The following is a 57671-nucleotide window of genomic DNA, read 5'->3' as shown; positions in this document are numbered from 1 at the left end:
CCGCCTCGAAATCCTCGACCCTGCAATTTACAACTGTAAGACAAGAATGGTACGCTTTCTCTGGGGGGGGATTCGAGAAGGGCCTCGTTCGGCCAAACCGCTCCAGACGCTCGCTATCGACGTCCAGCCCACGTCTACTGCGTCTAGCGGCGTATGTGGTGCCCCCAAGCCAGACCGCGGGAGCTTTCGCGGGTGATTCCACGTAGCAACCTCGGGACGGAGGTGAGTACGATGACGACCTGGTTCACGGAACGGCCACACCGTCGCGGATTCACGTTGATTGAGCTCCTGGTCGTCATCGCGATCATTGGCCTGCTGATCGCCTTGCTCTTGCCCGCCGTTCAGGCGGCACGCGAGGCGGCGCGTCGCGTGCAGTGCGTGAATCACCTCAAGCAACTCGGGCTTGCCGTCCAGAGCTACTGCGACATCAACAACGCGCTACCGCCGGCGGCGGCCACCGGCCCCGAGTGGTCGAACAACTTCAGCATGAAGGTGCGAATCCTCCCCTTCCTCGAACAGGGCGCCTTGTTCAATACCCTGAACATGTCCTTCTTTCAGGAGTCGGCGCCAAATGCCACCTGCCTGACGACGATGGTCAGCACCTTCCTCTGTCCGTCGGATGGGAACGTGCCGTGCGGAACCTACCCCGTCAACGGCCCCGGGCCTCGCCAGGTCGGCTATACCAGCTATCCCAACAACCTGGGGACGACCCCGACCAACAATGGCGGTCGGTACGACGGCCCGGCTTACTTCATGGGAGCCGCCAGCGTACCGAGTGTCGCTCAGCTTGCGCCCATCGTCACCCTGGCCGGGATCACCGATGGAACGGCCAACACCGCCCTCTGGAGTGAGATGGTGCGAGGCAAAAACGGGACCACGATCGAAGGTCCGAACCAGGTCTACCGGATGGCCTTGCCCGCGCCGACGACGAACGCCTACGTCCCCCTCGACACCTATTTGAACGCGTGCAAGATCGCGACAACCCTCGCCGAGTTTGACTACAAAGGACGGATCTGGGGCTCCGATTCCGCCGCCCAAGGGGGAGGCTACTCGCACATCATGACGCCGAACCTGAAAGCCTGCCTGTTCCAGAGCCAGACACTGCCGGTGGAGTATTCGACGTTGTGCGTCGGCGCCAGCTCGTTCCATCCGGGCGGCGTGAACGTCGGTTTCCTCGACGGTTCGGTCCGCTTCATCAAGGACGGCATCAACCCGGCTACCTGGTGGGGCCTCGCGACGAAGGCCGGCGGTGAAGTGATCGACGCCAGCGCCCTCTGAGAACTTCGCTTCCCAGTCCAGTCGCCCCCCAGGCAGACCGCGGGCGGGCCGCCACGCACTCGGGAACCCGCAATTTGCGGTCGGTTGTCAAAGGTCAAACCATGGCCTAACTTCACAAGGGGAGAATGCGCGAACCGATCGAGAAGTGAACGTTTGCTCGGCATGGACTCGCTGACGAATCGCACCGATCGCGTTGCAATGCGATCGGTGCGATTCGATGGTTACCACCGGAAAAGCTGCTGATGGCGACCACAACCCCTGATCCCGCCCTCGACTCGAGTTCCTCGCCTGGGGAAAGGACGCCGAGCCTCCCGCGGTCCGTGTTGATCCAGGTGATCGTCCTCCCGTTGGCGCTCACGGCGATCCTCGCGGTGATCTTCTTGACGTCGACGGTTTCGCTGCTCAGCACCTCGAAGCGCGTCGAGCACACCCATCGCGTGGTCGACCAGGCCCATCTCGTCCAGATGCTCTTACTGGACCTGGAGAACGGCCTGCGCGGATATTTGTTCACGGGATGGCCTGATTTTCTCGAACCGTACCGGGCCGCGAGCGGCGCCGTCGACACCTCGTTGAACGAACTGGCCCGGTTGGTCGCGGAGGAACCGGTTCAGGCGGAACGGGTCGCGCGGCTCCGGGAACAGACCCGGCGATGGCATCGTGATGCCGAGCAGGCGATCGCATTGAAGCAAGAAGGTTTAGACGCCCTCCCGACGAACGACCTGAACCCGGGAGGCAAATTGCTGATGGACGGGGTCCGCAACCTCCTCAGCGCGTGCATTGCCGACGAGAAGGCCCAGGGCCAACTCCACGGCCAGTCCACACGCACTCGCGCGAGTGCCGGGTTGATTTCGACCGGAATCGCGGCGCTCGTCCTCGGAATTGTCCTCTTCATTATTACACGACGGCAACTGTCTACGGTTTCATCCGCCTATGAAATCGCCCTGGCGACGCTCCGGGAGCGTTCGAGCTCTCTGGCCCGAAGCGAGGCCCGGTTCCAGGCGTTCATGGACCACAATCCGGCCGTGACGTTCATCAAGGATGACCAAGGGCGTTACCTCTACGGCAACAAGGCTTGGGCCAACCTCCTCGGCAAGCCGATCGAGGAGCTGCTCGGTCGCAATGATGAGGAGCTGAGAGGCCGAGCCACGGCGGAGCTCCTGGCGGAGAGCGACCGCAAAGTGCTCGAGACGCGTACGTTCGTCGAGGCCGCCACCGCGACCTGCGACCAGGTCGACCAACCTCACGATTGGATTAGCCTGAAATATCCGCTCGACGACGGCTCGGGACAAATCCTCATCGGCGGGATCGCGGTCGACGTCACCGAACTGCGACGGGCGGAGCGGGACCTGCGGATCAGCGAGGAACGCTACACCCTGGCGATGCGCGGATCGAGCGCCGGGCTCTGGGACTGGAACTGCGACAGCGACGGCCTCTATCTCTCTCCGCGGTTCAAGGAATTGGTTGGGTACGACGATCACGAGATCGAGAACACGATGGAGCGGTTCGTGGCCCTGCTTCACGTCCAGGACCGCGAGCGGGTCATGTTCGCGTTCAGCGAACATCTGATAAGGCAGGTTCCCTACGACGTGGAGTATCGGCTCCGCAACAAGGCCGGCGCCTATCGTTGGTTCCACGCCCGGGGCCAGGCGATCTGGGACGAACAGGGAAAGGCGACGCGAATGTCGGGGTCGATCACCGACATCACCGCCAGGAAGCATGCGGAAGCGGAAGTCCTGGCCCTCAACGCGCGGCTCGAGCGGCGGTTGCAACGACTCGCCTCGCTCCGGATGATCGACTCGGCGATTACGGCCGGTCTCGACCTCCCGATGATCCTCGGCTTTGTCCTCGATCAAATCAAACTCCAGCTCCATGTCGATGCCTGTGCGCTCCTCTTGCTCGACGCGAAGACCCAGACCTTGGAAACCTCCGCGTCCTGGGGCTTTCAGACGGAGGCGATGAAAGATTCCCAGGTGCCGCTCTGCCGCCAAGGGGGGGACGGGTGGCGTTGGAACATCGCTCCCTGCATGTCGCGGACCTGAACCGGACCGACGAGACCTTCGTTCGCGCGGCGGATTTCGCGCGGGAGGGTTTCGTCGCCTACCACGCCGTCCCGTTATTGGCCAAGGGGCAAGTCAAGGGGATCCTTGAAGTCTTCCACCGCGCTCCGTTCGAGATCGATCAGGAGTGGACCGACTTCCTGGAAATGCTCGCGAACCAGGCGGCCATCGCCATTGAGAATGTAAACCTCTACGAAGGCTTGCGCCGCGCCAATACCGAGCTGACCCTCGCCTACGACGCCACGATCGAGGGCTGGTCTCACGCTTTGGACTTGCGCGACAAGGAGACCGAAGGCCATTGCCAGCGGGTCACCGAGATGACCGTTCGGCTCGCCCGGGCCATGGGCGTCAGCCAGGACGAGATCATCCAGATTCGTCGGGGTGCCCTGCTGCACGACATCGGCAAAATGGGTATCCCCGACCGCATCCTGCTCAAGCCCGGCCCGCTGAACGAGGAAGAGTGGCAGATCATGCGACGGCACCCGGAGTATGCCCGGGACTTGCTCTCCCGGATCCAATTTCTCCGGCCGGCGATCGACATTCCGTACTGCCACCACGAGAAGTGGGATGGCAGTGGCTATCCGCGCGGCCTGGCCGGCGAGGAGATCCCGCTCGCCGCGCGGATCTTCACCGTCGCTGACATCTGGGATGCGCTCAGCTATGATCGCCCCTATCGCAAGGGATGGCCACTCGAGCGTGTGATTGAACACATTACTTTGCTCGCAGGAACGGCCCTCGATCCTTCGGTCGTGGAAACGTTCCTCCGCCTCCAAGCAAGGCGAACGGGGAGCGACCCGGACCGGTCGAACCAGACCGCGTTGCTCCGCCCCGTTCCGACCAGACCACGCCACGAGGAGCCGACCCACTCCGATCACGATCACGAAGACGCCCCCGATCGCGCGCGGAAGCGGACGGCGACCAAGCCGTGGGAACGCTCGGTCCCGGTTCCGTTCCGGTTCAGCGGATCGTCACCCCACCAGGGCCTGACCGTCCTCATCGCCGACGAAAACCGGGCCTCGGCTCACCTGCTCAGAGAGGCTCTCGAGGAGATGGGCCATGCCGCGAGCGTGGCTCCTGACGGCCACGAAGCGTGGCGGAGAATCCGACGCGATCGCGTCCAGGTCGTGATTGCCGACTGGAACTTGCCTTGGATCGATGGCCGTGAACTCTGTCGGCGGATTCGCGGAGACGCCGACCTGGCGGCAACCTACCTGATTGTCGCCGGGGAACGGGACACGGAGGGAGTGGAGGAACTGCCGGCCGACGCGGACGACTTTCTGGCCAAGCCGGTCGAGCCGCGTGACCTCACCGCGCGAATGACCGTGGCCCGCCGGCTCCTGACGGCCGAGGAAGTCCTCCTCGACCGGACCGTCCAGGCCAAGCGGATGTTCGTCGCGCTTCGTGACCAGAACGAGCGGCTCGCCGAGTTGGTCGCGACCGACCCGCTGACCGGCCTGAGTAACCGCCGCCATCTCCTCGAAGTCCTGGAAGCCCAGGCGGCGCTGACCTTGCGGCAGGAACAACCGTTGTCGCTGGCGATCCTCGACGTCGACCGGTTCAAGCCGTACAACGACCTCTACGGTCACCGGGCGGGAGACGAGGTGCTCTGCCGGATTGCCGACATCCTGCGCAACAATGTCCGTGCCTGCGACCTGGTGGCGCGTTACGGCGGCGAGGAATTCGTCGTGGTCATGCCGCTGACCACCGCCGATGGCAGCCGGGAGGTCGCCGAGCGGCTGCGACAGGCGATTGCCGATTGGGCCTGGCCCCTACGACCGATCACGTCGAGCTTCGGCGTCGCCACCATGACCTCGCCTTGCATGGACCCAGCCAAACTTGTGGATGCTGCCGACCAGGCCCTTCACCGCTCGAAGCAACACGGCCGCGACCGCGTGACCCATCACCGCGATGAGCTCAACCCCACCGACGACGGAATCCGCCTTCAACCCGCCTGATCGGCCGAGATCCAGCCCTCACCGAACGGTCGTCGAGGTCGCGGCTCCGGTGGCCAGGCGTTGCGGCTCGAGGGTCAGGTTCAGCGGCCGGTCGCTCCGGTACGTTTTGGGGGCGAGTTGCGGGTCGACGTTGTGAAAATAGGGGAAGACAACGACCTTCGTCAAGGCGTCGACCCACTCGCTCGGGGGGACTTGCAGGTCCATCTCGAGCCGCCCGCCCGGTGGGAGGTCGTGCGGTAGCAGACTGGCGATATGGTCCTTGGCCACCTCGCCCTGAAAAGCCCTGGCCAGCATGAAGGCCGAACCGGGCTCCGACGGGGCAATCCCGGGCTGCACCCGGGCCGACCCGAGCTCCTTGTTCCGCGTCACGTGGGCCTGGATATAGTACGGACTCTTATTCTCGAGCGCGACCCGAACCTGGTCCGTGGCCAACGCAGGACCACTCAGGACCACCGTGTTGAGCAGAAAGTCGGGCGGAGCGGCGCCGAAGACTTGCGCGCTCGTCTGGAGCGTCGGGGAGACAACGTAAGGCTTCGAGGCAACTCGCTCTCCCCGATCGTCGAGGAAGACCAACTCGTAAGCCCCTGCCTCCGCTGGCGTCTCAACAGTATAAGCGGGGATGTTTGGCCCAAAGACATGCTGATAGAGCCCCACGCAAGGGTCGCTCACCCGCGTTCCGTCGAGCTTGGTCCAGACCAAGGAGACCCGCCGCGGCCGGAGCACCACGACCGTCCGATCGAGGTCGAGCCGGCCGGTGATCCAGGCCTTGGACGGCACGACGGCGGGCGCAGGCCGCCGATCCTGACCGGCCAGAACGCGGAGCAACGAGTCGGTCGGAAACCGTGGGGTCCCGGCGTCGGTCCGAAAGACTTGCCAGTCGCCCAGGTTCGCCTCGCGCTTCAACCAGGGGAGCGCACCAATCCAGGGATGCTTCTCGAGGTATTCACGATGGAAGGCCAGCGTCTGGTAGCCGAGCGACGTGATGAACTTGAGCCCTTCCCGATTCATCTCGTTGTAAGACGCACCGAGCAGTTTCAAGTCGCCGTTGAGCAATTCCCAATCACAGCCGTTAAGCGTGACATGTTGATGGCGTAACCGGTAACCGGCCATTCCGAACCAGTAGTCGTTGTCGATCGGAGAGAAAGCGGCCAGCCTGACTTGAGGCGGCTGCTTGGCCAGCCAATCGACCCAGGCGGGCGTCTTGTCCGCCGTCCGATCGCCCCAAGCCACATTGCTATGGATATGCCACCCATCACTCACCACCAAGGCGAGCCCTGCCGCCACGATCGCCGCGCGGAGCAAGCCGGGCTTCACGGAGTTGGCCAGCGCGTGGAAGATCAGCGGGGCCGCCACGCACCCCAACCCCAAGGCCAGTTCCCCCGCCCTGCCGTACGCCCGAATCGAGGGAACGAACTGGTAGAGGAAGAACGAGGGGCCGCCGGCCAGGCTGAGGCCGACCAGGAGGGCGATCTGGCCCATCATGAGGTCAAGGAACCCCTGCGCCTCGCAGAGCCGCGCTCCGCGAAGCCGTGCGATCACGTAAATGGCGATGCCCGCCAGCACCGCGAGCCCGAGGTAGTTCCACCCCTCGCCATAATACCCGAACGGCTTGACCCCGAGCGCATCGGCATATTGCCTCGCCCAGATCGAGGTGGTCGGCGTAAAGTATTGCCAGAGTTCAGCGCTAAACAGCCAGGTGTCCTTCATGGGCCGGCGGGCATAGACGTCGGCGAGGAGATAGCTTTTCGTCACGGCCAGAGCGGGTAAGGTCAAGGCCGCCGCGAGCGGAACGAACACCGCCAAGGCCGCCGCGGTCCCGGCGACGTTCCGACGGTCGAACCGCCCGGCAATCAGGCAACCGAACCACCACAAACCGAACGTCAGGGCCACGAAATAGCCGAAGTAGAACGACCCTTGAAGCACCAACGCGACCGCCAGCCCGAGCGCGGCCCCGCGCCGTCGGGATGGGGCCTCGAGGTAACGCCAGAAGGCCCAGGTCGCCAGCAAAAACCAACCTAATTTAAAAAGATGAAGATGGCCTCGCATCCGTCCCGCGACCTGGCCATTCAACGTGATGAGCACGATCGAGGCCGCCGCCCAAAGCGAAGAGCGGGTCAAACGGAACGTCAACCCGCCGGCGATCCAGCCATTGATCGCGATCACGGAGAGAACGAGGAAGTGATAATTCGTGATTCCGTCGAAGATGCGGGCGGAAATCGTCGAAATCAGCAGCAGGTCGAACCCTTCGAGCAGGTGGGGGTACTTGGCGACCTCGGACTGATAGGGCCAGCCCAGCATCGGGTCGTTGGGGATCTTCCAGAATTGACCGCTCACCTCGGCCATTCGCGCCATCTGATATTCATAAAAAACCTGGTCGCCACGAAGTTGCCAGGCGATCGACCCAGGTCCGGCATGGAGATAATAGACCGCGAGCGCCAGGATGATCGGCAGGGCGCCTAGTCCCACAATCCGGGGCCAGGACCGGCCACTCAGCTCGGCCGAGCTGGATTCGCAAGGGTCGTTCTCTCGCATCCGGATCGATCTCCCGTTCCCATTAGCACGGCCCAATTCGCCGGCAATCGGCTGATGGCCCTTCTCGGCGGCCCGCTTTTTATCCCACCGAGAGGATCACGACAAGTGAGAAATGAACATCCCGACCGGCAGCCTAGACCCGCTGGGAGGCGGATACCCCGTGGGGGGCGGGTACATGACGGGGAGACCTCACTTCCTCAAGAGGCTTCTGGACCACGGCGAGCACGGTCAGTCCCCAAGGGAGGCGGACCCAGCGCAACAGCCTGGTTTCGAGCCGCTGGAACCGGATCAAGGCCGCGTTGAGCACGGCGGGGACGGGAATCAACTGGGCTTGCGGCGTCCCGGTTGCCGGCGGTTTCCGCCTCAGCAGCCGAGTGAGCGCCATCGGCAGCAGGAACGAGAGCGCATAGGTCAAGACGACCGGGCGCAGCCCCGCTTGCTCGACGCGGCGGCGAAGTTCCTTGGCGACGTAGCGGCGCTTATGCATCAACGCCACGTCGTGCTCGCTCCAGAGCGCCTGGTAGGCCGGCACGGCGATCACGGCGTGTCCGCCCGGCTTGAGCGTGCGACGGAACTCGGCCAGGGCCGCCCGGTCGTCGTCAAGGTGCTCCAAGATGTCCGCGGCCACGATCACGTCGACGCTGTCGTCGTCGACCGGCAATGCCTCGGCGCTCCCCAGCACCACCTCGGTCAGCCCGCGGCGTTCGCAACGCTCCAGTGCCAGAGGAGATAAGTCGACGCCGAATACTCGGCCGAACCGGCGGAGCGCCACCGCGATCGCCCCCGTGCCGCAGCCGACGTCCAATAACCGCGCATCGGCGGGGAGCAGCAGGCGGCCGACCTGGTCGACGACCAATTCCCGGCGGCTCACAAACCACCAGTAATGGTCTTCGTTTTCAAACATTCGATCATACTCGGACGCGTTCATTTTTTAAGCTCCTGACCGCATGATGGCGTTTCCGGACTCGCACCAGCGTGGAGAACATCCGGGCCGAGTCGCGCAACAGGCGTACCTTCGAGCCCTCACAATGCCTCCACTCCACGGGAACCTCGGCGACTTCGTAACCGAGCCGAAGCGCCAGCAGGAGCACTTCGATATCGAACCCGAAGCCGTCCTCAGTCATCCGGTTGAATAAATCGCGAGCCACCGGACCGAGGAACAGCTTGAAGCCGCACTGGGTGTCGACGATCCCGGGCGTGGCCATTCGCTGGGCCAGCAAATTGAAGCTCCGCCCGGCCAACTCGCGATACCAGGGCTGGCGGACCTTGAGCTCCGAGCCCGCCACCATTCGCGAGCCGATGGCAACGTCGGCCCCGGCCCTGATCCGCTCCAGGAGGGCGTCGATTTCCTCGATCGGAGTCGCCAGGTCGGCGTCCGAGAAAAGGACCAGATCAAAGGAAGCGCGGAGGATCCCGGTTCGGACCGCGTACCCCTTCCCCCGGTTCGGTTGATAGGCGATCAGCTCGACCGAGTGATGGTCCGCCGCGAACTCGGCGACGACCCGAGCCGTCGCGTCCGTGGACCCATCGTCCACCACGATCAACTCGAAAGCGGGAAACCGCTCCGACAGGTAGTTCCAGATCCGCGTCAACGAGGCACCCAGACGCTCTTCCTCGTTGTAGGCGGGCACCACGACGGAAAGTCCCGACAAGACTTCGCCGACCCCTGCGAACCGGTCGGTGAGGTGAGGCTTTCGCCCCCCCTCCGCGCCGTCGCCATGCGAACGGTGAAATTCCCGTCCGGCCCCACGGTTTGTTTCGACTCGCCCACGCATGGCTGCGGTCCTCTGTCACGGGATACCGTTCGAGGCAATGCCTGAGGAGAAGCGGCCGCCGTCGACGGCCTCTCTTTACCTATCCTTCCCCCTCTTCGTAGTCGAGGTGTTTTTCGAGGCGCGGCGTCAAGACTCGATCGCTCGCGGATGTGAAGAGAGTTGGTTTTGATTACTATCGGCCAGAACGAGCTCCACCAGTTGCCATTTTAGAAATTATCCCAAAAAACCTTACAACCCCTGTTTTCCGAAATGTCAACGTGATCCCGAAGCTGATCCCACTCTCTGAGAAAGATGACTCTGCCTCGATGAGTGGGGCTCGACTTCAGATCGGCCGGCACGAAACTCCCAAAAAAAACGCTTAGCGCAAAACAGCGTCCACTACTTTCGGACTTCGGCGGGGTTGATACTTCACCAGTCCCGGCAAAGTCGCGGGTCGACCCCCTACGCTCTTCCATCGCGGAAGCGCGGTCGGCCCCAGGCCGAGTGGTAAGCTGTCCCGGCTCAAAGAGGAAAAAAAGTCCCATGACTCATCGACGATCCTTCCTGCGAACCCTGGCCGTGAGCCTCGTGGCCCTGACCGTGGTTGTCATTCCCGCGATTGCCGACGAGCTCCTCGGCGTGATCACCAAGGTCGACGTGGCCACCAAGAAGATCACCGTGCTCGAGAAGGGCTCGGACAAAGAGGTCGAGATCACGACCACCGACGACACCGAGTACGTGACGCCGAAGAAGACGAGCAAGCTCGACCTCGAGAAGCTCCAGAAGAACGTCACGAAGCAAATCGACGCGGGCAAGAAGGGCGTCCGTGCCAAGGTGACCCACGAAAAGGGTGTCGCCTCGTCCATCTCCGTCGTTGCCAAGAAGAAGGACGCCAACTAAGGCGCCCCCCCCAATCTTTTGGGGAACGCGGCGGCCCACGCTCGATCGAGCGTGGGCCGCCGTTTGAATTGGTGGGTGGGTTGGAGACTTCGCTCGCCTCTGGCTCGCGATCAGAATGAAAGGAAGACAGGGAGCTTCAGTAAGAACCAGGTTTCTCAGTTCACTCGCGACCGGCCACGCCGTTGGTTCCCTTGAGCGACTTCATGACCTCTTGAACGGCCGTTTCGAGCTGACGATCATGGCCGGTGAGGTTGTCCTCGGGGGAGTTTTCGACGACCACGTCGGGCTTGACCCCGGTATTTTCCATGTTGGTCCGCGCCTCATCGGCCAGGAAGACGCCGACGCCGGGGGTGCGAATGCTCGAACCGTCGATCAGCTGATAGCTGCCCGTGCCGATGACCGCCCCCATGGTCTGGGTGCCGACCAGCTTGCCCAGCCCCAAGGCGCGGAAACCGGCGGGGAACATCTCGGCGTTGGACGCGCTCCGCCAGTTCTGAAGCACCACCTTCGGGCCGTAGTAACCCGAGAACGGGCGCGGCGTCGGCTCGGTACCGCGCGGGTGCCAGACCTCGTAAGGGCGCTGAACCAGGATCGCCAGCAACTCTTGCTCGATGTTGCCGCCACCATTCCAGCGCTCGTCGATCACGAGCCCTTCCTTATGGCGAAACTCGGCCAACTCCTTCTTAAACCGCGCCAGCGAGGGGGGATCCATCGCCTTGATGTGCAGATAGCCCACCCGGCCGTCGGAGAGCTTGTCGACCCGCTCGCGGCGTCCTTTCACCCAGCGATCGTACCGGAGCTGGCCGTAAGTCGTGAGCGAGATCGGCTCGTACTTGATCGTCCACGCCCCCTCGGCGCTGGGCTTGGTGTTGACCGTCAGCTCGACCTTCGGATTCAACCGCCGGCCAAGCCGCTCCCAGTAGTTGTCGCCCGCCTTGAGCGGCTTGCCATCAAGGGCAATCAGGTAATGACCTTTCTCAATTTTGATCCAATCCTTGTCGGCCGGCCCGTCTTCATAGACGTGGCTGACGACGTAGCGGCCCGCGGCCTGATCCTCATCCAACTCGAGGCCCAGGTGGCGGGTGCTGACGCCTGCTGCTCCCCCTTGGCCCCCCTCGGCCGAGGCCCCGGTGTGCGACGCGTTCAGTTCGCCGATCATCTCGTTGATGATGTTCATCAACTCATGGCGGCCGCCCACGTACTGGACCAACGGCTGGTACTTGGCCCGCATCGCATCCCAGTCTTTGCTATGCATCTTCGGGTCGTAGAAGCGGTACTTCATCGTCCGCCAGGCGTCGTCGAACATCTCCTCCCATTCCTTGGTCTTATCGATCCGGACCGTCACGTTGAACGCAACCTTCTTCCGCGACCCGCCGCCAAGCGAAGCCCCCCCTGCTCGTCCCCCGCCCGACGCGCCGCCACCGCCGCCGCCGCCCGACATCGGCACGCTATAGACCGACTCTCCCTCCTGGAAGTAGAGGGTCCGGCCATCCCGCGTGAGGTTGAGGTTGCCGGGTCCGCCGCCGCGGAACGAGCGCGGTCCGCGCGGGGCATCGCCCTCGGGTTCCCCGGTCCCGGTCGTGCTCGAGGACAGCCGGTTGAGCTTCTTGCCGTCGTCCTGGATCGTGTAGATCGCGCGGGCACCGCCCCGACCCCCTTGCGCTTCCGAAGCGACGAAGACGAGGGTCTTGCCGTCGTTGGCCGGGATGAAGCTGGAGACCGACCCCGCATGGGTGACCTGCCGGGTCCGCCGCTTCAGGCCGGCCCAGTCGATATTCGGTTCTTTGGGACTGGTTCTTCGAGCGGCCGCGGCCTTCCGTGGCTCGGCGACGGCGTCGGTCGCATTCGCTCGGCTCGACTTGGCGGCCGTGGCCTCGGTCTCTTCGGGGTCCTTCTCGATTTTCTCGAGCGGGATGCTGAAAATCTGCGAGGAGGGCCGATCGCCCGACTCATCGTCCCCTTCGACCCGAAGGAAGTAGAGCGACTTGGCGTCGGACGAGAACTTCGGGTTGGACTCGTTGGCGGAGTCGAACGTAACCTTCTTCTCCTCACCGCCGGTGGCCGGGATCAGGTAGATGTCGCTTGAACGGGAGACGTCGGGCCGAGAGTAGGCGATCCACTTGCCGTCAGGGGACCAGGTCGGCCGGCTGAAGCGGCCGTACTTCGAGGAGACCAGTTCCTTCAAGTCTTTCCCTTCGGCCGTGATCGTGAACAGCTTGCCGTCGGCGGTCGTGAAGGCGAGCGACTTGGAGTCGGGCGACCAGAGGTAGGACGACTTGAGCGCATCGAGGTCGGTGACTTGCTTGGCCTCGCCGGCCCCGTCGGCCGCCATGACGTAAATCTCCTCGCGTCCGTTCTTGTCGGAGACGTAGGCGAGCCACTTACCGTCGGGTGAATAAGTCACGTCTTGATCACGCGACTCTCCTTCGGTGATCTGGCGGAGCTCTCCCCCCTCGTCGGTGGGCGCGGTGAAGACTTCGCCGCGCACGGCGAAGACGATTCGCTCGCCATCCGGGGCGAGGTCATAGTCGCCGATCGTCGAGTTGAAGCTCTTGAATTCGGTCAGGCTCTCCTGGGTCTCGGCGGCGATCGTGAAGCGGAGCGGCTTGACCTCGTGGGTGGTGAGGTCGAGCTTGACGATGCCGAAGTGGCGTTCGAAGACGATCGTCTTGCCGTCGCTCGAGAGCGCGGGGAACCGGACGTCGCCGTCGCTGAACTGGGTCACGCGGGTCGCCTCACCACCGCTCTCGGGCACGCGCCAGAGGTTAGTCTGGGCATTGTCGTCGCGGTCGGAGACGAAATAGATGTGGCCGTCCTGGCTCCACATGGGCCAGGAGTCGATCCCGTCGTATTCGGTGAGGTCCTTGAACGACTTGAGGGCCAGGTCCATGACCGTGACGTCGCTCTGGTAGGCGCCTCGGTAGTTTTTCCGCCAGTACGGCTGCGCCTTTCGATTGATCGCGAGCCTGGTCCCATCGGGCGAATAGCTGCCGGCCGTTCCCATGTCGGGTCCGGCGTTCCGAGCCATGCCGCCGTCGATGGAGACGGTATAGAGCTTACCCATGAAGTCCTCTCCGCGCTGGCTGGCGAACAGGACCGACTTGCTATCCGGGTTCCAGTTGAGCACCACGTCGTCGGCCGAGTGGACGGTGAGTTGCTTCACCTCGCCCCCCGCGGCGGGAATGATGTAGACGTCGAGCCCCCCCTCGCGATCGCTCGAGAACGCGATCCACTTACCGTCGGGGGAAAAGCGCGGAAAGATATCGCGTGACTTGTTGGCCGTGAGCCGAACAATCTCGGTGCCATCTTCCTTGGCGGTCCAGATATCGCCCAGATAGCTGAAAGCGACCTTGCCTTCGTGGTAGTGGGGGTAGCGTGTGAGCTTCGCCTCACGCCCCAGCGCCGAGCCGGCGATTCCGGCGGAGAGTAGTGCGAAGGCAAGAAATCCGAACCTGCTCATGGTGTTGGCCTCGAATGAGGTGGAAGACTCGGCGAGCGGATTCGCCCACGCGTTCAAGGAGGACGTCCGACCTTATCTTTAGAGCGACATGTGGTCCCAACCGGGCCGCCGCTCCCCGCGGAATCGAGCGCGACGGGCCGAGGATATCGTAGCCCGCGGCCCAGGGGGGCCACAAGCCGGTCGATGGGACCGCTCAAGCCGTCGTTTTTCGCCGCGCGGCCGCTCTCAGGCATTCCCCGAAGCGGCTCGCTTCGTTACCCTGCTTGATTCGAGCCTTCGCCGTTTCAGTCACGGCCTCATTCCCCCGAGAAACTGCGATTCCTGCCTGATTCGCCCGTCCATATTCCGCGGAGTTCACCCCCAATGCTGCATCAAGTTTGCCGGCGGTCCCCCTCCCCCTCATGGTTCATCCGATTCAGCGCCCTGATCGCTCTCCTGTTCCTGGTCGACGTGCAGGCAAGGGCGGAGGCCCCGACGGCACCGTTCCCGTTCCAGGATGGCGACCGGGTCGCCTGGATCGGTAGTTCCTCGACCAAGATCGGGGTCTGGCCGCGGACGTTGGAGTTCCTCATTCACACCAGGCACCCGGAATTATCCATTCAATTCAAGAAGTTTACGACGGGCGGCGGAACGTTCGCGACCGGTCTCGAACACATTGACGAGTGGCTCGGCGAATTCAAGCCGACGCTCGTGTTCTTCAACTACGGTGGCAACGATGCCAGCGGCGGCGACAAGGGAGTCCCCAAGTTCCTTGAGAACATGGAGCAATGCGTCGCGAAGGCCAGGCAGACCGGAGCGCGGGTGGTGCTCGTCACCCCACAAGCCGCCGATGTCCGCAAGTCGGGCGAAGCCGCGGCGGCAAAACGCCAAAAATATGCTGAACTCATGATTTTGCACGGCCGGGAGAACGGCTGGCACGTGGTCGACACTCACCATCCGCTGGGCGCCATGCAGGCGGGGGCGCAAACGGACGATCCCACCTACAGCATGCTCAAAGACAAGATCCACTTGACCGACTCCGCCTATATCGGCTGGGGCTATCTCCTCTATGACTTGCTCGCTCCCCCCGCCGTCGAAAGTGCCGCGACGATCAGCGCCGGCGGCCGCGTCTTGAAAACGACTCACTGCCAGCTTCTCGACGTCAGTTCCAGCGACGGCGTCCTCGCCTTCACCCGGGCCGACGCGGTCCTCCCCATCCTCCCTCCCATCGGCCTCCCGCCGCGCAGGCTGGTGCCAATGGAGGCCCAGTCACAATACCTGCTCAAGGTCACGGAACTCCCGCCCGGCAAGTACGAGCTGACCTGCGAGGGGCAAGCGATCGGCACGGTGGAGGCCGACGCTCTCGGTCGTGGGATCAACCTCAACTCACTGCTGCTGGACGCCAATCAGAAAGCCCCCTGGCAAACTCTCGCGGAGCAAGTCTGGAACGGAACCGAACTCGAGCAGGTCGGAACCACCCGATGGCGATTCGAGATCCGCAAAAAGTGAAGTGACGCAAACCAAGCGGCGTCGGCTGCACCGGAAAACACGTGTAACAATGAGTGACTATCCCGCATCCGAGTATCAGGAATTCGCGCCGGCGGCTCCGCTCGCCCGGTTTGTGGTCTGCACGTGGACTCAGCAAACCGGCGAGGGGAGCCAGGCCTATCCTCAGCGCGTCTTGCCCGACGGTTGCACCGACGTCATCTGGACCGAGGAGGAGCCTCCGCTCGTCGTCGGCCCGGCGACGCGGATGATCGTGGCCCCGATCCCACCGCGTTCGACCTTCATCGGCGTCCGGTTTCGACCCGGGTTGGCCCCGGTGCTGCTCGGAGCTCCCGCCCGGCTGATCCGCGATCGCCAGGTCCCCCTGGTCGATCTCTGGGGGCCGTTGGCAAGCCGCCTGTTCGAACAGATCGCCGAGCGGCCGACGACCAAGGCCAGAATCAGGCAGTTCGAGACGGCCCTGCTCGACCGACTCGACCGCGCGGGGCCGACCGACGACCTCGTCATCGCGGCGGTGGCCTGGATGGCCGACGACCCAACGGCCGAATCGCCGAGCTGAGCCGGTCGTTGGGAATCAGCAGCCGCCAACTTCATCGTCGCTTCCATGACTCCGTCGGCTACGGCCCCAAAACTCTTCAGCGCATCCTCCGCTTCCAACGACTGCTCGAGCTCGCCCGGAACGAGCCCGCGCCTCGGCTCGACCTGGCGGCCCTGGCCTTCGAGGCCGGATACGCCGACCAGGCGCACATGAGCCGCGAAGTGCGCGAACTCGCCGACAACACGCCGACCTCGGTCCTCGCCAACCCGGCGAGCACCCTCGCCATGGCCGATTTCTTCAAGACGGCGAGCGGCGAACCCCCTATCATCCCCTGCGATTGAACGCTCGGAACCGAAAAAAACAGAATCAAAAAGGGGAGCACTCCGATGGAGCAGAGAGTCAGCCTGATCACGCTGGGCGTAACGGACCTGGCGCGGGCACGCCGGTTCTACGAAGAGGGGCTCGGCTGGCGCGCGGGCTTCGCGTGCGACGACGTGGTCTTCTACCAGATGACCGGAATGGTCTTCGCCCTCTTCCCCAGGCACGAGCTCGCCGCGGACGCCCGCATTCCGGTGGCCAGCGTCGGTGTCGGATCGCCGACGCTGGCGCAGAACCTCCGGAGCCGCGAGGAGGTCGACGCCCTGCTTCGCGAGGCCGCGGCCGCCGGGGCGACGATCCTCAAGGAGGCGTCAGAAACGTCCTGGGGAGGCTACTCCGGCTACTTCGCCGATCCCGATGGACACCCCTGGGAAATCGCCTGGAACCCGGGCTGGGTGCTCAACTCCGACGGCGGAGTCAGCCTCAAGTAGCGATCACTTCCAGCGGAACCCCAGCTTCGGCGGCTGTTCCAGAAACAGCCGCCGAGGTGATTCCCAAACGGCCGGGCCACCCATTGACTTTCATCGAATCGCGACAGAGCTAAAGAGCCAATGATTCTTGCGGTGTACGCGTTCACGGGCCGAGGGTAACGATCGTTCACACACAAACAAGTGTCAAATCACAAAGGCCGACCGAGTCCCGACAGGACGCGAGGCAACACTGAAGACGCGTCGGTGTGTCGGACGAATGGCACCAGCTTAAGCAAAAGCCTTGATGTCGCATAGCTTTACGCCGAATTTCGTGTTGCCACACTCGAGATTCAAATTAATGAACACGATTTCAGTAAACTGAAAACCTCTCGTTTCGTAGCCAAGTACTCTACGGCACATATCCCTATGTTTTTTTGCTAGGCCGCGGAGCAAGAGCTGCAAATCGTTTGAAAGCAAAGGATTGTGTCTTAAGCTAGTGCCATTCGTCTGATCGTCCAAGGCATCCGACGGCGCTTACGGCTTCTTCCCGAATCGCTTCGCCATCTGAATGCCGGGTGGTTCGGACTCGCCGGCTCGCCATTTCCACATGCGGATGGCAGGCGACACCAAAGCTTCGATTTCACTATAGTTTTGTTACCCTCGGCCCGTGAACGGTTTCCTTGCGGGTTCCGCAACGGGTTGGTTTGTAGTACCACGACCGGCCCGGCCGTAATTCCCTCGGGGTTGGCGAGAGTCCGAGGAATTGCCATGGGCCGAGGGGGATACGGCCGGGCCGGAAATCCATCGAGATTCACGCCCCGTCGCGGATCGTTGTTTACTTTTGCTTGTGCGCGATACGAACAAAAGCCGTTTCAGGAGAACCCCAGAACGGGATGGGGCACGTACGGCTCCTCAAGGCGGACGAGTTCCTCGGGTGAGAGCTTGACCGAGAGCGAGCCGATCGCGTCTTCCAGGTGGTGCGGCTTCGTGGCTCCGATGATCGGCGACGTGACCCCAGGCTTGTGGAGCAGCCAGGCCAGAGCCAACTGCGCCCGGGAAAGCCCGCGAACTTCGGCGACTTCACCAAGCCGATCCACGACCGCCCGGTCGGCCTCCTCGGTTTTCGCGTAAAGCGTTTTTCCGAACTCGTCGGTCTCGGCTCGTTCGGTGCTCCCTTTCTGGTCCCAGGGGCGTGCCAATCGCCCTCGGGCCAGCGGACTCCAAGGCATGAGCCCGACCCCCTGGTCGAGGCAGAGCGGGATCATTTCCCGCTCCTCTTCGCGGTAGAGCAGGTTGTAGTGATCCTGCATCGAGACGAAGCGGGTCCAGCCGTGGAGGTCGGCCAGGTAGAGTGCCTTGCTGAACTGCCAGGCGTGCATCGACGAGGCACCGATGTACCGCGCCTTGCCCGCCTTGACCACATCGTGAAGCGCCTCGAGGGTCTCCTCGATCGGCGTCTCCGCATCCCAACGGTGGATCTGATAGAGATCGACATAATCCGTCCCGAGCCGGCGCAGGCTCGCATCAAGCTCCGTGAAGATCGCCTTTCGGGAAAGGCCCCGGCCGTTCGGTCCGGTTCGCGCCCGGTAATAGACCTTGGTCGCGATCACGATCTCCTCGCGCCGGGCGAGATCGCCGAGGACGCGGCCGATGATCTCCTCGCTCGTCCCGTCGGAATAGGAATTGGAGGTGTCGAAGAAGTTGATCCCGAGCTCGAGAGCCCGCTCGATCAAAGGCCGGCTTTTCGCCTCATCGAGCGTCCAGGGGTGTGCGCCGCGCTCGGGCACTCCGTAGCTCATACACCCAAGGCAGAGCCGGGAAACCTTCAGTCCCGTTTTTCCAAGATTGACATATTCCATAAGGCAATTCACTTCCCTGGATTTATCGGCAGATCGATCGCAATGAACCGTCGGTCGAGCGCTTTGAGGATTCCCGTGGCGTCGACGATCCCTTTGATCTTAACAACGCGATGCCAATGAGGAACCGGTTTCAGGCCGGACACCACGGCCTTTGGCCAACACGCCGTGGTGTCGCACGACCGTTTCGTCGGTGCGAAGCCGACCTTGAGGAATTGCCGGGGCCCCAAGGCCTGGAGTACGATCAAGGGCGATCGGGAAATCCGTGGAATGGCCTGGTCGCGGATAGCTTCCTCTTTGTTCTTTTTTTGTTCTTTTGACCGCCGAGACCCCACTTATGGAATCTGATTCGATCGCAGCGCCCAAGCCTTCCGGACGGCTTCTTTCGATTGACGCGCTGCGCGGCTTCGACATGCTCTGGATCATGGGCGGTGAACGCCTTGCCAAAGCACTGGCCCGTTGGTCGGATTCGCCGGCCGGGAAGGTGGTGCAGGAGCAGCTCGAGCATGCCGAATGGCACGGCTTCCGGTTGAATGACCTGATCTTCCCCCTCTTTCTGTTTCTGGTCGGCACGGTGTTGCCGTTCTCGCTGGGCAAGCTCCAAGGGCAAGGTCGAGGGGCGGAATACCGGCGCATTGCCCGCCGGACCCTGCTTTTATTCGGGCTCGGCTTGCTCTGCAACGGCGTGCTCAAGTTTGACTGGGCCAATCTCCGAGTTGCGGGCGTCCTCCAGCGGATCGCGCTCTGCTACGGGATTGCCGCCTTGATTTCGATCTGGTTGCCGAGACGGGGCGTGGCGATCCTGCTGGTGGCGATTCTGCTCGGCTACTGGGCGTTGCTGGCGAACGTCGGTGCGCCGGGGCAGACGGCGGGTGACTACTCGATCTCCGGCAATCTTGCCGGCTGGCTCGACCGCCAATTCTTGCCTGGCAAGATCATGAAGTCCTACTACGGTTATGGCGACAACGAGGGGTTGCTCACGACCATTCCGGCCGTCGGGACCGCGCTGCTCGGCGTGCTCGCGGGCTACTGGCTGCGCTCGCCGCGCGGCCCCTGGCAGAAAGTGGCGGGTCTGGTGGTGGCGGGCGTCTTGAGCCTCATGATCGGCGTCGCCTGGAACGAGCGGTTCCCGATCAACAAGATCCTCTGGACCAGCCCCTTCGTGCTCGTCGCCGGCGGCTTGAGCCTGCTCCTGCTCGCCCTCTTCTACGCCGTCATCGACGTCCTTCAGTTCCGCCGCTGGGCCTTCTTCTTCGTCGTCATCGGCGCCAATGCGATCACGATCTTCGTCGCCCCCCGATTCATCGACTTCGAGCATCTCACCACGTTCTTCCTCGGCGGCACCTATCGACTGACCGAGCAGTATATCTCCCTTGATGCCAAGCTCGTGCTCGCGGCGGCGGGGGTCCTCGCGGCGAAGTGGCTCTTCTTACTCTATCTCTATCGCAATCGGATCTTCCTGCGGGTCTGACGAGAACGCCCGTTCCGTTCCCTTCCTCAATCCAACAATCAAATGAAGCGGCCGAAGCCCAAAAATCGGCTTCGGCCGCTGCTACGTTCCCGGTCGGAGTCAACCGGCCCTCAGGCGGGAGCGCCAAAGACCTGGACGTAGTAGGGAGCGCCCTTGCTGTCCTGAAGGACCGCGACCCCGATCTCGGTGACCTTGGAATCGAGGATGTTGGCGCGGTGCCCCGTCGAGCCCATCCAGCCGTTGACGACCGAACCGGCGTCGAGGAAGTTGTAGGCGATGTTCTCCGACAGCCAGGAGTAGCTGTAGCCAACGTACTTCTGGCGACTCTGGAGATCAGGCTGGGCCGCCTGCGGAATCGTATGCGCCATGATATTGAACTGGACCATGTTCCCCGCCTCGATGTCGGCCATGGTGACCAGTTGCGCATTGACCGTGAGCGGCGCCAGTCCGTTCTGAACGCGCATCTGGTTCGTCAAGTCGACGATCTCCTGCTCCGTCGAACTCAGCAGCACACCCACCGGAATCGGGGCGCCCGGCGATGCCGGGGGAGTCACGACGACCGGCGGGGTGACGACCGGCGGGGTGACGACCGGGGCCGGAGGAGTCGGCACAAACAGGGGAGGCCGAACCGGGGTGGGGGTGGGAATGGGGGTCGCGGTCGCGGCCGTATCCGCGACCGTAACCGTCGTCGGGGGAGACCAACGGCCCTTGCGGCGGATCACCACGCGGTCGCTCTGCTCGGCCTTCTCGACCTCGATCGCATCGATCTGGGCGGCCTGGAACCGGCCCACACCTTGAACCGTGACCGTGCCGCGCACTTCGCCCCGGACGGTCCGCCCCATCAGGTCAATGCGGATCACCGAGTTCGCGTTCGATCCCGACACATTCAAAATACCGTCTGCCAGAGTCGCCGTCACACCTGTAAACAGAGCCGGTAGATCGCGGCGGTCAAGATGTTCCAAATCGGGCTGAAACCGAGTCTTTTTTGATCGCGTCATCAAGTTAGTCTCAACGTCGAATCGCCAAAAGTACGGCGGAGTAGGCCGGTAACCCAGAACGCCGGAGCCCGTCCGCGTCCCTTGAGAACGCTAGCTCACTTTGGCGATCATTTGGCCCACCGCCGCATCATATAATCGTTCGATGCTTTGCGAGAACCACTCAAAACAGCAGATCTCAAGCTACACCAAACACTTACGACGTGTTGACAAAAACCCACAATGTTGACTTAAATCAACACGGGACAGCAAACGGATGAAGCGAAGGCGTTGAGGTGATCGAGAATGGCCAGACTCCCGATCCGGAAGGGAGCGACCCGACGTGGAGGAATCGCATCGTCCGGGGTTTTCGTCAACCCACGTTTCTGTTGCCTTGGACGTGGCCGCCGATCATCCTGGGACGGGCCACCGCCGTCGGCCGATCGGAATCGACCACTCGCGGAGGCGGATTGAGCGCGAATCCGACGCCAATTCGACACGGTCGTCGCCCGTCGTCGTTTGCATCGTCCCAAAGGCATAATTCCCTTGGCGTGAAAGGCCATCCATGAGTCCGATCATCCAGAGACTGCTCGAACTCAGCGCGAAGCCGGCGCGCATTGTGGTGGGCCTGATCTCCGGCACCAGTGCCGACTCGATCTCGGTCGCCGTCTGCAAGATCAAGGGCGGAGGGATTCCGGCGCCAGGAAGGCCCGGAGCCGAGGTGGAACTGATCCATTATCACGAACACCCTTATCCTGCAACGTTGAGGCGCCAGGTCTTCAACGCGGCCAAGCTCAATGTCCGGGCCATCGCCGAGCTTCATGTTCAAGTGGGCGAGCTCTTCGCCGACGCCTGCTTGAATGCGATCCAAGCCGCGAAGCTGACGATCGGGGATGTCGACCTGATCGGCTCCCACGGCCAGACGCTCTACCACCACAGCTCGGTGCCGGGGGTCCCCCGCGCGACCTTGCAGGTGGGCGATGGCGATCAGATTGCGGAACGGACCGGGATCTGCGTCGTCTCGGACTTCCGTGCTCGAGACATCGCGGCCGGTGGCGAGGGGGCCCCGTTGACCCCCTTCTCCGACCTGATTCTCTATGCGGACCCGGTAAGCACCGCGACGAACCGGCGGCGTCTGATCCTCAATCTCGGTGGGATCGCCAACGTCACGGTTCTCGACCCGGACCCTCAGCGCGTCTTCGGCTTCGATACCGGACCGGCCAATTCGCTCCTCGACCGCCTCGCCTTTCAACTCTCCGGAGGAGAGCTGACCTGCGACCTGGACGGCCGGATCTCCCGAAGCGGGACGGTCAACACCGTCTTGCTCGACGACCTCCTCAAGTCCGACCCGTACCTCGAGCGCCGGCCGCCCAAGTCGACCGGGTTTGAAATGTACGGCGATGCGTTCCTTGAGCGTGCCGCGGCCGCACACGGACGCCTCGATCCCGACCTGATGGCCACACTCACGGAATTTACGGCCCGCTCCATCGCCATGGCCCTCGACCAGTTCGTGGCCGATCCCCCGGTCGGCGAGATCATCGTGGCAGGAGGAGGGGCGCGGAATCCGGCCCTCATGGAACGGATCCGCGCCCTGATGAGCCCCGTCCCGGTTCGCGACTCCGAGGAGGTCGGGGTTTCCTCCTCCGCGCGTGAAGCGTTGGCCTTCGCCCTGTTCGCGAACGAAGCGCTGCTCGGCCACCCCACCTCACTCCCCAGCGTGACCGGGGCGCGAGCCCCCGTGATCCTCGGCAAGTGGTCGTTCCCTTCCGCTTGACCGGCTCTCATTCATCCAGCCGGTCGAAAACGAGGTCGGCGGGTAACGTCCCGCAGACGCGGAGGATGGGAACGGAGGGGATATTGAAGCCTATCCCCTCCGTCTCCATTGATTTTTTCGAAACTCGAAGGCGGTCTCGAAGGAAGACGCCCGCCCCCGCGAGTATCCGTTCTCGTAACGGCCCATGTTCCTCGATCGCTGGGATCGGAACGCCGCGTGCGGCTTGACCACCCGGATGGAAAGCAGGGCCGGAGCGATTCATGATCGATGAATCGCTCCGGCCCTTCGTGTGGATCGATCGGCGAGTCTAGCGTCCTCGAGCACCGGCTCGGCTCAGTATGAGTCGGCGCTGACGACCTCACCCCCCCTGGTCGTCGAGAGGGCTTGCCACACGCTGGGGCTGATCGAGTTCTTCATGAACTTGACCGAGCCGTCGGCGAACGTGGCGTTGACGCCCCCCGAGTGGCGGCTTCGAGCGCCGTTATAGAGAGGCTGGGCGGCGGTCGCCCCTGTGCAGGGCGGGTTTCCCTGATAGGGGTAGACGCAATAGCCAATGCTCTCGAGCACGTCGGGCTGCCCCGAGTTCGGCGTGATCGCGGCCGTGAAGTTGGAGGCGCTGCCCCACCAGGAGAAGCCGCGGAGGTCGAGCGTCGAACTGGGGTTGACTGTACCACCCGTCCCGGTGCCGACGACGGCTTCGGACACAAGCAGGGTGTTACTCAGGCCGTCGGTGATGGAACTGAACGGGACAACGACCTGGCCGTTCATGCCGATGGCGGTGGGGGCGCCCGCCGCAGTGAGTGTGACCGCGTCGATATCCGTGAACGGGGCTCCGCCGAACGTGACGCCGTTGAGCGTCGCCGGCTGGATCGAGGACGTGTTGCCGAAGTTGACGACGTAGTTTTGCGAGGTCGTCCTCATGACGACACCGTTGAGCGTCTGGCCAATGGTCGTCGTGCTCGTATTCGCACCGTCGCTCGGGCACATGTAGGCCGGGACCCGCGTCGAGCTGACGGTGATGTTGCAGACGCCACTATAGCGCATCGGCGTGTCCATTGTCGCGCTACCGATCCACTTGTAGTCGCCGGTGAAATTCCAGGCGTTGAAGAGTGCCTGTTGCTCAACGCCGGGGAGCGTGAACAGTATCCACGTCCCCCAACAGCAACTCTTCCGGCCTGCGGGAAGACACAAGTTGACGCTCTCGTAGTTGTGCATGGACAGCCCGATCTGCTTCAGGTTGTTGACACATTGCGAGCGTCTCGCTGCCTCGCGGGCCGCCTGGACGGCCGGGAGGAGCAACGCAATCAAGACCGCGATGATGGCGATGACGACGAGCAGCTCGATGAGCGTGAAGCCGCGGCGTTGCGCTCTCATGAATGGCCTCTTCGGATAGGGGGGGGAATTAGGGATGGTGAGGGTATTTTGACGAGACGGAGGTTGGAGGCAGGTCATTTTGGGGGCGTGCTGGTCAGGTCGAAGATGAATTTGTTATTTCCACCGGACGTGACGTCGGCCGTGAGGATCGACCTGGAATTGTAAATGGATGGGACGGCCTCTTTGGCGAGGACTGGGGCCATCCCGGGCGCATTGTTGGATACACTCACCTTCTCCGTCTTCTCAGGCGTGTCATCAAGACCTGAGATTCTGACCGTGTACTTGCTCGGAACAAGCCCATGCGCCTTTTCGATCGAGTACTGGCCCTGAACCACAGCCGCACCGCCTTGAGTTGGGGTGTCGGGACCGGAAGGCATGAAGGTGATGAGCCCCGACCGGAGCGGCTTGCCGTCGATGGAGACGGACCCGGCGACAGCCTCGCGCGGAAGCCCATCCGACTCGGAGCAACCACCTGCGCCGAGCCACAATCCCCCAACGACCATGGCGGAGACCACCGACCGGAGGCGACCGATACTGTGCATGATAGCTTCACCTCTTTCGTTGAGACGCCGGATCCGCTGCCTACCCACGTCACATCAACGGGGGCAACGGCCTCGGCTGAGTGGAAACAATACGAGAATCCGGGCAGCAATGCACAGATATTGGGCGATTCGTCGGAAGAACGCTCATCCGAGATGTCGATTCCAGGGTATCGCAAAATCGGTGCCTCTCGCTCCCCTCCTCGACACTTCTTTGCTGGCCGGATCAACCAAATATCGCGATCCCACGCGAATAAGCAAGGGGGGTGAATCCTCAATCCCGTCACAGCCTCGCAATCTGGGAAATGCAATTTCATTGTTCGGCAATTTTCAATCAGGATAATATCATCTCATTGCTCCGTAATCTCACGTCCCGCATCGCGAGGCTCTGCCGCCGAGATCTCGGCCGCTTCCTGCATGGACGCCCTGACGCAAGCATCAAGTGATGGCTGCAGAGAGACCATTCGGCTCCTGCACCGACGCTCGACCCAGGAGCCCATGTCCCGAGGCGAGGGGGGATAAAAAAAACCAAGGGGGGAGGACGAAAAGACTTTAGCATTTACATGAAAACCGCTGATTTGCTGCACGAACATTCTTATGGTTGAGAAACTACCGACGATTGAGCAAACACGATGGATTCTGGGACGAAACCGGTGAGGCGACGATCCCTCTGGCAATGATTCACTTGATGCTACGTCGTCGCAACCAAGCCTGTGGCCATAACCGCCTAAATTGCCACGCCCTTTCTCAATGCACGGGGCGAACCGACTTAGATACGCCGGATCGCGGCCCCTCGCTCGGGCCTTGATCGAATGGGACGATCGAGAAGGAGGAATCGAGCATGAGCGAGCCGCATGATGAGTTGCGATTGGCCCGGCCGCAGGAAGAACCGGGAATGACTCCATGGCAGCGGGCAACGGACCGAGAATCGGGCGAGGCTTCGAGGCCGATTCCCGCCCCGGCCTGGGCGGCGGCCATGGGCCGCTTCACCGCGTATGCGATCAGCGATCTGGGCGGCGGCCCGCGCCCATGGAAACTGGCCTGGGTGATCAACTTCCAGAAGACCGGAACGTTCCCGCTGCTCGGCTTCCTCATCGCCTGGTACCACAACACCAGCACCGCGGCCTGGATCTACCTCGCGATGCACGGCAGCTACGGACTGGTCTGGATGCTCAAGGATCTGGCCTTCCCCGACCCGAGCTGGCAACGCCGTGTCACCATCGCCTCCGGCCTCTTCGTGTTCTTCGGAGTGCTGGTTTGGTACTGGGCCTTCGGTTGGCTGCTGATCTCGGGGACATCGCGGCCGGTCTACCCGCTGCCGGACTACGCCTGGTTCTGCCTCTGCGTCAGTCTCTGTATCCTGGGCAGCGTGATCATGATCGCGGCCGACGCCCAGAAGTACTTCACGCTCCGCATCCGGCGAGGGCTGATCACCGACGGAATGCACCGCTATATCCGCCACCCGAACTACCTTGGCGAAATCATGATCTACGGCAGCTTCGCCCTCATGGTGTGGCACTGGTTACCGGTCGTGGTACTGGCATGCGTCTGGAGTGGGGTGTTCGCGGTCAACATGATCAACAAGGAGGCCAGCATGTCTCGCTATCCCGAGTGGGCGGAGTACAAGCGACGCTCGTGGTGGCTGCTGCCCCCGATTTGGTAGGTATCGACTCCGCCATGGAACGGGGTTGGGGTGATGAGCCTTTCCGCGCAACAGCGCAAGGGCTTTCTGTCTCCATGGGCATCCGAGCGGGCGAGCCGCTACTTGCTGGACACTCGAGAGGAGTACGGGACGCTGGTCGACGGCGCTCCGATTCAGGTCTGACTCTGAGCGTTCGGCCCCTCAAATCCAAAATCCGCGAACCTCTTGATCCGGCGCGAACCTTGATGGCCTCACCGGTGACTGCAACGGTGCTGCGCCGGGGACGCGTCACTGTCGACCGTTCGGCCCACCAGCGACGAACGGGAGCCGATCATGTTCTACTGGCTGGAGGGCCATCAATTCCTCACAGGCGGGCTGACGCTCATGGTCGTCGGTGCGCTCATGGCCACGTTGCGCGAGCTGCCGCGGACGATCTGGAATTGGATCCTCTGGGGACTGATCATCTCCGTCGAGGTGCCCGACCGTGACCCCGCGTTTCGCTGGCTGCGAAGCTGGGTGGCCGAACATCGCTACGCGCGACGAGCGCGGCAACTGAGCCTGACGACGAAATGGACGTCTCCCGATCCGATGGTTGAGGACCAGGAGGACGATGACTGCTCGGGCCAGGGCGAATGGAAAGCGCGGTTCATTCTCAGCCCCGCGCCGGGGACGCACCTCATGACGTATCGGGGCCGCCTGCTCATCTTCCAGCGCGACCGGCGCGCCTTGGAAAACGGCGGCGCGCAATCGTTTCAAGAAACTCTGACGGTTCAACTCCTCGGCGGCAACCGGGCGATGCTCGACGACCTGCTCAAGGAAGCCCATCAGTTGGCCCGCCCTCGCGTGCCGGGCGTCAACATCCTCACGGCCCAGTACGACGACTGGTCGATCAACGCGTTGCGGCCGAAGCGTCCGCTCGCCTCGATCGTGCTCGCCGACGACATGCTCGACGAGATCATTGCCGACATGCGAACCTTTCTCGCGGCCGGGGCCTGGTACGCGACGCGCGGCGTCCCCCATCGGCGCGGGTATCTTCTCGACGGCCCGCCGGGCAATGGCAAGACCACCCTCGTCGTCGCCGCCGCCGGTGAGCTCGACCTCTCGGTCGCCGTCCTGAACCTGAATAGCAAGGTCATGACGGACGAAAGCCTCCGCACCCTGGTCGACGCGCTGCCGTTCGGCACAATCCTCCTGATCGAAGACGTCGATTGCGCCTTCGGCGCCAGGCGGAACGCGAATGATGCGACGGGCGTCACGCTGAGCGGCCTGCTCAACGCGCTGGACGGGGTCAGTTCCCGGGAAGGCCGCATCCTGTTCCTCACGACCAACCACCCGGAGCGGCTCGACCCCGCCTTGATTCGCCCCGGACGAGTCGATCGAAGCTTCCACCTCGGCAACACCACGGCCGATCAAGCCCGCCGGCTGTTCACCTGGTTCTACGACGGCGGGAATCAGAACGGCGAGATCGCGCGACTGGCCGGCGAATTCGCGAACCGAATTCCCGATGGGTGCCTCTGCATGGCCTCAATCCAGGTCCATCTGCTTCGCTACCGCTCCGACCCCTTGGCGGCCGTCCAGCGACTCGACGTCGAACACCTCGAGTCGCACGCCCTGCCGAAGGAAGCCGACCCGCCCTGGGGCACCGGCGCGGAAGCCAACGAGCTCCTCGCCCCCTGCCCGGCTTCACTCCCGTGAGCCCGACGCGGATTCGTCCGTCGATTCCCGATCCGAACCGCGTCCGGCTCGCCGCACGAAGCAAATCGCCACGTCGATCCACATGATTCTCAGCCCACGTTGGCCCGACCAACCGGCGCAGTCGATGCCCTCGAACGTCCTTCTTTTTCGCTCACCCTGAAAAATCTTGCGAGACCAAGGTTTCGCGAGGCTTATCCCTCTTGCTTCATTTCGGAACTCGCCATAAATTTTATGTGTTCCCTTCATCAGTCGTCCATCAGAACTGAATTCGGGCAAGGCGTTGTCAGATCAGAATTGCCCTCGGTCGAGAGGCAAGGCGCAGCCATGCATGATCGTGGCATCAATCTTGCCGATTAGGCTATACGTTTTGATGGAAGGTCAATCGCTCTGGTCAAGGGAACGACCCGCGTGGTCGTGGCGAGCGACGAGTTCGAGTCGAGGTGAGCAGAGGCCCCCAACATCTGTTTGCACGAAAGGAATTCCCGATGAGCACCGCCAAGAACGTGAAAGGTACGTCGAAGTCTGCGGAGAAGACGACAAAGCCGGCCGCCAAGAAGGCGGCGAAACCCGCCACCGAGATCGCCGCGGCCCCTGCTCCGACACCGGCACCGGCTCCGGCTCCGGCAGCGGCCCCGGTTGCAGCGGCCGCGGAGAAGAAGGCCGCGGAGAAGAAGGCCGCGAAGAAAGTCACCAAGAAGGCGGCCAGCGCTGACGCCAGCAAGCCGGCCGTCGCCGCCAAGCCGGCCGCAACGACCAAGAAGGCCACCACCAAAAAGGCCTCCACACGGAAGACCAGCCCCAATCCTTGAACGAACGCAAAGCCTTGGGGGGTATGCCTCGACGGCCTCGAGATCGACACGTCGCGTGAAAATGGTTTTTCGTTGCGGATCGCACCGACGCTCTGAGATCTCCTGATCTCAAGCCGATTTCGCGATCCAACGAAATTCGCCATGGCCTGCTCGAGGCGGCCATGGCGTTTTTGTTGCGCGGGTTCCCACCGGCCCCTGGTCCCGTAGAATAATGACAAGTCGAGAGGCTGGAGGTCCTGACCTCAGACTTTGACCGACTTTCGATTCTCGAGGGAAGGGATTCTTACTCTTGGCCTTGCATCATCGGATCACGAGTCGGCTCCGATTCTTCCGGTATCGTGACGAATGGAGCGACCGCACTCAGGACAAGGCTCGCCCCGGCAAGGGGGAGGCGGCGCCGAGGCATCGCTCGTTGCCCCGGCTCTATCGCGAGCTCTACGCGCTGCTGGAGGGACAACGGCGCGCCGTTGCGGTCGCCCTGGCAACGCTCTCGATCGCGACCCTGCTGAGGCTTGTACCCCCCGCCGCCACCAAGCTCGTGATCGACTACGTCCTGCTCGCCAAGCCGCTGCCGGCCTCGCTCCCGAGCTGGCTGCCGATCCCGCCCGCGCCCAAGGACCGGCTGATCGCGCTTGTCACCGGCGTCTTCGTCGTCTCGGTGGTGTCGACGGCCTGCGGTCTCTGGGGGCGGTGGCGAGCGACCTTGGCGTCGAAGCGAATCCAGGTCAAGGTCCGCCGTCAGGTGTTCGAGCACGCGGTCCGGCTCCCGTTGCATCGGGTCTATCAGCTCAAGTCGGGAGGCGCGGCCAGCCTGCTCCGCGAGGATGCCGGGGGGATTGGCGAGCTGATCTTCAGCATGATCTACAACCCCTGGCGCGCCGTCGTCCAGCTTCTGGGCGGGCTCATCGTCTTGTTTTGGGTGGACTGGCGGCTCTTGCTCGGAGCGGTCGCGCTGGGGCCGGCCTTGTACTGGACCGACCGGCTCTGGAACCGTCGCCTCCGCCCCCTCTTTCGCGACGTGCGCAAGCAGAGGCAAGAGATCGACGCCATGGCCGCGGAAGCGTTCGGCGGCATGCGGGTCGTCCGTGCGTTCGGCCGTCAGCGCCGGGAGAGTGCCCGCTTCGTCGGCGAGAATCACTTCATGACGCGTCAGGAACTCTTCGCCTGGCGCTGGTCGCGCGGCATCGAGATCCTCTGGGACCTGCTCTTGCCCGCCTCCTCCGGAGCCTTGCTCCTCTATGGCGGCATCCGGGTCCTCGACGGCCGGCTCTCGCTGGGGGACCTGATGATGTTCCTCGTCTACCTGGCGATGCTCCTGGAACCGCTGGCCGTGCTGGCGACCAGCGTCACCCAGCTTCAGAACAACTTATCGGGACTTGATCGCGTGCTCGACCTGATGGAGGAGCCCCGCGAGATGGTCTCGAACGCGGGAACGTGGTCGATCGCGAAGCGCTCCGTCGCAGGCCGGATCAGCTTCGACGCGGTGAGCTTTGCCTATCCCAATACCGACGCCGAGGTGCTTCGCAACGTCAACCTCGAGGTCGAGGCGGGAGAGGTCATCGCCCTGGTCGGCCGCAGTGGCGCGGGCAAGACAACGCTCTGCAACCTGATCGCGCGGTTCTATGACCCCACCGCGGGCATCGTCCGGCTCGACGGCGCAAACCTCCGCGACATCGAGGTGGAAAGCTACCGCCGCTTGCTCGGCATCGTCGAACAGGACGTGTTTCTCTTCGACGGTACGATCGGTGAGAACATCGCCTACGCCGATCGACGCGCCACCCTGGCCCAGGTCGAGCACGCCGCTCGGGTGGCCAATGCCGCCGAGTTCATCACCCGGCTCCCCGATGGGTACGACACCCTGATCGGCGAACGCGGGGTTCGGCTCAGCGGCGGACAACGCCAGCGCCTGGCGATCGCCCGCGCGGTGCTGGCCGACCCGAGAATCTTCATCCTCGACGAGGCGACGAGCAATCTCGACAGCGAGAGCGAGCATCTGATCCAGCAGAGCCTCACCACCCTGATGCGCGGGCGAACCTCGTTCGTAATCGCGCACCGGCTGAGCACGATCCGCCATGCCGATCGGATCCTCGTCCTGGAAGGGGGCGCGATCGCCCAGGTCGGCAGCCATTCCGAACTCATGGCCGACAGCGGCCTTTATCGTGATATGGTCCTGCTTCAACAGCTCGAAATAGCCTCCTCATGACGTGGGCGGCAGGCTCGGTGACATTCCCGATTCTCCCCATAGGATGGCGAGCGAAATCCGCCAGGTGATCAGCATTCGCTCGCCCGTAAAGGCGAGCGGGGAGCGTCAGCTCCCTGTCTTCCTGAGGCGAGGACGAAGCTCGAAGCCACACCTACCCGACCGCCCCCTGGGACCGCGGGCGACCCGCCCGCAATTCAATTTGATCTTTCAATTCAATACAAGAGCGGGCGGGTCGCCCGCGGTCCCAGGAAGCTCCTGGCTGGGAGCGATGGGGATTGGCTTTGCCGAGTAGGGACAGGGAGCTCACGCTCCCCGCTCGCCTTTCAGGCGAGCGAATCGAGCCAAGGGGACAGCGTTCGCTCGCCGGAAGACTTTGAACTAAACTCCGGCGGGCTGACCGACCGCCAGGAGCTTGGCCAAGGCTTGGGCCAGTCCGTCCAGCGAGCTGGCGTCGGGGAGGGTGACGGTCAGCCTTGGCTTGCCCGAGGCGTCCGCCTCAACGCAGGACAACAGGCCCGCCCGCAGGTTCGCGACCAGCGCCTCCGGAGGGGGCGTCGACTCCTGTTGCGACACGAGCTCTCCCAGGAACTTGAAGGCCGCGCCCAGGAGTTCGCCACCGGCCGACGCCACTCGTTCGCGATGGGCGATCGAAAGGGCCTGCACGGCCGCCTCTTCCTTCTGCTTGACCGACTCATCCACGGGCGCCTCGGGGCGAGCGCCAAGGAGCACTTCCAGCCGGCTCTTGAGTTCCTGGAGGCCGCTGGCGAGATCCACGCGGTCGACCTCCGACTCCACGTCGAGGGCCGCCAAGGCGAGATCTTTCTTGGCGGCAAGGGTCGCGAGCAAGTTCTCCTCGAGCGTTCCCTCGGTCACAAGCACGAAGACCTGCACCGGTTGTAACTGCCCCATCCGGTGGGCGCGGGCGATCCGCTGCTCGAGGACCGCGGGGTTCCACGGCAGGTCGACGTTGATCACCGTGTTGGCGGCTTGAAGATTGAGGCCGGTCGAGCCCGCGTTCGTCGTCAGGAAGAGCTGGCAATCCGCGTCGTTCTGAAAGCGATGGACCAGCTCGGCGCGCTGCTTCTGCGGCACGCTGCCATCGAGCCGAACGAACCCGTGCCCGCGCTTCCTGAGCGGCCGTTCGATCAGGTCGAGCATAGTCGTCCACTCCGAGAAGAGGATGACCTTGCGTCCCTCCTCCTCAAAAATCCGCTCGAACAGATCATCCAGATGGGCCAGCTTCGTCGAGTACCCTGGATCTTCCTTGTTGACCAGGGTCGTGCTGTCGGCGACCATTCGACACATCAGCAACGCCTTCTGGAGGCGGAGCAGGTCCATCTCGCTCAAGAACTTCTTACGGGTGATGGTCGCGATGATTTGCAGGTGGGTCGCGTGGATCTCCGCCTGTTCGTCGCTCGGCGGGATTCGCACGATATCCATCGTGCGTTGCGGCAGCTCGAGCTTCACGCTGTCGCGCGTCCTGCGCAGGAGGATCGGCTTGAGCCGGTCGCGGAGCTCACCGAGGTTGCGATAGCCCAGCACCTTCCCCTTCTCATCGACCATTCGGTGCTTGTTGAAGAACCGGAAGCCGGGGCCGAGCCGGCGATCGTCAATGAACTGCACGATCGAATAGAGGTCGTCGAGGCGATTCTCGAGCGGCGTCCCCGTCAGCACCAGCGCGAATCGCGAGCGCAGGCTCTTGATCACGCCGCTCGTCTTGGACTCATAGTTTTTGATCCGTTGACCTTCGTCGAGAATGATCAGGTCCCAGTTGATCCGTTCGATGTGGATGATGTCACGGAGCACTTGCTCGTAGTTACAGATCGTGAAGAAGCAATCATTCTGGTACTGCTCGCCCCGCTGCGCCGCCCCGCCTCCCACGAGTTGAACGTCGCGGTCGCAGCAGCGATGAATTTCACTCCGCCACTGCGACTTGAGTGAAGCCGGACAGACGACCAGCACTTTCTTGATCTCGGCTTCGTTCGCCAGAAACTCGGCCGTCCCGATCCCCTGGATCGTCTTGCCGAGCCCCATGTCGTCGGCCAGGATCGCGCGGCCGGCGCCCGCCGCGAATGCGATCCCGTCGAGCTGGTACGGGAGCAACGGAATCTTGAGCATCTCGGTTCGGAGCGGATGCTTGGCCGGATTCGCGCGGATCTCCTCGGTCTTGCCGCGCAGGCGATCTTGCAGCAGGCGTTGCTGGATGAATTCTTCGGCATCGGGATAGAGCGTCACATCTTGGCCGAGCTTCTGCAACTTCGCCAGACGCCTGAGGAGGTCGTGGAGGTCAGTGATCGGCTTGCCCCGAACCGGGGTAATGACCTTGGCGATCACGTCGTCCACGCGCTCGGGGGTCAGCAAGCGAAGCGTCACCTCGTCGCCGTCATACCGCAAGTGCAGCGCCAGGTGCTTGCGACGATAAGGCTTTCGGAGCGCATCCGCCTTGAACCGCCGTTTGACCTTGCCCAGAACGTGCATGACATGTTTGCACGTCCCCAGCGTGTTCGTGCGAAAGTCGGGGCACGAACAATAGGAATCGCCCGGCTCCGTCCCGCGCAAGGCCACGCGATAACTCTTGCCGCTGAGCCGGTTGGTGACCGTGTAGTCGGTCCACGGCTGAGAAGAATCGGCGGCCTGGACGGTCATCTTCTCGGTCTTGGCGCGATCGGCGCGATCGGCCAGGGCCCGAGCGATCAAGGCCTCCTCATCCAGGCTCTCGACGGGCGTGCGGGGCTCCGGGGGAGCGGCCGCGAGTCCGAGGGCCGTCTTCTCTTCAAGGATCAGCGAGAACGCCGCGCCCACGTGCTCGCAGACGCCTCGGCAGTGATTGCAGTTCCAATGCAGGCGGTTGCGGGCCTCGGCCATCAACGTGATGGTCACGACGACCGGGCGGCCGCCGCTCGTTTCACTGGGGAGCTTGAGACGGAAAAGGTCGCCTCCCAGGAACACGTCGTCCGCAATCGTGATGTCCCACTGATTTGCCGACTTCTGGATCAGTGTCTTCCCCTCGGGACCCAGAAGCTTACTGGCCTCGAGGAACGTCAGCCGAGAGAGCCGGTCATGAAGCGAAAGCTGCCCGCTGGGAAGCGTACTCGAGACCTGCGTCGCCATAACCAATCACTCCCGCCCGTTGTCCAACAGAGGGATCCGCAACATCCGCGAACGCATCGCAGAATCCCATTTGAGAAGGCCAGTTTAGTGGAACCCGATCCCCACTTCAAACCGTCGGCGCTTGTCGAACGCGAGAAGAACGCGGTAGCCTTTTATGACGAACGACAACGTCACGGAGTGGCCGCTCTCACCGTTGCCTTTGGGATCTCTCCATGGCTCAACCTCTCTCTCGATGGCCGCAAGCATCCCTGGTGCTCAGCTTCACGTTTGCGATCGGGTTGTTCGGCGCCGCACCCGCCAAACCGCCGACGCTCCCGATTCTGAACCAAAAGGTCGCCGAGTTCGCCGAAGCCCAGCGCGGCAAGAAGGTAGGCGACGGCAGTTGCGTCACCCTCGCCGTGGAAGCCTTGCGGTCCGCGAACGCCAAGCGGTTTCGGCTCAATCGCGCGGATGGCGACTACGTCTGGGGCCAGCGAGTGGACGACTTCAAGGACGCCCTGCCCGGCGACATCCTTCAATTCCGCGACGCCGAGTTCAAAGGGAAGAAATATCTGACCCGACGGCGATGGATCTCCTGGCACGAGTCCTATCCTCACCATACGGCGATCGTCTCGGGGGCCAGCGATGGGGGCAAGGTCTTGACCGTCCTGCACCAAAACGTGGGCCCGCAAGGCGCCGACGATGACGTGAAACAGATCGTCCAGCAAGGGACCCTTCGGATCGACTCGCTCCAAAAAGGCGGATGGGTGCGAATCTATCGCCCCGTCGAACCTTTCGACCCCGGAACTCCTCCTTAAGAGAGAGAGTCCGACGCCGCCGCGGAAATCGGCGCGAGCCGGATGCAAACTCTCGACCGACTGAACGCCTGAGCCGATACCTCCCTAGCGGACGTTTTGACCCGTCCGCTCGACCGGCAACCAATCGGGCCCATGAGGCCAAAAAGTCACGTGGTCGCCCCCCAAAGCCCAGGTGACGCCGATTGACTTGCTTTTTGTAGACGACCGGTCTAATATTAGGTTGTTGTGGAAACAACGAGATTCGTGCGGTCGATGGGACGGTTACGAGATCAAGGCCCTGACGTCATGAGCAAGGAAAAAACCAAAACCGTTCTGCTGGAAGCCGGCAAACGGGTTTTCCTGGAGAAGGGCTACAATCACGCTGGGATTGAAGCCATCATCCAGGCCGCCGGCGTCCCCAAGGGTTCGTTCTACTACTATTTTACGAGCAAGGAAGATTTTGGGCTTCAGGTACTCGACAGTTTTGCCGAGTGCTACAACGAAAACTTCGAGCGTGACCTGGGCGACCTCACGCTCGGCCCACTCGACCGGCTTCGCCGCTATTTTGACTCCGCCTGTGCGAGGATTCAGTCCCAGGAGTGCCGTAACGGCTGCCTGGCCGGGAACTTGAGCCAGGAGATGGCCGCGCAGAGCGAAGCGTTTCGGGCACGACTGGAAGAGATCTTCGATGGCTGGGTCAATCGCTACGCCGTCGTACTCGGTGAGGCCCAGCAGCTTGGTGAGATTCCGCCGGACATCGACGTCCACGAACTCGCCGAGTTCTGGCTCAATAGCTGGCAAGGCGCCGTCCTTCGAGCCAAGACGATCCGAAGCATCGTGCCGCTTCAGACGTTTCTCAACGTGATGTTCGGGCTGCTCCTTCACGTTCAACCGTGAGATCGCTCCGGTCCCACGGCTTTCGGCGAAGGATTGACGATCCAGGGCCCGAGAATTGCTTGACTGACTGGTCTATTACAAGACAACGCTTCGGAAACGGGCACCTGGATAAAAAGACGCTCGGTTGATGGGTGGATCCGGCCAAAAGAAGGAAGACGAACATGGCAGCACTCGACGTGGTCCTTGAATCAGTTTTGGATTCCGCCCAGCCGTCCCACACCCCGGCGTCGGTTCGGCGTCTGGACGATGCGGCCAAGTTGGAAATCGACCGCCTGTTCCGTCGCGGAGTTTCTCCCGACGCCCTCGCGGCCCGCTTCCGCCAAACCAGGTCGCGGATCGATCGGGTCCTGACCGAGCACCGCGCCAAGCGGATTATCGACCACGTGCTCGACTTCATGCCCGACCCCAGCTTTGAAACGCCGGGCGTCGAGGCGGAATTCCTGGCGCCGCTGCCCGAATCGGCGGCCGGCAAGGCGCGACGTTCCAAGCCCCCCGAAGGGCTGCCCCCGTACCTCGCGAGCCTGTACGACGTCCCCCTGTTGTCGCGTGAGCAGGAAGCCCACCTGTTCCGCAAAATGAACTACCTGAAGTTCCGCGTCAACCAGATGCGCTCCACGATCGACCCCACTCGCGTGAAGCCCGCCGTGCTCGACGAGATCGAGCGGCTGATGGAAGAGGCGCTCGCCACCAAGAACCAGATCATCCGGGCCAACCTTCGCCTGGTGGTCTCGATCGCCAAAAAGCACCTGGGGCCGGCGAACAACTTCTTCGAACTGGTCTCCGACGGCAACATGTCGTTGATCCGGGCGGTTGAAAAATTCGACTACGCCCGTGGTAATAAATTCAGCACCTATGCCTCTTGGGCGATCATGCGGAACTACATCCGCTCGATCCCCGAAGAAAAACACCGCCGCGACCGGTTCGTCACCGGCCACGAAGAAATGTTCGAGGCCGCCGCCGATCACCGGACCGACGAGCACGAGTACGAGGCCGCCCAGAAGCGGACCCGTGAGGCAGTCCAAGGCTTACTCGGCCGCCTGTCCGATCGGGAACGACGGGTTCTGACCAGCCGGTTCGGCCTGGAAGGGACCGTCGCCCATACCCTCGAGCAGCTCGGGCAGGAACTCGGAGTGACCAAGGAGCGGGTCCGCCAGATCGAGTCGCGGGCCCAGGAGAAGCTCCGTAAGATCGCGATTCAGGAAAACCTCGAACTCCCGACGCTCTGAGCGGCCCGGCCCATCCCCAACCGGCGCGGGACGCTCGTCGCCGGGCGACCCGCGACGGGTGGGACACCGGATCATGAAAGCGTATCGGATCCACGAGTTCGGCGGACTCGACGGCCTGCGTCTCGACGAGTTGCCCACGCCCACCCCCGGGCCTGGGCAAGTGCTCGTCCGGGTGCAGGCCGTTTCCTTGAACTATCGAGACCTGCTCGTCCTCAAGGGCCTGTATAACAAGAACTTCCCCCGGCCCGCCGTCCCGCTCTCGGACGCAGCGGGCGAAGTCGTCGAGGTCGGCGCCGGGGTGACGCGGGTGCGGGTCGGCGACCGGGTTGCACCGATTTTCATGCAGGCGTGGCTGGCCGGGGAATTGAACGAAACCCACGGTAAGTCAGCGCTCGGGGGCGCGATCGACGGCGTGCTCGCGGAGTTCCTGGTGCTCCATGAAAACGGCCTGGTCGTTCTGCCCGATCATCTGAGCTTCGAAGAGGGGTCAACCCTCCCTTGCGCGGCGGTGACCGCCTGGAACGCCCTGTTCGCCGCCGGAACGCTCAAAGCAGGGGACACCATTCTGACCCTCGGCACGGGCGGCGTCTCGCTCTTCGCCCTCCAGTTCGCCAAGCTGGCCGGCGCGACGGTCATCGCCACCTCGAGCACTGACGAAAAGCTTCAGCGCGTGCTCAACATGGGCGCGGCGGCCGGGATCAACTCCCAGGCGACTCCCGACTGGGAGAAGCGCGTGCGCGCGCTGACAAACGGCCGAGGGGTGGACCTGGTGGTCGAGGTCGGCGGTGCCGGCACACTCTCGAAATCGCTCCATGCCGTCCGAACGGCCGGGCAGATCAGCCTGATTGGCGTGCTGGCGGGTGGGGCCGCCGAAATCAACATCCTTCCGATCGTCATGAGGGCGATCGAGGTCCGCGGGATCCTCGTTGGCTCACGCGCCATGTTCGAGGTAATGAACCGCGCGATCCGGGTCCATGAACTTCGCCCGGTAATCGATCGGGTCTTTCCGTTCCAGGAAACGCCGGCCGCGTTCCGCCACATGGAGAGCGCGGCCCATTTCGGCAAGATCGTGATTCGCCTCTGAAGCCGATCGGCGGATCGCGGTCAGTATTCGTACGAGGGCATCGCCGCCACAGCAAGGCCGATGGCGAGCGCCACCGGGACGAGCACGGCCGCCGTGGCCGCAAGGGTTCGAATCCAAGGAGCGCGGCTCCGGATCGTCCCGAGTTGGCCGAACCAGACCGCCGCGGGAGCAACAGCGAAGAGCGCGACGCTTCCCGAGGGGAGCTCCGCATAGAACCGGTTGATCAAGAGCAGGCTTGCCAAGACCACCACCACGATCGAGGGTCCGCCAGGCCCAAAGCCGATCGCGGGAACCCGCCAGGCCACAAGTCCACAAGCCGCGAGCGCGGCCGAGAGGACACCGGCCAAGAGTGCCAGGACCATGCTTCCGGAGACCAGGAGGGCCACGCTCGCTCCGCTGCTGATGAGGAGCAAGGGCAAGAAAATGCCTGCTCCTGAGCAACGAGTCGCAAGGGCATCAAGATTCGCCCACGCCAAAATCATGCCGATTCCGAGCAAGGCCGCACCGAACAAGGTTGCCGGAGCCGACCACGCTTCTCCGAACGCCGGGCTCACGATCACCGCGATCGTGACCCCGGAGACGACGGCCCGATTGACCCAGGAGAGCCAACGTCGGCCGGGGCCACCAAGGACCGCAACGAGCGCCGCGAGGATCGCGACGCCCACGAGGATCGGAATCCGGTCCGTCACCTCCGAGGGAGGCCAGGCGGGCCAGGCCACCCCGAGATGGCCCGCCAGATCGCCCAGCCCGAGCGCCAGCGCCACGGCCAGGCCACCGCGAACTTTCAAATCAAGACGGCGACCGACCCGCCAGGCCGCGATCAGGACGGTGACTGTCGCGAGCGCCGGGAGAAGCACTCCGAAGAGAATGATGCTGAGGGGACTTGGCATTGTCACGCCCTCCGTAACGGCCGAAGGCCCGCCGCGCCGTTCCCGCTCCGGGGAACCGCCCGTCGGGCCTTCGATCCGCTCGGTTCGTTATTGACCACCCTCGACGCTCACCACAATCTTCACGTCGTCGCCAATGCCTTCAAGCATCTTGTTCATATTGAAGTCCGATCGCTTGATTGCGAATTCGGTCTCGAACCCGGCGACCGGCTTCCCCTTCATGTCCTTGCCCGCCCCGGTGCGGGTCACCGTCAACGCCAAGGGCTTGGTCACGCCGTGGAGCGTCAGGTCGCCGTGGACCTGGAACGTGTCCGCCCCCGACTTGGCCACCGACTTGCTCTTGAACGAGATCGTCTTGTACTGAACCGCGTTGAAGAAGTCGGGACTCTTCAGGTGCTTGTCGCGATTCGCGTTGGCGGTGTCGATGCTATCCGTCTTCACCACGATGTCGAGATGGGCGTTCTTCGGATCCTTTTCATCCAGGGAGAACTGACCGGAGATGTCGTTGAACCGGCCATAGGAGTAGCTCGTGTTCATGTGCTTGACACGGAAGACCGTCGCCGAGTGGACCGTGTCCACCTTGTACGCCTGGGCCGCCGCGGGGTTCGCGTGACCGAGCGACAGTCCCATCCCAGAAACGAGTCCCGCCATGAGCGTGAGCTTGCGTACCGTCATCACGTCGTCTCCTGTTTCTTTTTTGCGTTGTGAAAGACCGCTGCGAACCAGTACGACCGAACTCGAGAAGCCAGCTTACTCTTGTCGGGTGGGCGCAGCCCACGAGGTTTCGCTCTCGACCCACCCTGCGATAAAGCTCAAAAGACAGGGAGCTTACGCTCCCCGCTCGCCTTTTCAGGCGAGCGAAATTCTACGTCGCCGGTCGTCTCGCCTTCACCAGCAAGCGATTGAACTCGGCCATTTCTTCCGCCGTCAGATGGCCAAGCTGCTTCTTATGGAGCGCGAGGACCGGAGCATCAAGCTCGGCCAGGACCGCCATCCCCTGCGTGGTGATCTTGATCAGCACGAGACGGCGGTCCTCCTGGGTCCGACACCGCTCGACCAACCCCCCCGCCTCGAGCCGGTCGACCAACCGGGTGATGTCGGGCAGATGGGAAATCATCCGGCTGGCCACCTCCAGGCAAGGCAGTTCGGTTCCCGCCCCCCGGAGGATCCTGAGCACATTATATTGAGCCCCGCTAATCTGATGCTGCTTGAAGAGCCGAGCGAACTCCGCCTGAAGAAACTCGGTGGTCTTCACCAGGTTCAACGACACTTCCTGCTCCGGAGCATCAAACGGGTTTCGCTTCTTGACTTCGTCCTGTAACGGCGAAGACGCCATTTCCCTGGTCCTCATTGAACTTCAACCACCTGTCAACACAAACTACCGCACCACGATCATCGTGTCAACAACTTCTTTCAAACCCGATTTCGCAGTTTCGCTCGGCAACGGCCGCGCAAGTCCAGACGGTCCGGTGTATCCTCGGACGAGGAGGATCGGAGATGCGTATGAGAGTGGGACTGGGACCGGTCTTCGCCTACGAGTGGCTGGCGACCTCGAGGCGTTGGCAGGTCTATGCCGTGCGTTCGCTGTTTGTGGCCGTCTTGCTGGCGAGCCTGGCTCTGGTTTGGCGGGCGAACGTAGCGAACCAGAAGCGGGTGACGATCCAGAGCCAGGCCGAAGCCGGGCGGTCAATTTACGACACGATCGTCGGAACTCAGCTCATCCTGCTCTTACTGGCCGCTCCCGCGGCAACGGCCGGCTCGATCTGCCTGGACAAGGCGCGGGGGACGCTGACCCACCTGCTGATGACCGACCTCTCCAACGCCGAGATCGTGCTGGGCAAATTGGCCGCGCGGTTGGTTCCGGTGCTTGGCCTCGTCGCCAGCGCCTTGCCGGCCCTGGCGCTGGTGTCGCTCATGGGCGGGGTCGATCCCGACGCCCTGACCGGCGCTTTCCTGGTGAGCCTCGGGGTCGCGACCCTCGGCTGCACCCTCGCCTTCCTGCTTTCGGTCTGGGGAACGAAGACGCATGAAGTGCTCATGGCCACATACGCCATACTCCTCGTCTGGATCCTCGGAAGTCCGACCTGGTCCCTCTTGAATTGGGCCTTGCGCTGGAGATTCGGCCCGCCGCCGCAATGGCTCAACGGGGTGAATCCGTTCTGGCTCGCTTTCTCCAGCTCTTGGCAACGTGGAGCGGTGGATCTGGGGCCGCGAGTCCTCTTCCTGGCGGTCAGTTGCGGGATCTCGGCCGGGCTGACGGCCTTGGCGGTCCTGCGGATCAGGGCGGTCGCGTCCCGACAGGCCGGCCATGCCCCAGGTCGAAGGCGGGGGTTGTTCGCAAGTGGCCAGGGCCGTCGGCGTCGCGATGGGTTCGGCCCGCGGCTCGATTTTAACCCGGTCCTCTGGCGCGAGTGGCATCGCCGCCGGCCGTCGCGGTGGAGCCGAATTCTCGGGACGCTTTATCACGGGGCGGCGATCGCGCTCAGCCTGATGATGGTGTATATCATCATTGGTGGCAACTCGACCCAGTGTCAGGCCGTCGCTTTTCTCAACGGCGGTCAGGTCGCGGTCGGCTTTCTCCTCCTGAGCATCGCATCGTCGACGTCGATGACCGAGGAGCGGGTCCGCGGCAGCCTCGACGTCGTGCTGGCGACGCCCATGTCGACGCGGGCGATCGTGCTCGGCAAGTGGTGGGGCGCTTACCAGGGAACCCTCTTTCTCGCCATCCTGCCCGGCATTGTCACTTTCGCAATCGCATGTCGGTATGGGCACTGGGTGGCCGTCCCCTTGGTCGTCGGCCTGATCCTCTCCTTTGGTGCGGCGCTGACGAGCCTGGGGCTGGCGCTGGCGACCTGGATCCAACGCCAGGGTCAGGTCATGGCCCTGACCGTCACGGCCTATGTTCTCGTGACGATCGGCTGGCCTCTTCTCGCGGAACTCCTGGGGATGGCCACGAGTGGTTCGCTTGCGCTGGGAATCGGATCGGCCAGTCCCTGGCTGGGAACGGTCGCCCCGAATCTGTTGGTGCAGATCAGCAATAACGACTGGCCGGAATACGCCGCCTGGCTCTTTGTCTGGTGTATCGTCGACTCATTGCTCGCCGTCAGCTTACTGGCGGCCACGCTCGGGACGTTCGATCGTTGTCTTGGCCGCGGCACCACCAAGTTCGCCGCGACTCCCCCGCGGCCCAAGCCGGCACTGAAATTGGAGCCGGCCGCCCTTTTGGATTGATCGAGCCTCGTGACAACGCCTCAAAAGGCCTTGATCACCGAGGCGTCCCGTGGTGGGGAGGGGCCGGCCACGGGAGCACGATCCGCTTGCGCCGGCTTGGCCTCGGACGCACTTCCCGATTGAACCGAAACGGCGGCTTTGGCCAGCGCCCCGGGCTCGCAGAGCTTCGGCTCGTCGGGCTTGGCCTTGGCCAGCTTGCGATCGAGGGCGTTGGGATCGATATAAGGGGCGGGGGTCCACATCGCCCGCGCCGCGTATTCGACCTGCGACTCAGGATCGAGCGACTCATTTTTCCGGTAAAGGATCCGGCATTCCTTGATCTTCAACGAGTCGGACTGGCTTCGTGACGTGGTCCGCCCCAGCTTGCCCACCGCGAGCAGATGAGTCGAGGCCGTGGGCTGGATCTCGGCCGAATTCGACCCATTGATGGTGAGAACCCGCGATCCCTCGACCACTTCCTCAGCGCGAACGACTTCGTAGCCGCCCGGGAAATGCTGCTCCATCATCTTATCCGCATGCTTGCGATAATACTTCGGCCACTTCGAGGTATTCGCCGGCATCCCGATCACGCCCGAATGCCCGTCCTGGTAGACGTAGCGGACCTCGCCGGCTCCCGAACAGCCGAGGGTCCCGAACACGACGATCGAAAGGAAGACGTACGTCCTGCGCCCGCCAAACATGATGACGACCTCATGCGGAGTCCGGTCGTCTCCTCGAACCGGAACTCCAAGAGAACGTAATCCCCATCGCCTGGGTCCCAACAAAAAAAAGGGGAGGCAGAACCCAGCGCGAAACCTGGAACATCCCTGACGTCGATTCAACAGGTGTCAATCAAGCGATCAGCGATTGGAAAGACTCTTCACAAGACCCATGTCAAGCCTTCCATGGCCGGGACGAGCCAACGCGTGACGTCTCGTCGTCCCGAACGGTTCCCAGGTCTTGAGCATCCGGCCCGCGGAGGTTGGTCATGATGGGGTTCAAGGAGCAAGGCCACGCTCACCCACGATTATACGGCCATCCTCCCCGCAGGAAAGGCCCGACCGCGATCCTGGCGACGATCGTTGCACCGCTGGAGCCGATTCCCCTTTCCAGAAACGCGGGCCGCCCTCTAAGATCGGTCTGCGGACCGTCGCACGACGGCGCGGGCTCCCACGCTTTTGGAGGGGTGGGACGACTCAACCACAGACGGACCGACCGATCGGAGACGCCTTGTGCTGGACTTCCAGATCACCGTTGACGCGGAAACAGGTGATGAGATCGTCGAGGTTCCCCTGACGGCCCTCTCGCTCCTCGACTGTCCTCTGTTCAACAAAGGGAGTGCCTTTCCCGAGGACGAACGCGCGGAATTCGGACTGCACGGCCTGCTCCCCCCGCACGTCGGCTCGATCGATGAGCAACTCGACCGGCGCTATCGCGACTTCGAGCAGAAGCGCACCGAGTTGCAACAGCACATCTACCTCCGCGACCTCCAAGATCGTAATGAGGTGCTCTTCTATCGCCTCATGGCCGACCACATCACCGAGATGATGCCGCTGATCTATACGCCCGTGGTCGGCGAAGCCTGCCAGTACTTCAGCCGGACCTATCGACGCCCCCGCGGCCTGTTCGTCTCGTACGAGCACCGCGCCAATCTCGAGACGATTCTCGAGAACCGGCCCTACCGCGACGTGGACGTGATCGTCGTGACCGACGGCGAGCGAATCCTCGGCCTCGGCGACCTCGGGGTCGGCGGCATGGGAATTCCCGTCGGTAAGCTCTCGCTCTACACCCTCTGCGGCGGCATCAACCCCGCGCGCACCTTGCCGATCTTCCTCGACGCCGGGACCGACAACGAGGAGGCGCTCGCCGATCCGCTCTACCTCGGCTGGCGCCATCCACGGATGCGCGGCACCGAGTATGATGATTTCATCGAGCAGTTTGTCAGCGCCGTGACTCGCGTGTTGCCAAACACGTTGCTCCAGTGGGAAGACTTCGCCCTGCCCAACGCCCGGCGGTTGCTCGACCAATACCGCGACCGGCTCTGCACCTTCAACGACGATATCCAGGGGACCGCCGCCGTCAGCCTGGCGGCCATCTTGGCGGCGGGCCATGTCTCCGGGACGCGCCTGGCCGACCAGCGCGTGGCGATCCTGGGAGCCGGCTCCGCCGGTACCGGGATCGCGGACCAGATCGTGACCGCGATGGTGGCCGAAGGACGGACCGAGCGCGAGGCGCTTGCGCAACTCTGGCTGGTCGATCGTGACGGTCTGCTCCACTCGGCGATGACCGGCCTCCAACCGTTTCAGCGGCGGTTCGCTCAGCCGCTCGAGCGACTCGAAGGCTGGGCGCACGAATCGGGTGGGTACACGCTGGGGGAGGTGGTCAAGAACGTCCATCCAACGGTCCTGATCGGGACTTCGGGGCGACCCGGGACGTTCACCGAGGAGGTCGTCCGCGCAATGGCGCAACACGTCGATCGCCCGGCCATCTTCCCGCTCTCGAACCCGAACTCCCGATGCGAGGCGACCCCCGCCGACGTCATCGCCTGGACCGACGGTCGGGCGCTCGTGGCGACCGGCAGTCCCTTCCCCGACGTCGTCTTCGGTGGCCGTACGTTTGCGGTCGGCCAATGCAATAATGCATACATCTTCCCCGGACTCGGCCAAGGGGTGATCGCCTCAGGGGCGCGGCGCGTGCCCGAGGACCTGTTCCTCGCCTCGGCCCGAGCCTTGGCCGAAGCCTCGCCGGCCCGAACGACCTTGGGCGGTTCACTGTTCCCGGCCCTGGAAAACATCGCGAGCGTCTCGCGGCGAATTGCCCTGGCCGTGGCGGGCGAGGCACACCGCCTTGGCATTGCGGATCCCGTCCCGCTTGAACAACTCGAGCGCCGGATCGACGCGCGATGGTGGCACCCCCGCTATGCCAAGCTTCGCCGCCGGCGCTGAGGTGGACTGAAGCGGCCGTTCGGCGGTTGCAAAATCGATTCCATAAAGGCCCCGGATTTGATTGAAGCCCGAGTGGAGTTCGTCCCGATCCAATCTTGATGACGAACGTCACGGACAAGATCGGCCTGATGAATCCGATCGTCAGTTTCACGGAGGGAACCGACCGATGAGCCAAGAGCAAGGCGCGTCCTCGATCGACCTGATCCGCTGGACCTTCAGTATCAACTCCGACCACCGCGCCGCGATCGAGGCGCATCTCAGCGACCTCGGCTTCGACGTTTACGTACAGGACGACTCAATTTTCACCGTGACCTGGGAAGAGCCCGACCGCGAGGTCGACGAAGTGATCGAGGAGATCTGGGCGCTCAACGGCGAGGCCTTCGAGGTCACCCAGGAAGAGTTTCAGCGGCTCGGCATGCACACGCTGACCCACCACGCCGACGACGAGGCTGAGGACGAGGCTGAGGCTGAGGCTGAGGCTGAGGACGAGTCGACCCAGGAAGCCTCCTGATCCGACCGGTACGTCATCAACACGCAGGGGAGCGGAGAGTTCACCTGGAAAGCTTCGTTCGCCTTCAGCCCGCGAACCAGCAGATTTCCGCCCGCGACCCAACGCCAACGAAAACGGAGCCGCTTCTCAGCCGAGAAGCGGCTCCGCGTTGCTGGCAGGGTTGGGGTGCATCGGTCAGCCGACGCTTTCGACGAGGTCGTCGGCCAAGCGTTCAAGCACCTCTCGCGTCATCTGGCAGGTGGTTGGGTGACGTTGCCGGGAGGACTCGTCGACGGCGATCCGCGACAGCTTCACCGTGCCTTGATGGTTGAGCCGGACCTCGAAATAGGTACGCCGGTCGCCTCGTGAGGTGGGGACTTGGCTGCGAAGTTCGACCTCGCCGCCGACCTTGTCGTGCTCCAGAACGACCAAGGGCTCCATCAGGTAGGTCACCCGAGTCGCGATGCGATCGGCCCAGCCTTGGAGCGCTTCGGAACTCCAGTCGGTCCGAGCGTGGGTTGCGAAGTCGAGACGGTCGAACGCCATCCCGACGGGACCGGAGGCCGTCAGGCCCAGGGTTAGACGATTGGGCTCATCCTCAACCGTGAGGTTGCACGGCAAGGCGCCGTTATCAGGGCGCGCGTCAAGCGCGGCGGCGATCTTTTGGCTCAGGCTCATGGGTCGATCCTCCCAAGGGCCGGATCGTGTGATCCGTGCCGTCAAATGACAACAAGGTACTCCGCCCATCGACGACGGTCTCGATATGGACAGGACGCGTCCAAAGGCGGTTGAGGTGGCGCAACGTATCCTGGGCATGGTCGAGCTTCAGATCGATCCCGAAGTGCTCGTGCTGCAAGTACAGTTCACCACGATTCCGGAAGTTACCGTCCTTGATCCGGATGATCGGCTGACCAAAGTTGGTCAGTCCGAAAAGCAAACGATCTTTGATCTGTTTGAACTCACGGCTCTCGATCTCGTACGTTTCGTTCTGATCGTTGTGCTTGTAGCTGAACATTTGGTAGCGTCGGCAGAAGTCGGGCGTGAGGAAAGTGTCGACGAACGTCACGTCGTTGTGGATCCGGCGCACCTCGAAGATCTTCTCCCGGCCCAAGCCCAGCTTCTTGTCCCAGCGTTCGCGAGCTTCGTAATTGTCGCAGTCGTCGTACTCGGAGCCGAACTGGCCCTTGTTCCAGCGTTCTTCGATATCGCGGAACAACTCGATCCCGAGTTTGTACGGGTTGAGTCGTCCCGGCTGGGTGGCCATCGTCCCCGAGTGATGGTCGGCGTAGTCCACGACCTCCGACGGACTCAGGGTTCGGGTCGTCATGATCGTCGAGTGCCAGTACGACGCCCACCCTTCGTTCATGATCTTGGTCTGTCCCTGGGGGGCGAAGTAATACGCCTCTTGGCGGACGATGCTGAGCACGTCGCGCTGCCAAGGGGTGAGCGGGGCGTGCTCGAGGAGGAAGAGCAGGACGTCGCGCTCCGGTTGCTCGGGGAATTGCCGCGCCTTTTGTCGCTCGACTTCTCGTTGGTTCGCCTGTTGCTTGAGGAGTGCCGGAGGGTTGACGAACGCATCCATGTACTCCTTGCTCTGGAACTTCGACGGGATGCTGGTGTCTTCCGAGTCGTCTTGCCGGAAGTCATAGCGGTCGTGGTTATCGCGTCGCTTGATGAACGGCGAGTGGATATCGATCAGATTCTCGAGCGAGAGGCAGCTATCGATGAAATTCTCGACGGCATCCTCGCCCTGCCGCTCCATGTGTGAGCGGATCCGATTGCCGTGATTGGCCGTCTCGTCCATCATCTTGCGGTTGGTACGGCTGAACCAGATATTGTTTTTAAAGAAGTCGTTATGCCCGTAGACGTGCGCCATGACCAGCTTCTGGTCGACCCACTGGTTGCAGCGGAGCAAGTAGGCGTAACACGGGTCATTGTTAATGACCATCTCGTAGATCTTCTGGAGCCCGTAGCGATAGCCCTTGGAGAGTTGCTGGTATTCCATCCCGAACCGCCAGTGGGGGTAGCGGGTCGGGAATCCCCCCAGGGCGGCGATCTCGGAGAGCTCGTCATAGTCGAGCACTTCGAAGATCGTGTCGTAGAAGTCGAGTCCGAAATCGCGGGCGTGCTGCTCGGTCTCGACCTGGAGCGCGGCCAGGTCGGGCGGAAGGTTGTGCTCGTTGCTCATGATCGACATGGCCGTCACCTCCAGGCGGTCCCAGACTCGAGATCAGGAACACGGTTTTACGCTTGGGCCAACATCTTGCGGACCTCGCGTTCGAGCAGATGCGTACTGATGAGCCACGGCTTCTTGGTAAGCTCGATCTCCAACTCGGGGGCACCCTCGACCGCGCGATAGGAGCCGGCAAACTTACCGAGCGGCGTCGTGCCTTCAAAGTGTCCCTGCTCGGTCGTCCCCTCGTAGCGCCCGTGCCGGCCCATCGCGGTCGCGACGCGTTGGAAAAGGGCCTGGCGACGCGCGGGATCTTCGGGATAGGGGACGCGAAACACAGCCATTGGGGTTCACCTCAACGCCAAGGACCGGGGAGAATTTTCGTTACCGGCCCCGGCCCAGAAATTCCTTGATTGACTCAAAGATCCCGTCTTTGTTACGGATCTCGGACAGAGCTAAGTTCGGCACGCTGTCGAACGCTTCTTCCAACTCCCGGTAAAATTCCCCCGAACCGTAGGGGCTTTCCACCTGCCCGTAGCCGAAGAGGTTGCACTTGGGCAAGATTTGGTCGCGGAGCAAGGAGACGCAATTGCGGTTGTCTTCGCCCCAGTTGTCTCCATCGGAGAAATGAAGCACGTAGATGTTCCAATCCGCCGGCGGGTGCTCGGCGTCGATGATCCGGTTGGCGAGGTTGTAGGCAGAGCTGATCCGGGTCCCGCCACTCTCGCGGGTGTGGTAGAAGGTGTGCTGGTCCACCTCCTTGGCAACGGCGTCGTGGATGATGTAGCGGGTCGTCACGCCGTCGTACTGGCTCTTGAGCCAGGTGTCGATCCAGAACGCCTCGATCCGGACGATCTCCTTCTGGTCGTCGGTCATCGACCCGGAGACATCCATCAGGTAGAGGACCACGGCGTTGGAGTGGGGCAGCGGGATCGGGTTCCAGGACCGATAGAGCTTGTCCTCACGCACCGGGATCACCATCGGGTCGGACGGGTTATACGTGCTTGAGGCGATCTGACGCTTGAGCGCTTTCTTGTAGGTCCGCTTGAAGTGGCGCAGGCTCTCGGGGCCGGCCTGACGGATCCCGGTGTACTTGTCCTTCTCCTCGATGATGTTGGCCCGCCCCTTGGGCATGATGCGCGGGAGCGCCAACCCTTCCCCGAGGATTTCGGCCAGTTCGTTGAGCGTCAGCTCCACTTCGAGGATGTGGTGGCCGGGCGCTTCGCCCGCCCCCCCGGCCGCGTCGCCTTCGCCGGCGCGACCGATCGGGGTGCCCACCTCTCCCGGCCCCTGCCCGACTCCCCCGCTGTTCTTGGGGCCGTAGCGAAACTCAGGGATATCAATCTGCGGCAGCGGGATCGAGACGAGCTCGCCCCCCGTCTTGCCGATCATTTCGCCATGGGTAATGTACTTCCGCAAGTCGGTCTTGATCTTACCCCGGACGATCTGCTTGAACCGATTTGCGTCACGTTCGATTTTTCGCACCACGGTCGTTGAACCCTCACCGTTGGGGGACAGCCGACTCGTGCCAGCCCTTTTTTTTCAGGATCAAAAAAAAAGGCGCCGCGCCGACCAGACCACTCCGCCCGCCCGCTCTGCCGCCGTCGGACCCCAACCGCCTTCCCTGTTCCGTTTCAGAGAAAGTGAGCGCAGCACGTCGCACTCGCGGCCCATGGGTCCGACCGCACACCACATGGCAAAGATCAGGTCGAGCGATGGAAAGAGAATGACAGGCGGGTAGGATGCGCTGCTCAAAGAGGCGGCAATCGAGCCGGTCCGAATCTGCCGCGGATCGCCTGCACTATCCATAGCAAATTTTAGACCGGGGCAACATCAATATCCAATTACTCTTCGAAAATTCGTGCGGCCGCGGTGTCCCGGCCCCTCGTCGGGCCGGGTCAACCGAGCGCGTTTAGTGGGCCCCGCGTTTGACGTCGCCTCGGGCATAGATGCTGGCGACGTAGTTGAGGACGTCGGTCGCCGAATCCTCGTCGTAGCCGTAGTTTCGGATCAGGCGGCCCTTGACGATATCGATCTTCTCCTGGGTGTCCTTGTCCACAACGCTGGTGACAAGGCTCGTCAGCTTGATCGTATCCTTCTGGTCCTGGAAAAGTTTCAGCTCGAGGGCCTTTTGGAGCCGCTCGTTGGCCTTGTAGTCAAACTTCTTGCCGTCGAGCGAGAGGGCACCGATGTAGTTCATGATCTCGCGGCGGAAGTCGTCCTTGCGGCTTTCGGGGATGTCGATCTTCTCTTCGATCGAGCGCATCAGCCGTTCGTCGGGTTCCTCGGTCTGTCCGGTGTACTTGTTCTTGACCTTTTCGCGTTGCGTGTAGGCCTTGACGCTGTCGATGTAGTTGCCGCTGAGCCGAGCGAGCGAATCTTCATCGGCCGCGATGGCGCGCTGGACCTCGTTCTTGACGATGTCTTCGTATTCTTCCTTCACGACGGAGAGCAGGTGCTTGTAGTGTTTGCGTACATCTTCGCTGTTGATCAGCGAATGATGTTTGAGGCCCGCCTCGAGTTCGTTGAGCACCATGAACGGGTTGACGGAACGTTCGTTGGCGTGGGCGACCAGGGCGTTGGAGATCTTGTCTTGCACGTAGCGCGGACTGATCCCGTGCATCCCTTCGCGCTCGGCCTCCTCGCGGAGCTCCTTGATATTGTCTTCCGTGAAGCCGGGAAGCGTCTTGCCGTTGTACAGCTTGAGCTTCTGGAGCAACGTCAGGCCGGCGTTCTTGGGCTCCTCGAGGCGGGTCAGGACGGCCCACATCGCGGCGACTTCCAAGGTATGAGGCGCGATCGTCTTGCCGCGGACCTTTCGGCTGTTGTAATCCTTCTGATAGATCTGGACTTCGTCATTCAACCGAGTGACGTAGGGAACGTCAATCTTCACGGTCCGATCGCGCAGGGCCTCCATGAACTCATTGGACTGGAGCTTCTTGTACTCCGGCTCATTGGTATGCCCGATGATGACTTCGTCGATATCGGTCTGCGCGAACTTCTTGGGCTTGATCTTGTGTTCCTGGCTGGCTCCCAGCAGGTCGTAGAGGAACGCCACGTCGAGCTTGAGGACCTCGATGAATTCAATGATGCCGCGATTGGCGATGTTGAATTCGCCATCGAAATTGAAGGCGCGCGGGTCACTCTCGGTGCCATACTCGGCGATCTTCCGGTAGTTGATATCGCCCGTCAGTTCGGTGGCGTCCTGATTCTTCTCGTCCTTGGGCTGGAACGTGCCGATCCCGATCCGGTCTTGCTCGGAGAGGATCAAGCGACGGACGCGAATGTCGTCGAGGACCTTCGCCCAGTCGCCGTCATACCGTTCCATCCGCTCGTTGAACATCTGCCGGCAGTAGGGGCAGAGATCGCCCTCGATGGTGACCTGAAACTCGTAGTCATCGGACGCGGGTGAGTTGTTCGTGCCGGCGTTGAGCTGCTCGAGCAAGGCCGTGCGGAACTCAGCCGGGATCAGGTGGAGCGGCTCCTCGTGCATCGGGCAATCTTCGAACGACTCGCTCCCGTCAAGGGTTTCCTCCCTCCAGCCGAAGGTGTAGAGCGCTCCATCGTCGCTCTTCGAATAGAGCTCGAGGCCCTTCTTGAGCAGCCGGGCAATCGTGCTCTTGGAACTGCCCACCGGGCCATGCAAGAGCAGCACCCGGCGCTCGGTGCCATAACGGTGAGCGGCGCTCTTGAGGATATTGACCAGGTTCAATAACGTCCGGTCCAGGCCGAAAATCGCGTCCTGGCCACCACACTCAAAGTCGTCGAAGAACTTGTAGCGAACCCCTTTTTCCTTGTTGACCATGATCTCCTCGGTCCCGTGACTGAGGATCATGTCATAGACCCGCTGGTAGGCAGTGCGGGTCACCTTGGGGTTCTGGCGAACAATGTCGAGATAATCGGCAAACGAGCCGTGCCAGTGCTTCTTCTGGTAGTCAGCCAGGTTTTGGCGACTGGCAAGCGACGCGATCAGATCCGTTCCTGTAGACATTATCCTTTTCCCTCCTGAAGGTGGATCCGTCGAGCAGGGCGCATCGCGGGACAAGGGATCGACCCGTGGTCTAGACGCTCGCGGAGTCGCGCGCGCGGCGAGGTGTCCTCGAAACGAGGCTGTTCCAAATTGTCAACGCATCGTTGGGGAATACCTGGGTCGAGACTCGCCTTCGGGTTGTCGTTGACAGCCCGAGGGAACGGCTGAAGGGACCTCCATGGCAGGTGCGGCAGAGCAGATCCGGAGGAAGACCAGGCCGTCTCACTCATTACAACCCCGTAATCGCGTTCCTGTCAAGCGAGCCAGGCCATCGAACTCGGGTCCCCCCCAATCTCGACGCCATGGCGTCAGACGCCTGGCGCCCCCAAGATTCGGAGTCTCCCCGTGGTCGGAAAGTTCGCCGACTTCTCATGAGTACGAGGAAACTCGGTCAAAGGTGCGGAGGATTTGCCGTCAGGCCGAAGTTGGGTCCGAACCGGCTTCGGATGCGGAGGCCAGAGTCGCCATGGGGAGCGAGCGCTCTCCCAGCTCAACGAGGCCCGCCAGGGTCACCAGACCGACCGGCAACGTGGCGTAATGGGCATAGCCATCGGCGGCCGCAAGGACCCAGGTTTGCGCAGGGAGCGACAGCACGATCATGTAAGCCAGCGCCGAGAGCGTTCCGGCCGCCAGTCCCGCCAGGGTCAGCAACGCGGCCAAGTGCCCCCCTTCGGCCGCGAGCAAGCGGGGGTAGCCACGCACCGTCCCCCCCACCGTGCCGCGGGTCCAGGCGACCACACCGGCCACCCCGGCGACGACCAGGGCCGCGCCTTGAAGATCGGCCAACCCCCAATTCAACTGCCAGCGCACATACCGTCCCACCAGTGAGTTCGTGACCGAGCCGGGCATGTCGAGTGTGGCCAAAAGCACGGCTGTCGCCAGGTAACGCGCGGGTAGGACCGCAAGACAGGTCAACATGGCACCCGGCAACATCCTGACCACTTCGTTCGTATCGAGCGCGTCGTTGCCTGTGTCCCCCAGACCCGCATTGCGAAGCTCGACAAGCACCCAGCTCAGCAAGCCGGCATCCAGCAGTAACATAAGGACAGGGATGATGATAACCTCGACCATGATCAAACCGCCCAGTGGGAGGTCACCCGTTCCGGACGCCAGCGAAACCAACCGATACAAGAGATAAAGCGCTCCGCCTCCCCAGACAAGTTCACCCCAAACCACTTGTCGATCGCGCCGTAGCGAAAGCGGAACATAGGGACCGCTCCATCGTTCGGCCGACACCCGGAACAGGACGATCGTCGCGAGCAACAGCAACGGAAAATTATCCGCCAGCCCAACTAAGTCGCGCAAAGGGGTCAGACCGGCAAGGATCCCCTGCTCGACCGCAAGCTCACCCAAGCCCCGCGACTTGGTCAGGAGAATCAGGTCGTCCTTGCCTTGAGCCAGGTGATACGTCCGGATCTGACTCACGGTCCAGGCCAGGACGGTCATCCCGATCGTCACCGCCACCACGCGACCCGAGCGGCGGAGGCGAATGAGTGCGCCGGCGATGAGCCGGAAGTGCCCGGGGAAGTCGAACAACTGCCCCAGCGCCCGCTTCGGCCCCTGAAACGCCATCACCACAATCAACAGCGTGGCCATCCCCAGCAGCCATGCCCAGAGGCCAAACAAGCTTGGTACCGACTCGGGCGACGAGAGCGTCAGACTCGAGTACCAACGTCGTAACGACAGCAAAGCCAATGCGTTGGCGTTCGTACCCGATGACGCCTGGGCCCAGACAATCGGTAGCCCGATCAACGCACCACCCCCGACTTCACGACGACTCGATTTCACCCGTTGCCGATTCGATTGTACTCGCCCACCATCTCGCGAACCAGAACCGGCCATAACATTTGTCAGAGACCCGGCGAGTCCGTCGCGTCAGCCGGCTCAAGGTTTGCGGCAGCGGACAAATCGATTCCAATTGATTGATGAATATCACTGCGCCATCAAAATCGATACGGTAAACGGCTGAGATACCCCAGAAATTTAGATCATTCTGGATTCGCGGCGGGACAGTAAAGGCATAGACGAAACAGGGAGCTTCAAAAATTCGCTTGCCCGTAAGGCGAGCGGGGAGCGGATCGCTCCCTGTCCCCCTCCGCAAAACCATTCCCCATGACTTCCAGCCAGGAGCTCCCTGGAACCGTGGTCGTCCCGCCCGCTCTTCGATGAGTTCTCCTGAGACCGCGGGCGACCCGCCCGCTCTTGTATTGAATTGAAAGATCAAATTGAATTGCGGGCGGGTCGCCCGCGGTCCCAGGGGGGGCGAGCGCTGACCTGCGGGCGGGATTCGCTCACCTTGGGAAGGCGAGCGAAAGCTTCACGCAAGCTAGCGCGCAACAAAAAACGCCCCGACCCTTCGATGAAGAAGGATCGGGGCGTTGCTGAAGGATTCCGGCGATCACCGACTTTCGCGCCAAAGGCACTATCATGGGCCTGACGGGCTTAACGGCCGTGTTCGGAATGGGAACGGGTGGGACCCCGTCAGTATGTTCGCCGGAAAAGCACTCGGCAGGCGATCAAGCCTGCCGAGCACGTGTCAGTCGTTCAGATTCGTGTGGTCATCACGCAAGCTCAAACCGCGGTTTTCGATGGGCATGACCAACCGTCTTCGAGTCTCTTCACGACGCGTGGTCCCCGTATTGGATGGGATCCGTCGCCGTGTGATCGATCGAATGCGATCGGTGAATGATGCAACCCTGATTCCTGTCCGATTCGAGTCCCGATCAAGGGAGCCGGCGGACGGATCGGGGTGGTCAAGCGATCGGCTGTTAGGACCGGTCGGCTGCGGCGATCACTCGCCGTGCACTCCCGGCCTATCGACCTGGTCGTCTTCCAGGAGCCTTCGCACTTGCGTGCTGGAAACCTCGTCTTGAAGAGGGCTTCGCGCTTAGATGCCTTCAGCGCTTATCCTTTCCCGACCTAGCTACCCGGCGATGCCCCGAGCGGAACAGCCGGTACACCAGAGGTCGGTCCTCCCCAATCCTCTCGTACTAGGGGAGACCCTTCGCAAGTTTCCTACGCCCACGGCAGATAGGGACCGACCTGTCTCACGACGGTCTGAACCCAGCTCGCGTACCGCTTTCATTGGCGAACAGCCAAACCCTTGGGACCTTCTCCAGCCCCAGGATGCGATGAGCCGACATCGAGGTGCCAAACCTCCCCGCCGCTATGGACGCTCGGGGGAGATCAGCCTGTTATCCCCGGAGTACCTTTTATCTGTTGAGCGACGGCCTTTCCATCCAGCACCGCCGGATCACTAACGCCGACTTTCGTCCCTGCTCGACTGATGGGTCTCGCAGTCAGGCACCCTTCTACGTTTGCGCTCATGTTGCCAGATTGCCGACCTGGCCGAGGGTACCATTGCACTCCTCCGTTACTCTTTGGGAGGAGACCGCCCCAGTCAAACTGCCCGATGAGCATGGTCCCGGTCCGGGCTACGGACCGGTGAGGATCAGAGTCATTTCAGGGTGGTATTTCACCGATGGCTCCCCGACGGCTGGCGCCGCCGGATCACGGCCTCCCACCTATGCTACACAGAAAGGACGCTGACCCAATGCCAACCTGCAGTAAAGGTTCACGGGGTCTTTCCGTCTGACCGCGGGTACGTGGCATCTTCACCACGGCTACAGTTTCACCGGGTCCCTCGTGGAGACAGTGCTCCAGTCGTTACGCCATTCATGCAGGTCGGAACTTACCCGACAAGGAACTTCGCTACCTTAGGACCGTCATAGTTACGGCCGCCGTTTATCGGGGCTTCGGTCGCCAACTTCAGCTTACGCCTCATCGGCTCCCTTAACCTACCGACACCGAGCAGGCGTCAGACTCTATACGTCCTCTTGCGAGTTGGCAGAGTCCTGTGTTTTTGATAAACAGTCGCTAGAGCCGATTCTCTGCGGCTCTCCTTACGGAGAGCACCCCTTATACCGAAGGTACGGGGTCATTTTGCCGAGTTCCTTCACGAGGGTTCTCCCGAACGCCTTCGGATACTCGCCTAGCACACCTGTGTCGGATTGCGGTACGGGCCGGATGGTTCGTCCAGACAGGGCTTTTCGTGGCCGGCTTGGCATCAGGCTTCCAGATCGAATGCTGTCGGCCTTGCGGCACGGGGTATTCTAGCACCCCGACCTGACTGAAACCGGCGTCCTCTGTCGTTCAACCTTACCATCGGGTGGCGGAATATTAACCGTCTGTCCATCGGCTACGCCCTTGGGCCTCGCCTTAGGTCCCGACTGACCCTGGGCGGATTGACCTTCCCCAGGAAACCTTGTGCTTTCGGCGGACAGGCTTCCCACCTGTCTTGTCGTTACTCGTTCCGGCATTCGCACTCGCCCACGCTCCACAGATCGTTTCCATTCTGCTTCGTTGCGGTGGGCGACGCTCTCCTACCATCAGTTTTTAACCTGATCCGCGACTGCGGCACGACGCTTAGTCCCCGTCATTTTCGGCGCGGGATGGCTCGACCGGTAAGCTGTTACGCACTTTTGAAATGATGGCTGCTTCTAAGCCAACATCCCGGCTGTCACCGCGATCCCACTTCCTTTGCCACTGAGCGTCGATTTGGGGGCCTTGGTCGGCGGTCTGGGTTGTTTCCCTTTTGAACGTGAAGCTTATCCCCCACGTTCTGACTCCCGGGGTCCGTCACGCGGTATTCGGAGTTGGGTTTCGGAGGGTAGGCGGGAAGCCCCCCTACCGAATTCCGTCGCTCTACCCCCGCGTGATATGTCCCGAGGCTGGCCCTAAAGCCATTTCGGAGAGAACGAGCTATCTCCAGGTTTGATAAGACTTTCACTCCTCCCCACGGGTCCTCCCCCAGTTTTTCAACACTGGTGGGTTCGGTCCTCCACGACCGGTTAGGGTCGCTTCAACCTGCCCATGGGTAGTTCACCTGGTTTCGCGTCTACTGCACCCGACTATGGCGCCCGATGAAGACTCGCTTTCGCTACGGCTCCCCCCCTGAAGGGGTTAACCTGGGGCCGGATACAGTAACTCGCCGGATCATTATGCAAAAGGCACGCGGTCACGCGGTCCGAAGACATCGCGCTCCCACCGCTTGTAGGCACGGGGTTTCAGGTTCAGTCTCCTCCCCTAATCGGGGTTCTTCCCACCGTTCGGTCGCCCTACTGGGTTCGCTATCGGTCGTCATCGAGTGCTTAGCCTTGCGGGATGGTCCCCGCCGATTCAGGCCGGGTTTCACGTGCCCGACCCTACTCGGGTACCGAAGAGGGGAGGTTGCATCGTCGCTTACGGGGCTATCACCCGCTCTGGCGCTCCGTTCCAGGAGACTTCAGCTGACGCTCACTCATCCCATGTTATCGGCCCCACGACCCCGAGTGGTGTCCCACTCGGTTTAGGCTGATCCCCGTTCGCTCGCCGCTACTGAGGGAGTCTCGGTTGATTTCCTTTCCTCCGGGTACTGAGATGTTTCAGTTCCCCGGGTCTCTACAGGCATTCCAGGATCGACGTTCGTTGGGCAACTCCCCTGGACTTATCGCAGCCTTCCACGCCTGTCTCTCTGATGACGCCTAGGCATCCCCCCCGTGCCCTTAGGAGCTTGACCACGCCGATCCGGACGCCGCGGTTTCCCGAAAGAAACTCGACTGCCGAACTGGCGAGGGTCAGTCCCCGATCTCTCTTCGATCGAGTGCCCAGCGTCTCGCGACGCAGGAGTCACTCTCACTTGGGTAACGATCCCAATGTGAGGTCGGTTGCCTCGCGGCAAGCGACTCTCACGCATCCGTAAGGGTTCCACTGTATTGTG

41 protein-coding genes and 2 rRNA genes are annotated in these 57671 nt (G+C 62.6%); 22 read left to right on the top strand and 21 right to left on the bottom strand.

The window, feature by feature from the left end; translation table 11 throughout:
* The first annotated feature begins 231 nt into the window (after window positions 1–231).
* The 3 genes from BUS42_RS02640 (at window position 232) to BUS42_RS44660 (ending at window position 5290) form a co-directional block, all read left to right on the top strand.
* Window positions 232–1278 carry a DUF1559 domain-containing protein gene (locus BUS42_RS02640; RefSeq protein ID WP_074305027.1) on the top strand — a complete coding sequence of 349 codons (1047 nt, stop codon included), beginning with the start codon at window positions 232–234 and terminating at the stop codon, window positions 1276–1278.
* 242 nt (window positions 1279–1520) lie between these two features.
* Complete coding sequence (locus tag BUS42_RS44665; protein WP_254053258.1) at window positions 1521–3317, top strand: CHASE3 domain-containing protein; 1797 nt, start codon at window positions 1521–1523, stop codon at window positions 3315–3317.
* Window positions 3284–5290 (top strand): diguanylate cyclase, encoded by a 2007-nt coding sequence (locus BUS42_RS44660; RefSeq protein WP_254053257.1) that lies wholly within the window; start codon window positions 3284–3286, stop codon window positions 5288–5290. The genes BUS42_RS44665 and BUS42_RS44660 overlap by 34 nt, the downstream gene beginning before the upstream one ends.
* An 18-nt stretch (window positions 5291–5308) precedes the next feature.
* On the opposite strand, the gene BUS42_RS02630 is transcribed toward BUS42_RS44660, so the two are convergent.
* The 3 genes from BUS42_RS02630 to BUS42_RS02620 form a co-directional block, all read right to left on the bottom strand.
* Window positions 5309–7822: a DUF6311 domain-containing protein gene (locus BUS42_RS02630; RefSeq protein WP_074305025.1), complete on the bottom strand. Its 2514-nt coding sequence runs from the start codon at window positions 7820–7822 to the stop codon at window positions 5309–5311.
* Window positions 7823–7955: 133 nt separating this feature from the next.
* On the bottom strand, window positions 7956–8750 hold the full coding sequence (locus tag BUS42_RS02625; protein WP_074305023.1) for a class I SAM-dependent methyltransferase: 795 nt from the start codon (window positions 8748–8750) through the stop codon (window positions 7956–7958).
* Window positions 8731–9597, bottom strand: a complete 867-nt coding sequence (locus tag BUS42_RS02620) for a dolichyl-phosphate beta-glucosyltransferase (RefSeq protein ID WP_074305021.1) — start codon at window positions 9595–9597, stop codon at window positions 8731–8733. Before BUS42_RS02620 ends, BUS42_RS02625 begins: the two co-directional genes overlap by 20 nt.
* Window positions 9598–10119: 522 nt before the next feature.
* Here BUS42_RS02620 and BUS42_RS02615 point away from each other — a divergent pair.
* Window positions 10120–10476, top strand: coding sequence for a hypothetical protein (locus BUS42_RS02615; protein ID WP_074305019.1), 357 nt, complete (start codon window positions 10120–10122; stop codon window positions 10474–10476).
* A 160-nt stretch (window positions 10477–10636) separates the two neighbouring features.
* Here BUS42_RS02615 and BUS42_RS02610 read toward each other — a convergent pair whose 3' ends face one another.
* Complete coding sequence (locus BUS42_RS02610; protein ID WP_074305017.1) at window positions 10637–13936, bottom strand: S41 family peptidase; 3300 nt, start codon at window positions 13934–13936, stop codon at window positions 10637–10639.
* Between the two features lie 363 nt (window positions 13937–14299).
* Between BUS42_RS02610 and BUS42_RS02605 the strand changes: the two genes are divergently transcribed.
* The 4 genes from BUS42_RS02605 to BUS42_RS02595 are packed head-to-tail and all read left to right on the top strand — an operon-like array spanning window position 14300 to window position 16768.
* Complete coding sequence (locus tag BUS42_RS02605) at window positions 14300–15424, top strand: SGNH/GDSL hydrolase family protein (RefSeq protein ID WP_074305016.1); 1125 nt, start codon at window positions 14300–14302, stop codon at window positions 15422–15424.
* Window positions 15425–15473: 49 nt separating this feature from the next.
* Entirely contained in the window at window positions 15474–15980 is a 507-nt protein-coding gene (locus BUS42_RS44655; RefSeq protein ID WP_254053256.1) for a DUF6597 domain-containing transcriptional factor, read from the top strand.
* A gap of 8 nt (window positions 15981–15988) precedes the next feature.
* Window positions 15989–16300 carry a helix-turn-helix domain-containing protein gene (locus tag BUS42_RS44650; protein ID WP_254053255.1) on the top strand — a complete coding sequence of 104 codons (312 nt, stop codon included), beginning with the start codon at window positions 15989–15991 and terminating at the stop codon, window positions 16298–16300.
* A 45-nt stretch (window positions 16301–16345) separates the two neighbouring features.
* Window positions 16346–16768, top strand: a complete 423-nt coding sequence (locus BUS42_RS02595; protein WP_074305014.1) for a VOC family protein — start codon at window positions 16346–16348, stop codon at window positions 16766–16768.
* 851 nt (window positions 16769–17619) lie between these two features.
* Here the strand turns inward: BUS42_RS02595 and BUS42_RS02590 are convergent.
* A complete protein-coding gene (locus BUS42_RS02590; RefSeq protein ID WP_074305012.1) occupies window positions 17620–18606 on the bottom strand; it encodes an aldo/keto reductase in 987 nt (328 codons plus the stop codon).
* Window positions 18607–18940: 334 nt separating this feature from the next.
* On the opposite strand from BUS42_RS02590, the gene BUS42_RS02580 reads away from it, so the two are divergent.
* The gene (locus BUS42_RS02580) at window positions 18941–20074 is read left to right on the top strand and encodes an acyltransferase family protein (protein WP_074305008.1); all 1134 of its coding nucleotides are present in this window, start codon (window positions 18941–18943) and stop codon (window positions 20072–20074) included.
* 110 nt (window positions 20075–20184) lie between these two features.
* Here BUS42_RS02580 and BUS42_RS02575 read toward each other — a convergent pair whose 3' ends face one another.
* Entirely contained in the window at window positions 20185–21072 is an 888-nt protein-coding gene (locus BUS42_RS02575; RefSeq protein ID WP_074305006.1) for a CAP domain-containing protein, read from the bottom strand.
* Between the two features lie 541 nt (window positions 21073–21613).
* On the opposite strand from BUS42_RS02575, the gene BUS42_RS02570 reads away from it, so the two are divergent.
* Window positions 21614–22822: an anhydro-N-acetylmuramic acid kinase gene (locus BUS42_RS02570; RefSeq protein WP_074305003.1), complete on the top strand. Its 1209-nt coding sequence runs from the start codon at window positions 21614–21616 to the stop codon at window positions 22820–22822.
* 333 nt (window positions 22823–23155) lie between these two features.
* Here BUS42_RS02570 and BUS42_RS02565 read toward each other — a convergent pair whose 3' ends face one another.
* Together BUS42_RS02565 and BUS42_RS02560 are read right to left on the bottom strand one after the other, a co-directional pair.
* A complete protein-coding gene (locus tag BUS42_RS02565) occupies window positions 23156–24196 on the bottom strand; it encodes a DUF1559 domain-containing protein (RefSeq protein WP_074305001.1) in 1041 nt (346 codons plus the stop codon).
* 74 nt (window positions 24197–24270) lie between these two features.
* Window positions 24271–24738, bottom strand: a complete 468-nt coding sequence (locus BUS42_RS02560; protein WP_074304999.1) for a hypothetical protein — start codon at window positions 24736–24738, stop codon at window positions 24271–24273.
* A gap of 838 nt (window positions 24739–25576) precedes the next feature.
* Between BUS42_RS02560 and BUS42_RS02555 the strand changes: the two genes are divergently transcribed.
* From BUS42_RS02555 to BUS42_RS02540, 5 genes are all read left to right on the top strand, one after another.
* Window positions 25577–26398 (top strand): methyltransferase family protein, encoded by an 822-nt coding sequence (locus BUS42_RS02555; RefSeq protein ID WP_216820998.1) that lies wholly within the window; start codon window positions 25577–25579, stop codon window positions 26396–26398.
* 33 nt (window positions 26399–26431) lie between these two features.
* Window positions 26432–26560, top strand: coding sequence for a hypothetical protein (locus BUS42_RS45950; RefSeq protein WP_256386118.1), 129 nt, complete (start codon window positions 26432–26434; stop codon window positions 26558–26560).
* A 150-nt stretch (window positions 26561–26710) separates the two neighbouring features.
* Window positions 26711–28072, top strand: a complete 1362-nt coding sequence (locus BUS42_RS02550) for a BCS1 and AAA domain-containing protein (protein ID WP_074304997.1) — start codon at window positions 26711–26713, stop codon at window positions 28070–28072.
* A gap of 485 nt (window positions 28073–28557) precedes the next feature.
* On the top strand, window positions 28558–28881 hold the full coding sequence (locus tag BUS42_RS02545; protein ID WP_074304995.1) for a hypothetical protein: 324 nt from the start codon (window positions 28558–28560) through the stop codon (window positions 28879–28881).
* 289 nt (window positions 28882–29170) lie between these two features.
* A complete protein-coding gene (locus tag BUS42_RS02540) occupies window positions 29171–31084 on the top strand; it encodes an ABC transporter ATP-binding protein (RefSeq protein WP_074304993.1) in 1914 nt (637 codons plus the stop codon).
* A gap of 378 nt (window positions 31085–31462) precedes the next feature.
* Here BUS42_RS02540 and BUS42_RS02535 read toward each other — a convergent pair whose 3' ends face one another.
* Complete coding sequence (locus BUS42_RS02535; RefSeq protein ID WP_074304991.1) at window positions 31463–34195, bottom strand: DEAD/DEAH box helicase; 2733 nt, start codon at window positions 34193–34195, stop codon at window positions 31463–31465.
* Window positions 34196–34407: 212 nt separating this feature from the next.
* On the opposite strand from BUS42_RS02535, the gene BUS42_RS02530 reads away from it, so the two are divergent.
* The 4 genes from BUS42_RS02530 (at window position 34408) to BUS42_RS02515 (ending at window position 38178) form a co-directional block, all read left to right on the top strand.
* Entirely contained in the window at window positions 34408–34992 is a 585-nt protein-coding gene (locus tag BUS42_RS02530; protein ID WP_074304989.1) for a hypothetical protein, read from the top strand.
* Window positions 34993–35277: 285 nt separating this feature from the next.
* Window positions 35278–35868 (top strand): TetR/AcrR family transcriptional regulator, encoded by a 591-nt coding sequence (locus BUS42_RS02525; protein WP_074310596.1) that lies wholly within the window; start codon window positions 35278–35280, stop codon window positions 35866–35868.
* 161 nt (window positions 35869–36029) lie between these two features.
* Window positions 36030–37094: a sigma-70 family RNA polymerase sigma factor gene (locus tag BUS42_RS02520; RefSeq protein WP_074304988.1), complete on the top strand. Its 1065-nt coding sequence runs from the start codon at window positions 36030–36032 to the stop codon at window positions 37092–37094.
* Between the two features lie 73 nt (window positions 37095–37167).
* Window positions 37168–38178, top strand: a complete 1011-nt coding sequence (locus BUS42_RS02515) for a zinc-dependent alcohol dehydrogenase family protein (RefSeq protein WP_074304986.1) — start codon at window positions 37168–37170, stop codon at window positions 38176–38178.
* Between the two features lie 20 nt (window positions 38179–38198).
* On the opposite strand, the gene BUS42_RS02510 is transcribed toward BUS42_RS02515, so the two are convergent.
* The 3 genes from BUS42_RS02510 to BUS42_RS02500 all read right to left on the bottom strand — a co-directional run bounded on the left by BUS42_RS02510 (window position 38199) and on the right by BUS42_RS02500 (window position 40401).
* Entirely contained in the window at window positions 38199–39068 is an 870-nt protein-coding gene (locus BUS42_RS02510; RefSeq protein ID WP_074304984.1) for a hypothetical protein, read from the bottom strand.
* An 87-nt stretch (window positions 39069–39155) separates the two neighbouring features.
* A complete protein-coding gene (locus tag BUS42_RS02505) occupies window positions 39156–39740 on the bottom strand; it encodes a YceI family protein (RefSeq protein ID WP_074304982.1) in 585 nt (194 codons plus the stop codon).
* A 190-nt stretch (window positions 39741–39930) separates the two neighbouring features.
* Window positions 39931–40401 (bottom strand): MarR family winged helix-turn-helix transcriptional regulator, encoded by a 471-nt coding sequence (locus BUS42_RS02500; protein WP_074304980.1) that lies wholly within the window; start codon window positions 40399–40401, stop codon window positions 39931–39933.
* Window positions 40402–40562: 161 nt separating this feature from the next.
* Here BUS42_RS02500 and BUS42_RS02495 point away from each other — a divergent pair, with 161 nt between their 5' ends.
* Complete coding sequence (locus BUS42_RS02495; RefSeq protein ID WP_143206218.1) at window positions 40563–42296, top strand: ABC transporter permease subunit; 1734 nt, start codon at window positions 40563–40565, stop codon at window positions 42294–42296.
* Between the two features lie 20 nt (window positions 42297–42316).
* Here BUS42_RS02495 and BUS42_RS02490 read toward each other — a convergent pair whose 3' ends face one another.
* Window positions 42317–42976 carry a hypothetical protein gene (locus BUS42_RS02490; RefSeq protein ID WP_074304976.1) on the bottom strand — a complete coding sequence of 220 codons (660 nt, stop codon included), beginning with the start codon at window positions 42974–42976 and terminating at the stop codon, window positions 42317–42319.
* A 546-nt stretch (window positions 42977–43522) separates the two neighbouring features.
* On the opposite strand from BUS42_RS02490, the gene BUS42_RS02485 reads away from it, so the two are divergent.
* Window positions 43523–45220, top strand: coding sequence for an NAD-dependent malic enzyme (locus BUS42_RS02485; protein WP_074310594.1), 1698 nt, complete (start codon window positions 43523–43525; stop codon window positions 45218–45220).
* Between the two features lie 166 nt (window positions 45221–45386).
* Window positions 45387–45731 (top strand): hypothetical protein, encoded by a 345-nt coding sequence (locus tag BUS42_RS02480; protein WP_074304974.1) that lies wholly within the window; start codon window positions 45387–45389, stop codon window positions 45729–45731.
* A gap of 174 nt (window positions 45732–45905) precedes the next feature.
* Here BUS42_RS02480 and BUS42_RS02475 read toward each other — a convergent pair whose 3' ends face one another.
* The 8 genes from BUS42_RS02475 to BUS42_RS02440 form a co-directional block, all read right to left on the bottom strand.
* The gene (locus BUS42_RS02475; RefSeq protein ID WP_074304972.1) at window positions 45906–46388 is read right to left on the bottom strand and encodes a hypothetical protein; all 483 of its coding nucleotides are present in this window, start codon (window positions 46386–46388) and stop codon (window positions 45906–45908) included.
* Window positions 46354–47907: a SpoVR family protein gene (locus BUS42_RS02470; RefSeq protein WP_074304970.1), complete on the bottom strand. Its 1554-nt coding sequence runs from the start codon at window positions 47905–47907 to the stop codon at window positions 46354–46356. The genes BUS42_RS02475 and BUS42_RS02470 overlap by 35 nt, the downstream gene beginning before the upstream one ends.
* A 47-nt stretch (window positions 47908–47954) precedes the next feature.
* Window positions 47955–48227: a hypothetical protein gene (locus tag BUS42_RS02465; protein ID WP_074304968.1), complete on the bottom strand. Its 273-nt coding sequence runs from the start codon at window positions 48225–48227 to the stop codon at window positions 47955–47957.
* A gap of 40 nt (window positions 48228–48267) precedes the next feature.
* Complete coding sequence (locus tag BUS42_RS02460) at window positions 48268–49371, bottom strand: DUF444 family protein (RefSeq protein WP_074304966.1); 1104 nt, start codon at window positions 49369–49371, stop codon at window positions 48268–48270.
* A gap of 424 nt (window positions 49372–49795) precedes the next feature.
* Window positions 49796–51874 (bottom strand): PrkA family serine protein kinase, encoded by a 2079-nt coding sequence (locus tag BUS42_RS02455; protein ID WP_074304964.1) that lies wholly within the window; start codon window positions 51872–51874, stop codon window positions 49796–49798.
* Between the two features lie 453 nt (window positions 51875–52327).
* Entirely contained in the window at window positions 52328–53701 is a 1374-nt protein-coding gene (locus BUS42_RS02450) for a hypothetical protein (protein WP_254053254.1), read from the bottom strand.
* A gap of 601 nt (window positions 53702–54302) precedes the next feature.
* Window positions 54303–54411 (bottom strand): 5S ribosomal RNA (gene rrf, locus BUS42_RS02445).
* A gap of 251 nt (window positions 54412–54662) precedes the next feature.
* A 23S ribosomal RNA gene (locus tag BUS42_RS02440) occupies window positions 54663–57470 on the bottom strand.
* Window positions 57471–57671: the final 201 nt, after the last annotated feature.

The organism is Singulisphaera sp. GP187 (genome assembly GCF_900129635.1).
Taxonomy (GTDB): domain Bacteria; phylum Planctomycetota; class Planctomycetia; order Isosphaerales; family Isosphaeraceae; genus Singulisphaera.
The sequence above is the reverse complement of the archived record's forward strand: the minus strand, read 5'-3'. Positions and strand labels throughout refer to the sequence as shown.

Excerpts from the sequence above, each read along its gene's own strand:
- BUS42_RS02465 (WP_074304968.1), bottom strand. The coding sequence starts at position 48,227 with ATGGCTGTGTTTCGCGTCCCCTATCCCGAAGATCCCGCGCGTCGCCAG.
- BUS42_RS02570 (WP_074305003.1), top strand. The coding sequence starts at position 21,614 with ATGAGTCCGATCATCCAGAGACTGCTCGAACTCAGCGCGAAGCCGGCG.
- BUS42_RS02480 (WP_074304974.1), top strand. The coding sequence starts at position 45,387 with ATGAGCCAAGAGCAAGGCGCGTCCTCGATCGACCTGATCCGCTGGACC.
- BUS42_RS02500 (WP_074304980.1), bottom strand. The coding sequence starts at position 40,401 with ATGGCGTCTTCGCCGTTACAGGACGAAGTCAAGAAGCGAAACCCGTTT.
- BUS42_RS02470 (WP_074304970.1), bottom strand. The coding sequence starts at position 47,907 with ATGTCGATCATGAGCAACGAGCACAACCTTCCGCCCGACCTGGCCGCG.
- BUS42_RS02495 (WP_143206218.1), top strand. The coding sequence starts at position 40,563 with ATGCGTATGAGAGTGGGACTGGGACCGGTCTTCGCCTACGAGTGGCTG.
- BUS42_RS44665 (WP_254053258.1), top strand. The coding sequence starts at position 1,521 with ATGGCGACCACAACCCCTGATCCCGCCCTCGACTCGAGTTCCTCGCCT.
- BUS42_RS02580 (WP_074305008.1), top strand. The coding sequence starts at position 18,941 with ATGGAATCTGATTCGATCGCAGCGCCCAAGCCTTCCGGACGGCTTCTT.
- BUS42_RS02565 (WP_074305001.1), bottom strand. The coding sequence starts at position 24,196 with ATGAGAGCGCAACGCCGCGGCTTCACGCTCATCGAGCTGCTCGTCGTC.
- BUS42_RS02620 (WP_074305021.1), bottom strand. The coding sequence starts at position 9,597 with ATGCGTGGGCGAGTCGAAACAAACCGTGGGGCCGGACGGGAATTTCAC.
- BUS42_RS02575 (WP_074305006.1), bottom strand. The coding sequence starts at position 21,072 with ATGACGCGATCAAAAAAGACTCGGTTTCAGCCCGATTTGGAACATCTT.
- BUS42_RS02525 (WP_074310596.1), top strand. The coding sequence starts at position 35,278 with ATGAGCAAGGAAAAAACCAAAACCGTTCTGCTGGAAGCCGGCAAACGG.
- BUS42_RS02535 (WP_074304991.1), bottom strand. The coding sequence starts at position 34,195 with ATGGCGACGCAGGTCTCGAGTACGCTTCCCAGCGGGCAGCTTTCGCTT.
- BUS42_RS02615 (WP_074305019.1), top strand. The coding sequence starts at position 10,120 with ATGACTCATCGACGATCCTTCCTGCGAACCCTGGCCGTGAGCCTCGTG.
- BUS42_RS02640 (WP_074305027.1), top strand. The coding sequence starts at position 232 with ATGACGACCTGGTTCACGGAACGGCCACACCGTCGCGGATTCACGTTG.
- BUS42_RS02590 (WP_074305012.1), bottom strand. The coding sequence starts at position 18,606 with ATGGAATATGTCAATCTTGGAAAAACGGGACTGAAGGTTTCCCGGCTC.
- BUS42_RS02490 (WP_074304976.1), bottom strand. The coding sequence starts at position 42,976 with ATGTTTGGCGGGCGCAGGACGTACGTCTTCCTTTCGATCGTCGTGTTC.
- BUS42_RS02505 (WP_074304982.1), bottom strand. The coding sequence starts at position 39,740 with ATGACGGTACGCAAGCTCACGCTCATGGCGGGACTCGTTTCTGGGATG.
- BUS42_RS02550 (WP_074304997.1), top strand. The coding sequence starts at position 26,711 with ATGTTCTACTGGCTGGAGGGCCATCAATTCCTCACAGGCGGGCTGACG.
- BUS42_RS02595 (WP_074305014.1), top strand. The coding sequence starts at position 16,346 with ATGGAGCAGAGAGTCAGCCTGATCACGCTGGGCGTAACGGACCTGGCG.
- BUS42_RS02630 (WP_074305025.1), bottom strand. The coding sequence starts at position 7,822 with ATGCGAGAGAACGACCCTTGCGAATCCAGCTCGGCCGAGCTGAGTGGC.
- BUS42_RS45950 (WP_256386118.1), top strand. The coding sequence starts at position 26,432 with ATGAGCCTTTCCGCGCAACAGCGCAAGGGCTTTCTGTCTCCATGGGCA.
- BUS42_RS02510 (WP_074304984.1), bottom strand. The coding sequence starts at position 39,068 with ATGCCAAGTCCCCTCAGCATCATTCTCTTCGGAGTGCTTCTCCCGGCG.
- BUS42_RS44655 (WP_254053256.1), top strand. The coding sequence starts at position 15,474 with ATGAGTGACTATCCCGCATCCGAGTATCAGGAATTCGCGCCGGCGGCT.
- BUS42_RS02605 (WP_074305016.1), top strand. The coding sequence starts at position 14,300 with ATGCTGCATCAAGTTTGCCGGCGGTCCCCCTCCCCCTCATGGTTCATC.
- BUS42_RS02625 (WP_074305023.1), bottom strand. The coding sequence starts at position 8,750 with ATGAACGCGTCCGAGTATGATCGAATGTTTGAAAACGAAGACCATTAC.
- BUS42_RS02555 (WP_216820998.1), top strand. The coding sequence starts at position 25,577 with ATGAGCGAGCCGCATGATGAGTTGCGATTGGCCCGGCCGCAGGAAGAA.
- BUS42_RS02560 (WP_074304999.1), bottom strand. The coding sequence starts at position 24,738 with ATGCACAGTATCGGTCGCCTCCGGTCGGTGGTCTCCGCCATGGTCGTT.
- BUS42_RS02475 (WP_074304972.1), bottom strand. The coding sequence starts at position 46,388 with ATGAGCCTGAGCCAAAAGATCGCCGCCGCGCTTGACGCGCGCCCTGAT.
- BUS42_RS02610 (WP_074305017.1), bottom strand. The coding sequence starts at position 13,936 with ATGAGCAGGTTCGGATTTCTTGCCTTCGCACTACTCTCCGCCGGAATC.
- BUS42_RS02530 (WP_074304989.1), top strand. The coding sequence starts at position 34,408 with ATGGCTCAACCTCTCTCTCGATGGCCGCAAGCATCCCTGGTGCTCAGC.
- BUS42_RS02545 (WP_074304995.1), top strand. The coding sequence starts at position 28,558 with ATGAGCACCGCCAAGAACGTGAAAGGTACGTCGAAGTCTGCGGAGAAG.
- BUS42_RS02515 (WP_074304986.1), top strand. The coding sequence starts at position 37,168 with ATGAAAGCGTATCGGATCCACGAGTTCGGCGGACTCGACGGCCTGCGT.
- BUS42_RS02520 (WP_074304988.1), top strand. The coding sequence starts at position 36,030 with ATGGCAGCACTCGACGTGGTCCTTGAATCAGTTTTGGATTCCGCCCAG.
- BUS42_RS02455 (WP_074304964.1), bottom strand. The coding sequence starts at position 51,874 with ATGTCTACAGGAACGGATCTGATCGCGTCGCTTGCCAGTCGCCAAAAC.